56 protein-coding genes and 1 riboswitch (1 of these 57 cut by a window edge) are annotated in these 54,940 nt (G+C 63.2%); of the genes, 22 read left to right on the top strand and 34 right to left on the bottom strand.

What is annotated here, in order from left to right; genetic code table 11:
- The 4 genes from tmk to recJ form a co-directional block, all read right to left on the bottom strand.
- A protein-coding gene (tmk, locus tag HUN39_RS11000; protein ID WP_175094556.1) for a dTMP kinase crosses the window boundary here: on the bottom strand, positions 1-395 show its 5' portion. It extends 280 nt beyond the left edge of the window; only the first 395 of its 675 coding nucleotides appear in the window; it begins with the start codon at positions 393-395; its stop codon lies beyond the left edge, outside the window.
- Positions 392-1,579, bottom strand: a complete 1,188-nt coding sequence (locus tag HUN39_RS10995; protein WP_175094555.1) for a D-alanyl-D-alanine carboxypeptidase family protein — start codon at positions 1,577-1,579, stop codon at positions 392-394. Before HUN39_RS10995 ends, tmk begins: the two co-directional genes overlap by 4 nt.
- An 89-nt stretch (positions 1,580-1,668) precedes the next feature.
- Positions 1,669-2,679: a septal ring lytic transglycosylase RlpA family protein gene (locus tag HUN39_RS10990; RefSeq protein ID WP_175094554.1), complete on the bottom strand. Its 1,011-nt coding sequence runs from the start codon at positions 2,677-2,679 to the stop codon at positions 1,669-1,671.
- Positions 2,680-2,957: 278 nt separating this feature from the next.
- The gene (gene recJ, locus HUN39_RS10985; protein ID WP_175094553.1) at positions 2,958-4,754 is read right to left on the bottom strand and encodes a single-stranded-DNA-specific exonuclease RecJ; all 1,797 of its coding nucleotides are present in this window, start codon (positions 4,752-4,754) and stop codon (positions 2,958-2,960) included.
- Between the two features lie 293 nt (positions 4,755-5,047).
- Here recJ and HUN39_RS10980 point away from each other — a divergent pair, with 293 nt between their 5' ends.
- From HUN39_RS10980 to HUN39_RS10970, 3 genes are all read left to right on the top strand, one after another.
- The gene (locus HUN39_RS10980) at positions 5,048-5,476 is read left to right on the top strand and encodes a hypothetical protein (protein WP_175094552.1); all 429 of its coding nucleotides are present in this window, start codon (positions 5,048-5,050) and stop codon (positions 5,474-5,476) included.
- A gap of 109 nt (positions 5,477-5,585) precedes the next feature.
- Positions 5,586-6,479 (top strand): tyrosinase family protein, encoded by an 894-nt coding sequence (locus HUN39_RS10975; protein ID WP_232366043.1) that lies wholly within the window; start codon positions 5,586-5,588, stop codon positions 6,477-6,479.
- A gap of 42 nt (positions 6,480-6,521) precedes the next feature.
- Positions 6,522-7,712, top strand: a complete 1,191-nt coding sequence (locus HUN39_RS10970; protein ID WP_175094550.1) for a lipase-like domain-containing protein — start codon at positions 6,522-6,524, stop codon at positions 7,710-7,712.
- Between the two features lie 17 nt (positions 7,713-7,729).
- Here the strand turns inward: HUN39_RS10970 and HUN39_RS10965 are convergent, their stop codons facing one another.
- Positions 7,730-8,419 (bottom strand): MarC family protein, encoded by a 690-nt coding sequence (locus HUN39_RS10965; RefSeq protein ID WP_175094549.1) that lies wholly within the window; start codon positions 8,417-8,419, stop codon positions 7,730-7,732.
- A gap of 165 nt (positions 8,420-8,584) precedes the next feature.
- Between HUN39_RS10965 and HUN39_RS10960 the strand changes: the two genes are divergently transcribed.
- Positions 8,585-9,469, top strand: a complete 885-nt coding sequence (locus HUN39_RS10960) for an aldose epimerase family protein (RefSeq protein WP_175094548.1) — start codon at positions 8,585-8,587, stop codon at positions 9,467-9,469.
- Between the two features lie 30 nt (positions 9,470-9,499).
- On the top strand, positions 9,500-10,531 hold the full coding sequence (locus HUN39_RS10955) for a cysteine synthase A (RefSeq protein WP_175094547.1): 1,032 nt from the start codon (positions 9,500-9,502) through the stop codon (positions 10,529-10,531).
- Here HUN39_RS10955 and HUN39_RS10950 read toward each other — a convergent pair.
- Together HUN39_RS10950 and mobA are read right to left on the bottom strand one after the other, a co-directional pair.
- The gene (locus HUN39_RS10950; protein WP_175094546.1) at positions 10,528-11,097 is read right to left on the bottom strand and encodes a hypothetical protein; all 570 of its coding nucleotides are present in this window, start codon (positions 11,095-11,097) and stop codon (positions 10,528-10,530) included. The genes HUN39_RS10955 and HUN39_RS10950 overlap by 4 nt on opposite strands.
- A gap of 41 nt (positions 11,098-11,138) precedes the next feature.
- Positions 11,139-11,753: a molybdenum cofactor guanylyltransferase MobA gene (gene mobA, locus HUN39_RS10945; RefSeq protein WP_175094545.1), complete on the bottom strand. Its 615-nt coding sequence runs from the start codon at positions 11,751-11,753 to the stop codon at positions 11,139-11,141.
- Between the two features lie 96 nt (positions 11,754-11,849).
- On the opposite strand from mobA, the gene HUN39_RS10940 reads away from it, so the two are divergent.
- The 3 genes from HUN39_RS10940 to sciP all read left to right on the top strand — a co-directional run bounded on the left by HUN39_RS10940 (position 11,850) and on the right by sciP (position 13,529).
- A complete protein-coding gene (locus HUN39_RS10940) occupies positions 11,850-12,248 on the top strand; it encodes a thioredoxin family protein (protein ID WP_175094544.1) in 399 nt (132 codons plus the stop codon).
- Between the two features lie 4 nt (positions 12,249-12,252).
- Positions 12,253-12,984 carry a cytochrome c biogenesis CcdA family protein gene (locus HUN39_RS10935; protein ID WP_175094543.1) on the top strand — a complete coding sequence of 244 codons (732 nt, stop codon included), beginning with the start codon at positions 12,253-12,255 and terminating at the stop codon, positions 12,982-12,984.
- A gap of 269 nt (positions 12,985-13,253) precedes the next feature.
- Positions 13,254-13,529 carry a CtrA inhibitor SciP gene (sciP, locus tag HUN39_RS10930; protein WP_014889772.1) on the top strand — a complete coding sequence of 92 codons (276 nt, stop codon included), beginning with the start codon at positions 13,254-13,256 and terminating at the stop codon, positions 13,527-13,529.
- Positions 13,530-13,585: 56 nt separating this feature from the next.
- Here the strand turns inward: sciP and HUN39_RS10925 are convergent, their stop codons facing one another.
- Complete coding sequence (locus tag HUN39_RS10925; protein ID WP_175094542.1) at positions 13,586-14,569, bottom strand: putative bifunctional lysylphosphatidylglycerol flippase/synthetase; 984 nt, start codon at positions 14,567-14,569, stop codon at positions 13,586-13,588.
- A gap of 148 nt (positions 14,570-14,717) precedes the next feature.
- Here HUN39_RS10925 and HUN39_RS10920 point away from each other — a divergent pair, with 148 nt between their 5' ends.
- The gene (locus tag HUN39_RS10920) at positions 14,718-15,296 is read left to right on the top strand and encodes a Yip1 family protein (RefSeq protein WP_232366042.1); all 579 of its coding nucleotides are present in this window, start codon (positions 14,718-14,720) and stop codon (positions 15,294-15,296) included.
- Here the strand turns inward: HUN39_RS10920 and HUN39_RS10915 are convergent.
- The 6 genes from HUN39_RS10915 to HUN39_RS10890 form a co-directional block, all read right to left on the bottom strand.
- Positions 15,293-15,760 carry a molybdenum cofactor biosynthesis protein MoaE gene (locus tag HUN39_RS10915; protein ID WP_175094540.1) on the bottom strand — a complete coding sequence of 156 codons (468 nt, stop codon included), beginning with the start codon at positions 15,758-15,760 and terminating at the stop codon, positions 15,293-15,295. The genes HUN39_RS10920 and HUN39_RS10915 overlap by 4 nt on opposite strands.
- A gap of 1 nt (position 15,761) precedes the next feature.
- Entirely contained in the window at positions 15,762-16,013 is a 252-nt protein-coding gene (gene moaD, locus HUN39_RS10910) for a molybdopterin converting factor subunit 1 (protein WP_175094539.1), read from the bottom strand.
- Positions 16,010-16,618, bottom strand: a complete 609-nt coding sequence (pgsA, locus tag HUN39_RS10905) for a CDP-diacylglycerol--glycerol-3-phosphate 3-phosphatidyltransferase (RefSeq protein WP_175094538.1) — start codon at positions 16,616-16,618, stop codon at positions 16,010-16,012. Before pgsA ends, moaD begins: the two co-directional genes overlap by 4 nt.
- Before the next feature lie 79 nt (positions 16,619-16,697).
- Entirely contained in the window at positions 16,698-17,087 is a 390-nt protein-coding gene (locus tag HUN39_RS10900; RefSeq protein WP_175094537.1) for a DoxX family protein, read from the bottom strand.
- A gap of 12 nt (positions 17,088-17,099) precedes the next feature.
- On the bottom strand, positions 17,100-17,711 hold the full coding sequence (locus tag HUN39_RS10895) for a malonic semialdehyde reductase (protein ID WP_175094536.1): 612 nt from the start codon (positions 17,709-17,711) through the stop codon (positions 17,100-17,102).
- A gap of 17 nt (positions 17,712-17,728) precedes the next feature.
- Positions 17,729-18,487 (bottom strand): hypothetical protein, encoded by a 759-nt coding sequence (locus HUN39_RS10890; RefSeq protein WP_175094535.1) that lies wholly within the window; start codon positions 18,485-18,487, stop codon positions 17,729-17,731.
- A gap of 222 nt (positions 18,488-18,709) precedes the next feature.
- On the opposite strand from HUN39_RS10890, the gene HUN39_RS10885 reads away from it, so the two are divergent.
- From HUN39_RS10885 to HUN39_RS10875, 3 genes are all read left to right on the top strand, one after another.
- Positions 18,710-18,967 (top strand): acyl carrier protein, encoded by a 258-nt coding sequence (locus HUN39_RS10885; protein ID WP_014889781.1) that lies wholly within the window; start codon positions 18,710-18,712, stop codon positions 18,965-18,967.
- A 198-nt stretch (positions 18,968-19,165) separates the two neighbouring features.
- Entirely contained in the window at positions 19,166-20,998 is a 1,833-nt protein-coding gene (gene ilvD / locus HUN39_RS10880; protein WP_175094534.1) for a dihydroxy-acid dehydratase, read from the top strand.
- A 63-nt stretch (positions 20,999-21,061) separates the two neighbouring features.
- Positions 21,062-22,936 (top strand): CHASE3 domain-containing protein, encoded by a 1,875-nt coding sequence (locus HUN39_RS10875; protein WP_175094533.1) that lies wholly within the window; start codon positions 21,062-21,064, stop codon positions 22,934-22,936.
- A gap of 7 nt (positions 22,937-22,943) precedes the next feature.
- Here the strand turns inward: HUN39_RS10875 and HUN39_RS10870 are convergent, their stop codons facing one another.
- Genes HUN39_RS10870 through tsaD form a run of 3 tightly spaced genes read right to left on the bottom strand, consistent with a single transcriptional unit; the run spans position 22,944 to position 25,557 of the window.
- A complete protein-coding gene (locus tag HUN39_RS10870; RefSeq protein WP_175094532.1) occupies positions 22,944-23,933 on the bottom strand; it encodes an NAD(P)H-dependent glycerol-3-phosphate dehydrogenase in 990 nt (329 codons plus the stop codon).
- Positions 23,930-24,481 carry a phospholipase D-like domain-containing protein gene (locus tag HUN39_RS10865; protein WP_175094531.1) on the bottom strand — a complete coding sequence of 184 codons (552 nt, stop codon included), beginning with the start codon at positions 24,479-24,481 and terminating at the stop codon, positions 23,930-23,932. The genes HUN39_RS10870 and HUN39_RS10865 overlap by 4 nt, the downstream gene beginning before the upstream one ends.
- Positions 24,482-24,492: 11 nt before the next feature.
- Entirely contained in the window at positions 24,493-25,557 is a 1,065-nt protein-coding gene (gene tsaD / locus HUN39_RS10860) for a tRNA (adenosine(37)-N6)-threonylcarbamoyltransferase complex transferase subunit TsaD (RefSeq protein ID WP_175094530.1), read from the bottom strand.
- 358 nt (positions 25,558-25,915) lie between these two features.
- On the opposite strand from tsaD, the gene HUN39_RS10855 reads away from it, so the two are divergent.
- From HUN39_RS10855 to HUN39_RS10845, 3 genes are all read left to right on the top strand, one after another.
- The gene (locus HUN39_RS10855) at positions 25,916-26,359 is read left to right on the top strand and encodes a hypothetical protein (protein WP_232366041.1); all 444 of its coding nucleotides are present in this window, start codon (positions 25,916-25,918) and stop codon (positions 26,357-26,359) included.
- A 165-nt stretch (positions 26,360-26,524) separates the two neighbouring features.
- Entirely contained in the window at positions 26,525-27,454 is a 930-nt protein-coding gene (hemC, locus tag HUN39_RS10850; RefSeq protein WP_175094528.1) for a hydroxymethylbilane synthase, read from the top strand.
- Positions 27,451-28,167, top strand: a complete 717-nt coding sequence (locus tag HUN39_RS10845; protein ID WP_175094527.1) for a uroporphyrinogen-III synthase — start codon at positions 27,451-27,453, stop codon at positions 28,165-28,167. The genes hemC and HUN39_RS10845 overlap by 4 nt, the downstream gene beginning before the upstream one ends.
- Here HUN39_RS10845 and HUN39_RS10840 read toward each other — a convergent pair.
- The 8 genes from HUN39_RS10840 to mog all read right to left on the bottom strand — a co-directional run bounded on the left by HUN39_RS10840 (position 28,143) and on the right by mog (position 37,627).
- Positions 28,143-29,693, bottom strand: coding sequence for a serine hydrolase (locus HUN39_RS10840; protein ID WP_175094526.1), 1,551 nt, complete (start codon positions 29,691-29,693; stop codon positions 28,143-28,145). The genes HUN39_RS10845 and HUN39_RS10840 overlap by 25 nt on opposite strands.
- A gap of 43 nt (positions 29,694-29,736) precedes the next feature.
- Positions 29,737-31,146 (bottom strand): siroheme synthase CysG, encoded by a 1,410-nt coding sequence (cysG, locus tag HUN39_RS10835; protein ID WP_175094525.1) that lies wholly within the window; start codon positions 31,144-31,146, stop codon positions 29,737-29,739.
- Between the two features lie 142 nt (positions 31,147-31,288).
- On the bottom strand, positions 31,289-33,853 hold the full coding sequence (locus tag HUN39_RS10830) for a TonB-dependent receptor (protein ID WP_232366040.1): 2,565 nt from the start codon (positions 33,851-33,853) through the stop codon (positions 31,289-31,291).
- Between the two features lie 325 nt (positions 33,854-34,178).
- Positions 34,179-34,577 (bottom strand): cytochrome c-554, encoded by a 399-nt coding sequence (locus HUN39_RS10825; protein ID WP_175094524.1) that lies wholly within the window; start codon positions 34,575-34,577, stop codon positions 34,179-34,181.
- A 200-nt stretch (positions 34,578-34,777) separates the two neighbouring features.
- On the bottom strand, positions 34,778-35,401 hold the full coding sequence (locus HUN39_RS10820) for an alpha-ketoglutarate-dependent dioxygenase AlkB (protein WP_175094523.1): 624 nt from the start codon (positions 35,399-35,401) through the stop codon (positions 34,778-34,780).
- A gap of 98 nt (positions 35,402-35,499) precedes the next feature.
- Positions 35,500-36,123: a 2,3-bisphosphoglycerate-dependent phosphoglycerate mutase gene (locus tag HUN39_RS10815; RefSeq protein WP_175094522.1), complete on the bottom strand. Its 624-nt coding sequence runs from the start codon at positions 36,121-36,123 to the stop codon at positions 35,500-35,502.
- Positions 36,124-36,138: 15 nt separating this feature from the next.
- Positions 36,139-36,945 (bottom strand): 4-hydroxy-tetrahydrodipicolinate reductase, encoded by an 807-nt coding sequence (gene dapB / locus HUN39_RS10810; protein WP_175094521.1) that lies wholly within the window; start codon positions 36,943-36,945, stop codon positions 36,139-36,141.
- A 136-nt stretch (positions 36,946-37,081) separates the two neighbouring features.
- Entirely contained in the window at positions 37,082-37,627 is a 546-nt protein-coding gene (gene mog / locus HUN39_RS10805) for a molybdopterin adenylyltransferase (protein ID WP_175094520.1), read from the bottom strand.
- 340 nt (positions 37,628-37,967) lie between these two features.
- On the opposite strand from mog, the gene HUN39_RS10800 reads away from it, so the two are divergent.
- On the top strand, positions 37,968-38,405 hold the full coding sequence (locus tag HUN39_RS10800; RefSeq protein ID WP_175094519.1) for a septal ring lytic transglycosylase RlpA family protein: 438 nt from the start codon (positions 37,968-37,970) through the stop codon (positions 38,403-38,405).
- A 51-nt stretch (positions 38,406-38,456) separates the two neighbouring features.
- Here the strand turns inward: HUN39_RS10800 and thiC are convergent, their stop codons facing one another.
- Complete coding sequence (thiC, locus tag HUN39_RS10795) at positions 38,457-40,283, bottom strand: phosphomethylpyrimidine synthase ThiC (protein WP_175094518.1); 1,827 nt, start codon at positions 40,281-40,283, stop codon at positions 38,457-38,459.
- Positions 40,284-40,381: 98 nt separating this feature from the next.
- Positions 40,382-40,475: riboswitch (TPP riboswitch) on the bottom strand.
- A gap of 85 nt (positions 40,476-40,560) precedes the next feature.
- Here thiC and HUN39_RS10790 point away from each other — a divergent pair.
- Both HUN39_RS10790 and HUN39_RS10785 read left to right on the top strand, forming a co-directional pair.
- Positions 40,561-43,098, top strand: coding sequence for a cation-translocating P-type ATPase (locus HUN39_RS10790; protein ID WP_175094517.1), 2,538 nt, complete (start codon positions 40,561-40,563; stop codon positions 43,096-43,098).
- Between the two features lie 124 nt (positions 43,099-43,222).
- On the top strand, positions 43,223-44,695 hold the full coding sequence (locus HUN39_RS10785; protein ID WP_408631400.1) for an OmpP1/FadL family transporter: 1,473 nt from the start codon (positions 43,223-43,225) through the stop codon (positions 44,693-44,695).
- 84 nt (positions 44,696-44,779) lie between these two features.
- Here the strand turns inward: HUN39_RS10785 and HUN39_RS10780 are convergent, their stop codons facing one another.
- A complete protein-coding gene (locus tag HUN39_RS10780; protein WP_175094515.1) occupies positions 44,780-45,916 on the bottom strand; it encodes an Mrp/NBP35 family ATP-binding protein in 1,137 nt (378 codons plus the stop codon).
- Positions 45,917-46,171: 255 nt separating this feature from the next.
- The gene (locus HUN39_RS10775; RefSeq protein WP_175094514.1) at positions 46,172-47,107 is read right to left on the bottom strand and encodes a 2-oxo acid dehydrogenase subunit E2; all 936 of its coding nucleotides are present in this window, start codon (positions 47,105-47,107) and stop codon (positions 46,172-46,174) included.
- Between the two features lie 107 nt (positions 47,108-47,214).
- Between HUN39_RS10775 and HUN39_RS10770 the strand changes: the two genes are divergently transcribed.
- Entirely contained in the window at positions 47,215-47,655 is a 441-nt protein-coding gene (locus tag HUN39_RS10770; RefSeq protein WP_175094513.1) for a DUF29 domain-containing protein, read from the top strand.
- A 69-nt stretch (positions 47,656-47,724) separates the two neighbouring features.
- Here the strand turns inward: HUN39_RS10770 and HUN39_RS10765 are convergent, their stop codons facing one another.
- Entirely contained in the window at positions 47,725-48,282 is a 558-nt protein-coding gene (locus HUN39_RS10765; protein WP_175094512.1) for a phosphoribosyltransferase, read from the bottom strand.
- Positions 48,283-48,339: 57 nt separating this feature from the next.
- Between HUN39_RS10765 and HUN39_RS19590 the strand changes: the two genes are divergently transcribed.
- Complete coding sequence (locus HUN39_RS19590; RefSeq protein WP_175094511.1) at positions 48,340-49,293, top strand: AbiV family abortive infection protein; 954 nt, start codon at positions 48,340-48,342, stop codon at positions 49,291-49,293.
- A 174-nt stretch (positions 49,294-49,467) separates the two neighbouring features.
- Here HUN39_RS19590 and HUN39_RS10755 read toward each other — a convergent pair whose 3' ends face one another.
- The 3 genes from HUN39_RS10755 to HUN39_RS10745 all read right to left on the bottom strand — a co-directional run bounded on the left by HUN39_RS10755 (position 49,468) and on the right by HUN39_RS10745 (position 52,847).
- Positions 49,468-50,937, bottom strand: a complete 1,470-nt coding sequence (locus tag HUN39_RS10755; RefSeq protein ID WP_175094510.1) for a pyruvate dehydrogenase complex E1 component subunit beta — start codon at positions 50,935-50,937, stop codon at positions 49,468-49,470.
- A gap of 12 nt (positions 50,938-50,949) precedes the next feature.
- On the bottom strand, positions 50,950-51,957 hold the full coding sequence (pdhA, locus tag HUN39_RS10750) for a pyruvate dehydrogenase (acetyl-transferring) E1 component subunit alpha (protein ID WP_175094509.1): 1,008 nt from the start codon (positions 51,955-51,957) through the stop codon (positions 50,950-50,952).
- 95 nt (positions 51,958-52,052) lie between these two features.
- Entirely contained in the window at positions 52,053-52,847 is a 795-nt protein-coding gene (locus HUN39_RS10745; protein WP_232366038.1) for a DUF1499 domain-containing protein, read from the bottom strand.
- Positions 52,848-53,034: 187 nt separating this feature from the next.
- Between HUN39_RS10745 and HUN39_RS10740 the strand changes: the two genes are divergently transcribed.
- Positions 53,035-53,247, top strand: a complete 213-nt coding sequence (locus tag HUN39_RS10740; RefSeq protein WP_029648829.1) for a hypothetical protein — start codon at positions 53,035-53,037, stop codon at positions 53,245-53,247.
- A gap of 98 nt (positions 53,248-53,345) precedes the next feature.
- A complete protein-coding gene (locus HUN39_RS10735) occupies positions 53,346-53,654 on the top strand; it encodes a TonB-dependent receptor plug domain-containing protein (protein WP_175094508.1) in 309 nt (102 codons plus the stop codon).
- Positions 53,655-53,708: 54 nt separating this feature from the next.
- Here the strand turns inward: HUN39_RS10735 and HUN39_RS10730 are convergent, their stop codons facing one another.
- Positions 53,709-54,278 (bottom strand): NUDIX domain-containing protein, encoded by a 570-nt coding sequence (locus HUN39_RS10730; protein ID WP_175094507.1) that lies wholly within the window; start codon positions 54,276-54,278, stop codon positions 53,709-53,711.
- 104 nt (positions 54,279-54,382) lie between these two features.
- Positions 54,383-54,940 (bottom strand): EF-Tu C-terminal domain-related protein (locus HUN39_RS10725; RefSeq protein WP_269750329.1); only part of this gene is annotated, 558 nt, incomplete at its 5' end.

The raw sequence follows: 54,940 nt of genomic DNA, 5'->3' as shown, positions 1-54,940 counted from the left end.
TCCACCGCCGCTCTTTCGAGCAGCGCCAGAGTCGTGGCGTCGACGCCGCCTTGGGCGCCCTGATAGGCGCGGGTCGAATCGGCGAAGCGGTCGCACAGGACCCATGCGCCGCGCTTCAAGGCGGGCGCGATCAAGGTTTCGACGTGATCAGCGCGCGCCGCCGAGAACAGCGCCGCCTCGGCGAGCGGACCAAGCGCCGCGGCGCGTCCCGAGAGCAGAAAGGCGCGCAGCTTCTCGGCCTTTGGCGTGCCGCCGGGCTCGCGCGTCGTCACCACCTCGAAGCCGCAATCGCGCAAATGCTCGGCGAGCCGCGCAAGCTGCGTGGACTTGCCGACGCCCTCGCCGCCTTCGAAGGTGATGAAGCGGCCTTTTTCGGGCGTCGCCTGGAACGTCATTTCTTGCCGGAGAGTTTCTGGTGAATGGCCGCGGCGGCGGATTCGTAAATAGCGTCGAAGGCGCGCCGCGGCAGCGATCCCTGCTCGACCGATTCCGCAGTCTGCAGCGGCTGTTCGAGCACGACGGAGTTTCCGCGTTTCACTTCGAGGCGTCCGACGCTCGCGCCCGCCTCGACCGGCGCCAGCACCGGACCTTCGTAAACGATCTTGCCCATCAGCCGCTCGTTCGCGCCGCGCGGCAGAAGCACCTTGATGTCCTCTTTCGCCGTCAGCTCGACAAAGCCCTTCGTTCCGCCATAGACCTGCGCAGGCCCGATGCTTTCGCCGGCCTTGAACAGTTCCTTCTCTTCGAAGTTGCGGAATCCCCATTGCAGCAGCTTGCGCGCCTCGTCGGCCCTCTCCTTCGGAGTCTTTGCGCCGTAAACGGCGACGATAAGGCGTCGGCCTTCCTGCGTAGCTGAGCCAACCAGTCCATAGCCGCTGATCTTGTCGATATTGCCGGTTTTCAGCCCGTCGGCGCCGATGCTCATCGTCAGCAGCGGATTGCGATTCTGCTGACGAATCTTGTTCCAGGTGAACTCCTTCTCGCCGAAATAGCCATAAAACTGCGGATAGGTCTTGATGATATGGGCCGCGAGCTTCGCCATTTCGCGCGCCGTCACTTTTTGGTCGGGACCGTCCATGCCCCAGGGATTGCCGAAGCGCGATTTGACGAGGCCAAGCTCGTCCCCGCGTTTGTTCATCCGCATGACAAAGGCTTCTTCCGAGCCCGCCAGACCTTCCGCAAGCGTAATCGCGGCGTCATTGCCGGACTGGATCACGAGACCGCGAAGGAGATCTTCGACGCGGGCGCGGCTATTGAGCGCGAGGAACATCGCCGACCCGCCAGCCGGCGCTCCGCCGGTGCGCCAGGCGTGTTCCGAAACCGTGAATTCATCGTCCAGATGCAGTCTGTCCTCGGCCAAGGCCTGGAAGATCAGTTCCGCCGTGAGAATTTTCACCGTCGAAGCTGGCTTCTGGTAGTCGTCAGCGCCTTTCTCGAACAGGACGGTGTTCGTGCCGGCGTCGATCAGAATCGCGCTCGGGACGCTCGTTTGAAAATTCTGGGTGCGCGCCGGCGCTGCGCCAAGCGCCCACAATGCGAAGACGATCAGAATAAGGTGCAGCCCGGGAAATTTCGGCAAGGCGCGCTCCCGTTATTTACGCCGCAGCGCGGCAAGCCGGGAGAAGATGGCGCGCGACGCCGAAAATTGCAATCACGGCGTGGGGCGGCTCAGTTCGCTCGAACCGAGGAGTTCAGCGCCTGTCGGATGGCGTTGCGAGCGGAAGCTTGACGGGCGCCGAATTGTGCGGGCCGCACTGGCGGCAGCGGCGCCACAACTTTCCTGACCTTCTGGGTCGAAGCGACGGGTTCTTCGTCGATGCTGGCTTGCTGCCGCGAGGGAGGCAGGGGCGCGTCGCTCTCCTGCCTGGCATAGGCGAGCGCCTGGTCATCTGACGCTTGACCATTCTCATAGGCGATGCGCGCCGAGAGTTCGGCGGCGTCCGCCCTTTCATCATAGCGCGCCGCACGCGCCGGACCCTCGTTCGCCGCCGTCATCACCGGCGCCGGGGCGTCGATCTGCGCCGGTTGGCCATCGTCGCGCAGGGTCGCAAGGAGTTTATCGTCGTCGTCTCCCTCAAGATCGGCGCGTCCGACCCATTCCACTTTCACGCGCGTCGTGCCGACGCCGTGAAAATCAAGCGCTTGCGCCACGCGCTGGGAGACGTCCATCACGCGTCCGCCATGATAGGGTCCACGATCGTTGACGCGCACCACGATCGAACGGTCATTGCGCAAATTGGTGACCCGCGCATAGCTCGGCAGCGGCATCGTGGGATGGGCGGCGGAAATCGACGCCCTGTCGAATATTTCGCCATTGGCGGTGCGTCGCCCATGGAAGTCCGAGCCATACCAGGAAGCCGTTCCTGTCGCCTTATAGGGCCTCTCGCTCGGATAATAGGTTCGGCCGGCGATTTTATACGGCTTACCGACCATATAGGCGCCGCCGCCCTTCGGCACTTCTTCGCCCTCGGCAATGACCCGCGGGCTGGGACGCACCCCGTAACGCGGGTCGATCTCCCCGACTCCGCCGAGGCCGGCGTTTCTATGCGATCCCGTGGTCGAAGAGCATCCGGCAAGCGCGCCGAGACAGACAAGAGGCAGTAGTTTGGAAAGGATGATTGAGGAGCGAACCAGCGGACGCGGCGCATGAGCAGCGCTTTTAAAGACGACAAATCGCATCCAGACAGTCCTTGCCACTAAACTTCGATCCGCCGCCGACTGCACTGAAGCACGCCCCATAAGCGGCGACGCGTCCTTCATTTTCGGCGCGACGTGGAACCGCCGCGCGGCACAACCCGCGGAGTGTCTCGTTGATGTGTGAAGTTGTCGTTAAACGCAGTTACGCTGGCGTCAGCAGGCGTCGCGAATGAGACCAAAATGCGACACTCGCCCTCTAAAAGCGTGCGCGCACCGAGATTGAAAACAGATGTGGCCCTGGCGCCACAGTCTTCTCGGCTTCATTGAACGCGCGCGAGATCGACGATTCGCGTCTCGACGCGCTCGATGCCGCGAAAGACATTGCGCGACAGTTTCGCCGCGACGTGAAGCTGCGCCCCGTCCCCCCTCAAGAGCGCTTCGCCCAGCGGCGAATGCACGGCGCGAAAGGCGATGGCGTCAACGGTCGCGCCGTCGCGTGAACGCAAACGGGCGCGCACATGATCGGCCCCAACCGTCTGAGCGAATGTGACCTGCTGCTCGGGCAGAGCAAACAGAGGTTCGGGGTTGCCCTGCCCGAATGGACCGGCTCGCTCCACCCGTCGCAGCAGTTCGAGACAGACTCCTCGTCCGGCGACTGCCGCATCGACAACCAGCGCGTCGTCGAGACGCGCGGCTTCGACGGACGCCGCCAGCGCCTCGTCGAGAAAGGCGCGAAAGTCGTCGATCTTGTCGCGGGCCAAAGTCACGCCGGCGGCCATCGCATGGCCGCCACCCTTCACCGCCAAGCCCAGATCGACGGCGCGGCGCACCGCCGCTCCGAGGTCGACACCACTTAAACTCCTACCCGAACCTGTTCCATATTCTCCATTGAAAGCAATAACAAATGCTGGAGTGTTAAAGCGTTCCTTTAAGCGTGATGCGATCAACCCGACAACGCCCGGATGCCAATCCTGCCCATGCACGACGAGACAGGACAGGCGATTGGAGCCCGCCACTTGCGCTTCCGCCTCGGCGACCGCCTGCTCCAAAATCATCCTTTCGACGACCTGTCGTTCGCCATTCAGCCGGTCCAGTTCGTTGGCGATGCGACGCGCTTCCGCGCCGTCAGCGAGGGTGAGAAGCCTCGCGCCGAGGCCAGCGTCGCCGATCCGACCCCCGGCGTTAATCCGCGGCCCGAGCGCGAAGCCAAGATGATAGGCGCGCGGCGGGCCATCCAAACGGGCGGCGTCCATCAGCGCGGCGAGCCCCGGACGGGATCGCGCCGCCATCACCATCAGACCCTTGGCGACGAGCGCCCTGTTGAGCCGCGCCAGCGGCGAGACGTCGGCGACTGTCGCCAGCGCGACGAGATCGAGCGCGGCGAGAAGATCCGGCTCCGGTCGATCGTCGCTCCACCAGCCGCGCGCGCGCAGCGTCCTCGACAATCCGACGAGGACAAGAAAAACGACCCCTGCGGCGCAGAGCGCCCCCTGCCCCGAAAGATCATCAAGCCGGTTGGGGTTGACGACCAGCGCATCCGGCAGGATTTCCGGTGCCTGATGATGGTCGAGGACGATCACATCGAGGCCAAGCGCGCGCGCGACGGCGAACGCCTCGTGACTTGAGGTCCCGCAGTCGACGGTCGCCAACAGAGTCGCGCCGCGCGCCGCGAGATCGCGGATCGCCTCGACGTTCGGCCCATAGCCCTCGATGATCCGGTCGGGAATATGGAGCAAGGGCTCCGGCGCGCCGGCCGCGCGCCAAAAGTCGATGAGCAAAGCGGAGGAGCAGGCGCCGTCGACATCATAGTCGCCAAAAACGGCGATCTGCTCGGACTTTTCAATCGCGTCCGCGAGCCGGTTCGTTGCGGCGTCCATGTCGCGCAGCGACGACGGGTCCGGCAGGAGGTCGCGCAGCTTGGGATCGAGATAGCCAGCGGCGTCGGCGACCGTAACGCCGCGCCCGGCGATCACCCGCGCAAGGAAATCGTCGATGCCATGCGCCTGGGTCAGCGCGAGCGCCTGCGCCTCGCCTCTGGCGTCGAGCCGCCCGCGCCAACGTCGACCGAGCACGGAGCGCTCGACCCCAAGAAAGGCGGGAACCATCGAATCGGACATTGAGGCCTCAAATCGAATCGCTAAGCCTCGCCGGCAAGCGACGCAAGCTCTTCCGATCGCGATGAGCGCGGGACTCTCCGAGCGGCGCAAATAATTCATCAATTCTAACGCCTTGGGAATTCACTCGATATCACTGTCCATTGGCTGCGTCATAATGCTGGTGGAAAATTTCCAATCCAATCCGTTTTGATGAGGCGAACGTTCGACGGAAGTTTGTAGATTTTTCGAGCACTTAAAGCCTTCGCGCCTACAGCTTCGTCGGATTTGCATAACGGGAATTGTGCGGAGAGCTTATGGAGACCAAGAAGCTCACGACGGGCGCCGCCCCTCGCAAACTCAGCGACTATCTCACGCGCGCCCGCGACAAAGCGCCAGCGCACGACGGCCATGGCGCGGGCGGCGCGCAGTCAGTGCGCAAGGATAGCTATCGCGGCCACGAGATCGAAATCGTCACGACCTACAACATCCTGGTCGACGGAAGGAAAATCCGCGCGCCGCTCGGCGTCGACGCCTCCGGCCAGGTTCATTGTCATTCATTGCCGAACTACCAGACCGCGTCGGCGGTCGACATGGTGCGGGCGCTGATCGACGGATTTCCCGAGGAGTTCGAGCGAAAGCCGGCCCGGACAAAGAGCCGGCCCGCAGCGAGCCGCAAGCGCCGGCCCGCTCCTGCGCGCAAAAGCAGGCCCGCCGCCAAGAAAGGTGCAAGACACGAGCACTGATTTTTCAGGCGAGCATTGATTTTTCAGGAGAGAGACGATGGCCGTCGTCCGAAGAAACATTTCAACGAACCCAGGGGTTCGAGACCAATATATTGAAGGCGTCAAACTCTTGAAAAATGAGGCGTCCGGCCGAGCGACCGATGAATTCGGCATTCCCGGCGCGGCGCGCTCAGTGAGCACCTACGATCTTTTCGTGGTCTGGCACGTCACCGCAATGATGATCGAGACGCCGCCCAGAAACCCCGCGCAGCGAAACTCGGCGTACCGCGGGCCAATTTTTGCGCCATGGCACCGTGTGATGCTGATGGTTTTCGAGCAGAACCTCCAGCGGGTTCTGAACGACGCGAATTTTGGTCTGCCCTATTGGGATTGGGCGGAAGACGGCGACCTGCCGCCACAGGAGCAGAGCGCTGCTGCGATCTGGGGCGCCGACTGCATGGGCGGCGAGGGAAATCCGGTCGCTACCGGCCCGTTCGCGTTTCGCGCAAGCGATCCGTCCGCGTTCAGAGTGCGCATCTCCACGAATATTTCCGGAGAGCTGCGTTCGGTGAACCGCGGCCTCCGACGCGCCTTTGGCGTGAGCGCCGACGCGCTGCCGAGAACGGCGCATGTGACGAATGCGCTGGAGCTGCCGGCCTATGATTCGCCCGATTGGGACGCCGACGCGAACAGCTTCCGCAATCGGATCGAAGGGTGGATGAACGACGACGGCGTTTCCGCGACCTCCATGCACAATCTCGTCCACGTCTGGATTGGCGGCGAGATGTTGCTTGGCTCGTCGCCCAATGATCCGGTTTTCTTTCTCAATCATTGCAACATTGATCGCCTCTGGGAGAGCTGGATGTCCCGAAATGGGCGCGTCTACGTTCCCGATATGGAGGCCGGCGCGGATCTCAAGGGTCACCGCATCGACGATCCGATCAGCTCGCCGCTCGGTCGCAGCGCGACTCCGCGCGAGACGCTCGACGTGAGCGAAATTTATGAATATGACGCGCTCATTTGAGCGCCGAAGCACTTTGATTTTCTATCGAATTTCGGATCGGCGATGGCGCTCAAATCCACTCATATTATTTTCGTGCATGATTTCTTCGGCTGGGGGCCTCAAGAGTTCGGACTTCCCTATTGGGGCGACGCGCTCGATGAGTTCGGCGAACCCTTCGCGGTTCACGAAGCGAAGGTAGGTCCGGTCAGCTCCTTCCATGATCGCGCCTGCGAGCTATTCGCTCAGATTGCCGGCGGACGCGTGGACTATGGCGCCCGGCATAGCGATGAGGCCCGCCACGCCCGCTATTCGCGCGAATATGCGGACCCTTTTGCGCCCGGTTGGTCGGCGGAGAACCCGGTGATCCTCGTCGGCCATGGCGCAGGCGCCCAGACCGCCATGCAGTTGCAGGCGCTGCTCGCAAGCGATTTCTGGGAGCGCGGAACCAACGCCGACTGGGTGGAAGGGGTGATCAGCGTCGCCGGCGCCATCAACGGCTCACTGCTGCCGTACGGCTTCGGCTGCGACCGTGAAGACGGGCGGCTCAAGCGCAGGCCGAGCCGGTTCATTGCGGAATCATTCAATTTTCTCGGAATGGCCGCCGGCGTGCCGAGCGCCATGCGCAAGCCCTTCGATCTCCATCTCGACCAATGGACCGACGGCGAAGCCGACGCGAAAGCGGCGATGGCGCGTCTGGACGCTGGCGCCTTCGTCGCCGGCGAGGACAATCTCGCCTTCGACATGACGCTGCAGGGCTGCCGCAAGGCCAACGCCCGGTTCAGATCGCATCCGGGCACCTATTATCTGTCGCTGGTGACCAACGCCACACATGTTCGCGCATACGGCTTTTTCACCAAGACCTGGCGGCCCGACCCGACGATCCATCCCATTCTCTGGCAGCCGGCGCTCTACCAGGCGCGCGAGGCGAACTTCGCCAAGGCGCCGATCGTCGGTTGGGGCGGCGGCGACCTTTCGCTGCCGCAGTGGCGGCCCAATGATGGCGCGGTGAGCGTCATCTCGCAAAGATATCCCTTCACGGCGCGGGAAGAGCCGGTGGGAGGCGAAGGCGTTTTCAAACGCCAAAGACTCAAGCCGGGGCGCTGGTATTACGAATATCTCGACAAAGCCATCGGACAACGCTTCGACCATTTCGACGCGGTCGTCGGCGCCCGGCTCAAACCATGGGTTCCCGGGCTGCGCGACGCGCATCGGGAGATCTATCTGAGGCTCGGCGAGACCCTGCGCAGCCTCTAGCCTTGCACGAAGAGCGGCTAATGCAAGCCGCCAAAGCCTGCCGACCGAAGCGCGTCCATGACGCCGTTGAAGATCAACGATACGCCCATCGCCGAGACGAAGAAGCCGACGATCCTGGTCGCCGCGTCAATCCCCAGCGGCCCCAGCGTTGTGGTCAACCGCGTCGCGAAGGCGAGGCACGCGTAAGTGACGCCCACGGCGAGAAAGATCGCGCCGAGGATGACGCCGAACGCCAACGCCTCGTGGGACGAGTGCTCCACCGTGGCCATCATCCCGAGCACGGTGGCGATCGGGCCGGGGCCGATCATGAGCGGCATCGCAAGCGGCATGAAGGCGATATTGCCCGTCGATCGGGCAAACGCCGGCGTTCCGTCGCCGTCCGACGAGGGTAAAAAAAGTTCAAAGCCGATCTTCATCAGCACGATCCCGCCGGCGATGCGCACCATGCTGAGCGAGACGCCGAAGATTTTTAAGATCACCGCGCCAAAGAACAAGAAGAAGAGGATCAGCAGCAACGCATAGAGACAGGCCATGAAGGCCACGCGACCGCGCTCCTGGTTGCTCTTATCGCGCAGAAGCAGAAGGAAGACCGGTAGCACCTCAAAAGGATTGATGACCGCCAGCAGCGTCGTGAACGTCGAGAAAAAGAGCGTCAACTCGGTTCTGAAAACTCCGGCGCCGATGTCCGAGACGAGACTGCTGTTCATAAGGCCTTCTCATTGGCGTTGCGCTGCGCCAACATGCGTGGCGGGTATGGCGGCGTGGCGGCGCGACCTTATTGCGGCGGGCGCCGCCGCTCAAGCGCCGCACTGGAGGTCGCGCTGATTTTGTCAGCATTCGCTTGGATTTGTGTCTCACGATGGAATTGACCCATGACCGACGCGATTCGGCTCACCCATTCCTCTGGCGACGGCGCGGAGATCCTGGCGTTCGGCGCGGAGCTTTCGAGCTGGCGCGCGCGGGGAGTCGACATGATCTGGGCGAAGAACCCCAAGGTCTGGGACCAGACCGCGCCCGTGCTGTTTCCTGTCGTCGGCTGGACGCGCGACGGCCGCGTGCGCGTCGAGGGCGAGACCTATCCGCTTGCTCTCCATGGCTTCGCCTGGAAAAAGCGCTTCGACGTCGCCGAGCGGCGCGACGACTATCTGCGCCTCGCGCTCGTCGACGACGCCGAGACCCGCGCGCTCTATCCCTTCGCCTTCCGGTTCGAAGTGGAGTTCCAGCTTTGCGCCGGGGCGCTCGAAAATGCTCTCATCGTCACAAACGCCGACTCGCGGCCCCTGCCCTACGCCTGCGGCTTGCATCCCGCCTTTCGCTGGCCGCTCGCCGGCTCTTCCTCGCCGCATACGATCATATTCGAGAAGGCCGAGCGCGCCGAAGTTCCCATCATCGGACCGGGCGGGCTGTTCTCGAAACCCATCCGCAAAACGCCGCTTGTCGGCCGGCGACTGCCGCTCGAACCAGAAATGTTCACCCGCGACGCGCTGTGCTTTCTCAATCTTGCGAGCCACGGCCTGGTGTTCGACAATGGTGAAGGCGCGCGTCTTTCGGTCACGCTCGACGATTTCCCCCATGTCGGATTTTGGACGCTGCCGCCCGCCCCTTATCTGTGCATAGAGCCCTGGACAGGCCATGGCGATCCGGACGACTTTTACGGCGATCTCTACGAAAAGCCCTCGATGCGAATTTTGGCGCCGGGCGCGCAGGCGCGGCATGGCGCGATTTTCGCCTTTGAGCGGGAGCCGCCGGTCGGCTAGGAACGAACCGCCACTCGCCAGGAATCATCAATGACCGTCGCCTCCAGCGTCATAGAAGCCATCGGGCGCACGCCGCTCATTGAATTGCACGGCGCCTCGAAGGCGACCGGCTGCCGCATTCTCGGCAAGGCCGAATTCATGAACCCGGGCGGCTCCGTCAAGGACCGCGCGGCGCTGTCCATCGTCGAAGACGCGCGCGCGAAAGGGTTGTTGAAGCCGGGAGGAACGATCGTCGAAGGCACCGCCGGCAACACCGGCATCGGGCTCGCGCTCGTCGCGAACGCGCTCGGCTTCCGCACGGTGATCGTGATTCCCGAGACTCAGAGCCAGGAAAAGAAGGACATGCTGCGCCTGCAGGGCGCGCAGCTCGTCGAAGTGCCTGCGGTTCCCTACGCCAACCCCAATAATTATGTGAAGCTTTCCGGCCGCCTCGCCGAGCGCCTCGCCAGGGAAGAGCCGAACGGCGCCGTCTGGGCCAATCAATTCGACAATGTCGCCAACCGCGTCGCGCATCTCACCACCACTGGGCCCGAAATCTACGAAGCGCTGGAGGGCGCGGTGGACGCCTTCATTTGCGCCTGCGGCACCGGCGGCACGCTCGCCGGCGTCGGCATGGCGCTCAAGGAGAGAAATCCGGATGTGAAGATCGGGCTGGCCGATCCTTTTGGTGCGGCGCTCTATTCCTATTACACGACCGGCGAGTTGAAGGCTGAGGGCTCATCCATCACGGAAGGGATTGGCCAGGGCCGGATCACCGCCAATCTCGAGGGCGCGCCGGTCGACGTCGCCTATCGCATCCCCGATGACGAGGCGCTGCGCATCGTATTCGATCTCGCCGAGCAGGAGGGCCTGTTGCTGGGGGGCTCTTCGGGAATCAACGTCGCGGGCGCCATCAGACTGGCGCGCGATATGGGGCCCGGCAATACGATTGTGACCGTGCTGTGCGACGGCGGCGCAAGATACGCCTCAAAGCTCTTCAACGCCGACTTCCTGCGCAGCCAAAACCTGCCGACGCCGCCCTGGCTCGATGGCGCCGTCGAGATGGATCCGGGCTTCGTTTAGCCCTCAATCGGTTCCGCGGGCGCCGGCGACGCTGCGGGCTCGGCTTCGTGCTGCGGAACGAAATTTTCGCGACGCACGAAGAGCACCTTTCGTAGCTCTGCCTCCCCGACCAGCTTGGCGAATTCGCGGAAGCCAAAGAACGGGATCAGCGCGGCGAAGGTGACCAGTCCAACCGACAGTAGCGTGCGCAGATTGTAGAGATTCACTGGGTCATGGTCCGCATGGGCCGGCCAAAAATGCTCCAGCAGCGCCTGTTCGATAACGTCCATGCCGATAAGCAGCAGACCGAATAGCAGCGACTTGGCCAGGATCGGCACGATCAGCGGCTTTTTGTCGAAGACGCGCCAGATTCCAAACTTGTTGGCGACAAACAGCACCTTCGCGAACGCAAGCGCCTTGGCGGCGGCGAAGCCCTGATGCTGCACGATATGCGCTTGCGACAAAACAACCGATTTGTGCACACCGAGCACGGCGAGCAGGAACCACACGTAGAGGAACACCGGGTAGAAGGCCCTGGCTTCCTCTTTCACCTTGCTCGTCAATCCCTTTTTTGTCTGCTCGTTCATGTCCCGTCCTGCCGGTCTTTCAAAGCGTCGGCCTCATCAATTTAGCTTCGCGACTCTTCCTTGGCTATCGCATCGGCGCGCGCCAGATCCTCCGGTCGGTTGACGTTGAAGAAAGGGTCGTAGGGCTCGGTCGGCCAATCGACGGTCACATTCGCATGCCGCCCGATGAAGGCCGACACTCTGCGCTCGTCTTCCTCAACGAGCGCGCGCCGCAAATCGTCGCGCAGCGCGACCGGCCACAGCGCCACGGCGTGATGAGTTCGCCCATTCGAGCCGGCGACGGCGATCGTCGCGCCCGCACGCGTCCGGGAGGCTTCTAGCCGCGAGAGGAGATCGGCGGGCAGGAACGGGGTGTCGCCCGGCGCGCTCAGCACATGCGCCGCGCCTTTCGCCGCGCCAAAGTCCATGCCGGCGAGAACGCCGGCGAGCGGGCCCGCGAAACCTTCAACGCTGTCGCAGATGACGGGCAGTCCGAAAGCGGAAAAGCGCGCGGGATCGCCGTTGGCGTTGATCGCGAGACGCCCGCACTGCGGCCTCAAGCGATCGATCACATGTTGAAGGATCGGCCGGCCGGCGATCTCGACGAGCGGCTTGTCGCCCCCGCCCATGCGCCGCGCCAACCCGCCGGCGAGGATGACGCCGATGCAGTCGTTCATGCGCTGTCCGGTTTGGTTTCAAAGAGGGGCGCCATTATGTTCGTTTCATAATCCTGAGCGCCGCTCGCGCAAGGGGCAGCCTTCCGAGGGAAGCACATGATCTCGCGCCGCCGACTCGCCGTTTCCGCCTTTCTGTTCGTTTCCGCGATCCTTTATTCGGCCGCGCCCGCCGGCGCCGCGGAACAGAGTTTTACGCCGCAGGCCTTCGCCGCCGCGCAAACGGCCCGCAAGTCGATCATCGTGCATGTCTATGCGCCGTGGTGTCCAACCTGCCGCGCGCAGGAGCCGGCGGTGCAGCGCGTCGAAGCCGATCCCAAATATGCCGACGTCGCCATGTTCCGCGTCGATTTCGACGGCCAGAAGAGCGCTCTCCGCACGCTAAAGGCCAACCGGCAAAGCACGATCATCATCTTCAAAGGCGATAAGGAAGTTGGGCGCTCTGTCGGGGTGACTGATCCGGGCGAAATATCAGCGCTTCTCTCGAAGGCTCTGTAAATCGATGGACGCGAGCGCGCTTGGCGCCTTCGGCGTCGCCTTTGTCGCCGGCCTGTTGTCGATTTTGTCGCCCTGCGTCCTTCCGCTTTTGCCTTTGGTGCTCGGCGCCGCGGCGGCCGAGCATCGCTATGCGCCGGCGCTTCTGGCGCTGGGCGTCGCCATGTCCTTCGTCGCGATCGGCCTTTTTATGGCGACGATCGGCTTCGCGGTCGGACTCGACGGAGATTCGCTGCGGCTCGTCGCGGCGGCTTTGCTGATCGGACTGGGCGTGATCCTGCTCGCGCCTGAGCTGCAGGCGCGCGTCGCCGCCGCCGGGGGCCCGATCAGCGACAGATTGAGCGCGGCCTTTGGCGAGGGGGCTCGCGGCGGAATGTTCGGTCAGTTTGGCGTCGGTCTGCTGCTCGGCGCCGTTTGGAGCCCGTGCGTGGGTCCGACGCTCGGCGCCGCATCGGTGCTCGCGTCGCGCGGCGAAGACCTGAGCGCGGTCGCGGCGACGATGGCCGCGTTCGGTCTCGGCGCGGCTGCGCCGCTGATGTTGCTTGGAGCCCTGTCGCGGCAAGCGATGGCGCGTTGGCGGGACCGGCTGCTGACCGTTGGCAAACAGGCGAAGCAAGCGCTCGGCGCGTCGCTCGTGCTGATTGGCGTGTTGATCGTGTCAGGCTACGACAAGACGTTGGAGACGGCGCTTGTCACGGCTTCGCCAGAATGGTTGACGCAGTTAACGACGCGTTTTTAGCCCTTCGCCAAATCAATACGGTCGATGCTCGAGATGCTAACCTTGCCGGGTCGGCGCAAGACGCTCGATCCAAGCAAACCCAGGCAAAAGCAGACGCCGCTCTGGTATTGGCGGTCGCGCGGTCGGCGCGCCAAGTCTCTGAACGCCGCATATTCCTAAAATTTAGTTTATTTTCCATTGCATATAGAGGCTATCCGTTTAGGCAATTCTTAAAGCGGCGCCTCTATAAAGACGCTACAACGTGGCTGTTTGAGTAGCGAGTGAGTGAGATGACCGAGACGCACCGTCCCCGTGTCAAATATGTCATCGGTCCCGATGGCAGTCCGCTGACCATTGCGGATCTACCCCCCGCTTCGACCAAACGCTGGGTGATACGGCGTAAAGCCGAAGTGGTGGCGGCGGTGCGCGGCGGCCTGCTCTCGCTCGACGAAGCCTGCAGTCGCTACACGCTGACGGTGGACGAATTCCTGAGCTGGCAGATGTCGATCGACCAGCACGGCCTCGCCGGACTACGGACTACGCGCCTACAGCAATATCGTATGTGAACGCGGCGACTCGCCGAGACGTTCGAAACGCCGGTCCGCGATGGCCGGCGTTTTTTTTATTTTTGAGGCTGTTCCTCTATCCGGCGCCAGCGCTCGACGAGTTTCTTGCGTTCGAAAAGCGCGACGACGACAAGCGCGATCAGCAGCGGGACGATGAGATAGAAGAGTCGCCAGACGAGCAGCGCAGCCAGGACCTTCAGCCGCGGCACATCCGGCATGACATTGATGAACAGCAGCTCGAAGACGCCGAGCCCGCCAGGCGCATGGGACACCAAAGCCGCCGAAAAGGACAAGAGAAACGCGCCGAGCACGACGAGAAAGCCGGGATTGCCCTGCTCCGGCAGCGCGAAATAGATGATGCCGGCGGCGCCGATCAACTCCAAGGGAGCCGCGAAGAGCTGGCGCAACATGATGCCGGGGCGCGGATAGAGAATCTCGAAACGCCCGAACAGCCGGATCGCGCGGAAATGCATGAGCGATCCGAGAATGTATAGAACAACGAAGGTCAGGCACGACAAACCGACGACGAGCGCTGTGCTCGGGTTTGTAAGTATGTCCGGAAGGAAGCCCGACAGTCTTTGCATGATCGCGGGGTCATAGGTCAGCAAAAGGCCGGCGAGCAGCACATTGCCGAAGCCGAACGTGTAGGAGCACAACACCACCAGCGTGGCGACCTGCGTCGCTGTCAGCCCCTTGGTGGAATAGGCGCGATAGCGCACCATGGCGCCCGAGAAAACGCTTGCGCCAATGTTGTGCGACAAGGCGTAGGTCGTGAACGAACAGACCGAAATAAACAGCCAATTGATGTGTTTGACGCCTAAGTGCAGCAGCGCGATGCGATCGTACCAGGCGAGCGCCGCATAGGCGACAAGCGTCGACAGTCCAGCGAGCAGATAGCGGCTTGTCGGAATGGCCTGGAGATTGGCCCAAACCTCGGCGCCGACCGACTCTCCTTTGAATTCGTGATAGAGAAGGAAGAACGAGGCGACGACCGCGACCAGGCCGACGGCCGGCCAAAAATATTCCAGCAGTTTTCTCATGCGGCCCGTCGCGTTAGATTTCACCGTCGATCATCGAACCGGCCGCAGCTGGCCGCACTCTCCCTCGCATGGAGGACCCGGCGCCCGCAAGCCCCGCTCCATGACCGCCTCGGTAATGAGCGCTTGCGGCGAATCAATGGAGGCCGAAATGCAGTTGCTATCGCGGATCAAAGGCTTAATCCTGGCGCCGCAGACCGAATGGGCAAAGATCTCGGAAGAGGAGACGTCCGTCTTCGAATTCTATCGCAATTATATTGCGATATTGGCGCTTCTTCCGCCGTTCGCGAGCTTCTTCGGCTCATGGCTTTTCGGCTTTTCCTATGGCTCGCAAGGAATCATGCACCCGACGTTCGCGGGAGGGCTTTACCGCGCCTTCGTTCAATATCTATTGAGCCTGCCTGCTTTTTTTATCGTCGCCTTCGTCATATCGGCCATTGCGCCGCATTTCGAAGGGAAGACCGACGACCGCCGCGCCCTGATGCTGACCGCCTATTCCTACACGCCGGTCGGGCTCGCCTCGCTGTTTGGCCTGATTCCCGGCCTTCGATGGCTGGACGTGCTCGGCTTCTATGGAATCTATGTCTTTTCCGTCGGCCTGCCAACGATGATGCGCGTGCCAAGGGAAAATCTCGACGTCTTTACCCTCGCGACGCTGTTTCTCGTCGTCGCGACCGTCGCGCTGCACGGCTGGCTGGCGCATCTCATCGCGCCGCAGCAGCTGATCTAGCGCCAACGGTCCGCGGCCGCTTCGTCCTCGGACTTCGCGCTGACCCAGTCGCCGGACGCGCCATCCGCGCGGCGCTCCTTTTTCCAGAAAGGCGCGCGGGTTTTAAGAAAATCCATCAGAAACGCCGCGGCGGCGAAAGCGTCAGCGCGGTGGCGCGCCGCCGCGAGCACCAGAACGATCTGTTCGCCTGGTTGGATGCGGCCGAAGCGGTGAATGACGGTCAATCCCTGCAAAGGCCATCGTTCGAGCGCTTCGTCGGCGACGCGACGGATCTCGGCCTCGGCCATTCCAGGATAATGTTCGAGCTCCAAAGCCTCGAGCGCGCCGTCCTCGTCCCTGCAGAGGCCTAGGAAGCTGACGAGCGCGCCGATGTCTCGCCGCCCCCGCGTCAGCAGCGCCTGCTCCCGCCCAAGATCGAAATCTTCCGCTTGCACGCGCACCGCCGGAGTCGGCTGCGGCGCCATCTCAGCCGCCCGTCATCGGCGGGAAGAAGGCGATCTCCCTTGCTGCGCCGATTGGCGCATCAGGCCCCGCATGCGTCTTGTCGAGGGCCGCGCGGATCGTCGCCGGGTTGGCGAAAGCGGCCGCATATCCCTCGTCCCGCGCGGACAGCCATTCGATCAGCTCACGGACCGTGACCACTTCACGCGGCGGCGCGATCTCCTCTTCCGCCAGACCGATGCGCTCGCGCACCCAAGCGAAATACAGCGCCTTCATGTCGCCTCGTCTTCTCCGAAATGGTTCCACGCCGACTGCAAGTAGTCGAACCCGGTATAAAGCGTCAGAATCGCCGCAGCCCACAAGAGCGCCGCGCCGATCTTGACCGTGCCGGGGAGAACGACTTCGCCGGCCGGTCCGGCGATCAGGAAGCCGAGCGCCACGAGCTGTGCCGCTGTTTTCCATTTGGCGATCGCCGAGACGGGCAAGCGCACCTTGAGCTCGGCCAAGTGTTCCCGCAAACCGGACACCAGGATTTCACGACACAGAATGATGATCGCCGCCCAGATCGTCCAGCCGGCGACCGTTCGATCGGCGACAAGCGCCATCAGGGTCGTCGCGACGAGCAACTTGTCCGCGATGGGGTCCAGCATCCGCCCGAGCGGCGACTGCTGCTGCCAGATTCTCGCGAAATAGCCGTCGAGAAAGTCCGTCACCCCGGCGGCGATGAAAATGCCGAGCGCGGCCCACCGCGCCCAGTGCTCCGTAAAGCCGAGGAGCAGCCCCGCCACCACCGGGACGGCGGCCATGCGGCCATAGGTCAGCAGATTAGGCAGCGCCAAGGCTTGAGACCGACGCTTGGCGGTGAGGGCCGTCTGGGACATACCGCAAGGGAATATGTCCCCCGTCCCCAATGTCAATAGAAAGGGCGTCGCCGCCGGGAATCGCTTGCGAAACGCGGAGTCATTCGCGGTCGAGCGCGAAGGCGCCGGGCCCTGCCGCTGCAAAGAACAGAAATACAAAGCAGTAGAGTGCGGCGAGCTCGCCCTTGTTGAGGAGCGGCCACAAATCCTGGCCGGCGTGGAAAAAGAAATAAGCGACCGCCATCTGGCCCGAAAGAATAAAGGCGACGGGCCGCGTGAAAAGGCCGAGCAGCAGCAGCAGTCCGCCGACAAGCTCAAGGACTCCTGCCGCGCCCAAGAGCGAGAACAGCTTCAAATTGTCGAACATCGTGACATGTGGGACGCCGAAGAGCTTGGCGGCGCCGTGCTGCATGAACAGCAAAGCGGCGGCGATGCGCAGCAGCCCCTGCGCGTGCGGGGCGAAGCGTTGGGGAATAATCCGCAGAGTCATGGAATTGGCCTCCTAAAGAATCGTCGCGATTTCTTCACAAGCGAGCCGCGGGCCGCGAGGATAGAGCTTTGCGGGATCACCGTATCCGATGTTGATCAGAAAATTCGACTTTATCCGCGTTCCTTGGAAGAATTCCGCGTCGACCTTCGCCCTGTCGAAACCGCTCATCGGTCCGCAATCGAGACCCATCGCGCGCAGCGCGAGAAGGAGATAGGCGCCCTGCAGCGAGCCGTTGCGAAAGGCCGTCTCTTCGATCAGCGTCTCATTGCCGACGAACCAGGAGCGCGCGTCCGTCGCCGGATAAAGGTGTGGGAGACCGTCCGGGAAATCGAGATCATAGCCGACGATCGCCGTGGCGGGCGCGGCCATGGTCTTCGGACGATTGGCGTCCGACATCGCCGGCGCGAGCCGGGCCTTCGCCTCCGGCGAGCGCACGAAGACGATGCGCATCGGCGAGCAGTTGGCGCTTGTCGGGCCCCATTTCGCGTAGTCAACGGCGAGTTCGAGCAGGCTGTCCGGCACGTCTTTGGGAAGCCAGCCATTGTGGGTCCGCGCTCCCGTAAAGAGCTGCTCCAGCGCTTCGGGCGCAACCGGGCCCGGAGCGTGCCTCTCGATCGTCGTCATCGCATTCCCCCGCAGGTCTAGATGTCGCGCCCCTCGACTTCGATATGCAGGCGCTCCTCGACTTTGCGGAGCGACTCCTGCTGGGGCGAGATCGCCAGCGACTTCCGATAGGCCGCGAGCGCCCCTCTCTTGTCGCCGGTCTTCTCCTTGAGCCCGCCAAGAGCGGAGAGCGCGTCAAAACGCTTCGGCTCAAGCGTCGCCGCGGTCTCGAGGTCGGCGATCGCGCCGCTGTCGTCCCCCTGCTCCGCCCGCGCCTTAGCGCGCTGAACATAGCCCTCCGCCCATTGCGGCGAGAGCGCGACCACATAGTCGAGAAGCTTCAGTGCGAGAGGCGGCGCGCCGGCCGCGTCCGCAGCAAGGGCGCGCGCCGCTAGCAGGTTGATCGTGTCCGACTCCGAACGCGCCCAGCGGCTGACGATCGCCGCCGAAACGCCCTTCGCCTCCCGCTCGTCATCGGCCCGCTCCAGGCGAAGGTAAAGCCGCGCCATCTCTTCGGCCCGCTGCTGGTCGGGGTCCTTTGGCGGCGGGGGCGGCGCTGCGACGGCCGGCGCGCGCCGCTCCGGATCAAGATCGCGCCCGCCTTGTCCGGGGCCGAGCGCGCGAGTCCCAGGGGGCAGCGGAATCCTTCCAATCCCAGGGATGAAAAGGAAATCACCCTCTTCCTCGCCAAATGATTCGATCGACGGCGTCTCCAAAGCCTGCGCCAGCGCGAATCCGGCCGGCAGGGCTCCAAGAAAGACCACGATCGTCAGCGGAAGAAGCAGCGGCGTTCGCATTGCCGCTAACATAGCGCAGGTCAACAGAAACGGCCACAGAGCCGAGCATTAGATTAACCATTTGTAAGCCACGACTCGACCCCGCGCGGCGAATTCATCCTGCGTTCAGGCGAGGCGCCCGAATCCTTGGCGCGCTAGTTAAGGTTGCTAGGAAACCCTCGCGCTTATCGCGACAACAACGCTGCAGCCCGCTTCAACCGCGGAGCTCTTGGAGTTGGATCGATGATTGATAAGATACGCCGTTTGCTGCAAGAGCACGGCCGTCTGCATACCCCGGTGGAACATCTGTCTGATTCGGACGATCTCTACAGCGCAGGGCTGACGCCTTTTGCCGCCATCCGCACGATGCTCGCGCTGGAAGAAGCCTTCGACGTCGAATTCCCAGTCTCCATGCTCCGGCGGCAAAGCTTCGCTTCGATTGCCGCCATTCGAGACTGCGTCAGCAAATTGGCGCCGTCGGCGGAGCGCCGCGCCGCTTAAGCAGCGCGCGCTTCAGGTCATGCAGGGCGCAACAGCTCGCGCCCACGCTGACCTTGTCCTGCTCGGCGCACGCGCAGGGCTAAACGCTGCGAAAGCCGCGGCTTCGGCTGCTCCAACCGCAGTTGCGGCGGTTCGTTGGCTGCGATAGTCGTCTTTGGAAAGGCTCGAACGACGAGCCTTCGCGACGGCGAGAGTTCAATGCCTCCTTATCATTCACGCACGACGACCCACGGCCGCAACATGGCCGGCGCGCGCGGCCTCTGGCGCGCGACAGGCATGAAGGAGGAGGATTTCGGCAAGCCGATCATCGCGGTCGCCAATTCCTTCACCCAATTCGTTCCAGGCCATGTGCATTTGAAGGATCTCGGCCAGCTCGTCGCCGCCGAAATCGAAAAGGCCGGCGGCGTCGCGAAGGAATTTAACACCATCGCGATCGATGACGGAATCGCCATGGGCCACGACGGGATGCTCTATTCCCTGCCCTCGCGCGATCTCATCGCCGACAGCGTCGAATTCATGGTCAATGCGCATTGCGCCGACGCGCTGGTCTGCATTTCGAATTGCGACAAGATCACGCCGGGCATGCTGATGGCGGCGCTGCGCCTCAACATTCCGACGGTGTTCGTTTCCGGCGGTCCCATGGAGGCCGGCAAAGTCGTGCTCGCTGGCAAGGAGCACGCGCTCGATCTTGTCGATGCGATCGTCGCCGGCGTGGACGACACGGTCAGCGAAGCGGACGTCGCCACGATCGAGCGCTCGGCCTGTCCGACCTGCGGATCATGCTCGGGCATGTTCACGGCGAACAGCATGAACTGCCTGACCGAGGCGCTGGGGCTGTCGCTTCCCGGCAATGGTTCGATTCTCGCGACCCATGTCGATCGCCGGCGCCTGTTCGTCGAAGCCGGCCATCTCATCGTCGATCTCGCGCGCCGCTACTATGAGCAGGACGACGAAAGCGTGCTGCCGCGTTCGATCGCGAGTTTTGAAGCCTTCGAGAACGCCATCACGCTCGACATCGCCATGGGCGGCTCGACGAATACTGTGCTGCATCTTCTCGCGGCGGCGCATGAGGCGCAGGTCGATTTCACGATGGCCGACATAGACCGCCTGTCGCGGCGGGTGCCGGTGCTATGCAAGGTCGCGCCCTCCGCCCCCGACGTTCATCTTGAGGACGTGCATCGCGCCGGCGGCGTCATCGCGATTCTCGGCGAGTTGCTGCGCGCCGGTTTGCTGCACGGCGAGCTTCCGACCGTCCACAGTCCTTCGGTCAGCGACGCCGTGGCGCGCTGGGACATCGCCGTCACGCAGAGCGAAACCGCGCGCACCTTCTTTCGCGCCGCGCCGGGCGGGGTTGCGACGCAAGTCGCGTTCAGTCAGGACCGCCGATATCGGGAGCTCGACGCCGACCGCGAAAAAGGCACGATACGCGACGCGGCGCACGCCTTCTCCAAGGATGGCGGCCTCGCCGTGCTCACCGGCAATCTCGCCCTCGACGGCTGCATCGTGAAAACGGCCGGCGTTGACGATTCGATCTTGAAATTCGCCGGCCCCGCCAAGGTCTATGAGAGTCAGGACGCGGCGGTGTCGGGCATTTTGACGGGCGACGTAAAGGCTGGCGAGGTGGTCGTCATCCGCTACGAAGGCCCGCGCGGCGGACCCGGCATGCAGGAAATGCTCTATCCGACGAGCTATTTGAAATCGAAGGGACTCGGCAAGGCCTGCGCGCTGGTGACGGACGGAAGATTTTCCGGCGGCACGGCCGGGCTTTCGATCGGCCACGTCTCTCCCGAAGCGGCCGAGGGCGGCGCGATCGCCTTGGTCCGGGACGGCGACAGGATTGAAATCGACATTCCGGCGCGCCGGATTACGCTCGCTGTTAGCGAAGACGAACTGGCGACGCGGCGCGCCGAACAGTCCGCGAAAGGCTTCGCTCCGGCCAAGGCGCGGCCTCGAAAAATCACGACGGCGCTGCGCGCCTACGCCTCGATGACGACGAGCGCGGCCAAAGGCGCAGTGCGACAGGTCCCCTGAACCTTTCGCATTTAGGACGTGCGTCGTAGAGTGGCGCGCCGTCCATCCAGTCGCCGGAACAAAATGTCTCCGACACGTAAATTCGTCGCTTCTGGACTGTTTGGCATAGCGCTCGGATTCGCGGTGCTTGCGCTTGCCAGCTATGTGGCCGTGCGCGCTGAATTCCAGCGCCACACAGCTGGCGCATGGCTGCGCCACACTATTCAGGTGCAAAGCGATCTTTATCAGCTTTATGGACTGCTGCAGGCCGCCGAGAGCGGTCAGCGCGGTTTTATCATCACTCAAGACGAACGCTATCTCGACGCCTGCGCCGAAGCGGTGCGCAAACTGCCCGTCGTCGTCGATCGCCTTTCCGAGAGCGTAAGAGACAATCCCAAGCAGCTCGAGGCTGTCGCGGAAATGCGGCCGCTGCTTGGCGCAAGGGTCGAGATCATCGATGAAGCGATCGCCGATATGCGCGCGCTCCGGGTCGACAAGGCCGTGCAGCTCGTCAAGTCCGGGCGCGGAAAGGCGCTGATGGACCGGCTCCACGCCATCATCGACACGATGACTGAAAATGAGCACAATCTCAGCGAGGAGCGCGAGCGCGAACTCAACGCGGCCGGCGGCGAGTTTGACGCGGCCGTTTGGGCGCTCGGCGGCATAATCTTCGCGCTTGGCGCATTTTCGCTTCTCAATGCGCAAAAGCAGATGCACGCGCTGCAAATGTCACGCGACTCGTTAAAGACCGCCTACGACCAATTGATTGGGGAAACGACGCGCCGCGAAGCGCTCGAGTCGCAGTTGCGGCAGTCGCAAAAACTCGAAGCGCTCGGCCACCTGACGGGCGGCATCGCGCATGACTTCAACAATATGCTCGGCGTCATCGTCGCGAGTCTGCATCTGCTGCGACGGAAGCTTGGGGATTCGAACGGAGATTATGTTCAACTGATCGATTCAGCGATGGACGGCGCCGATCGCGCCGCCGCCATGGTGCGCAGGCTCCTGGCATTCTCGCGCCGCCAGCCTTTGTCGCCGCGCCCGCTCGACCCCAACAAATTCGTCTCCAGCGTTTCGGACATGGTGCGCCGAACCCTCGGCGAGAAGATCGAACTCGAAACCGTTCTCGCCGGCGGCCTGTGGGCGACAAAAATCGATCAGCACGAATTGGAAAGCGCCATCGTCAATCTCGCGGTCAACGCGCGCGACGCCATGCCGGATGGCGGCAAGCTGACGATCGAGACGGCCAACTGCTATCTTGACGACGCCTACGCCAGCGAAAACATCGAAGTGGCCCCTGGCCAATATGTGATGATCGCCGTGACCGACACGGGTCAAGGCATGCCGCCCGAGGTCTTGTCGCAAGCGTTCGATCCGTTCTTCACCACGAAGCCCGCAGGCAAGGGCACCGGACTCGGCCTTTCGCAGGTCCATGGATTCGTCAAACAGTCTGGCGGTCAGGTCAAAATCTATTCCGAGCCCGGACACGGAACCTGCATCAAGCTCTATCTGCCGCGCTTCAGTCACGTCGAAGCGCCCGCCGAACTGCCCCTACCGCCGCCTCGGCCTCTCGAACTTCCGCTTGGAAGGCCGGAAGAACTTGTGCTCATCGTCGAAGATGACGACACGGCGCGCCGGGTGACCGCGCAGGGTGTGCGAGAATTGGGCTATTCGGTTCTGGAGGCCGAGAACGGACATGCGGCGATCGACATTATTCGCCGTCGCGCCGACATCGCGCTGATGGTCACGGATGTGGTTATGCCCGATATGGACGGCGCCCGTCTCGCGCGCGAGGCGGTGTTTCGCAGACACAGCCTGCGCGTTCTGTTCATCACCGGCTATACGCGCAATGCGATCGTGCACAATGGCGTTCTTGACAAGGACGTCAAGCTGCTCACCAAACCGTTCACTTTGGAGCAGCTGGCGATGAAGATGCGCGAGATCCTGGACTCGAGATAGTCGGCGATCAGTCTTCGGCTTTGAGTGGACGCATCAGCAGCGCTTCGATGGCGCCGTCGACGCTTAGCCGTGAGGAAAGAATGGCGTCAACGGCCTCGGCGATCGGCAGCTCGACGTCATGCGCGCGCGCCATTTCCACCATGACGCGCGCTGTAAAGGCGCCCTCCGCAAGCTTGCCATGCGTGGCGTCTTCCACCGACTTTCCCTGCCCCAGCGCTTCGCCAAGCGCAAAGTTGCGCGATTGCGCCGATCCGCAGGTGAGCACGAGATCGCCCAATCCTGAAAGACCCATCAACGTCTCTTGACGCGCGCCCAACGCGCGCCCGAGACGCATCAGCTCGGCAAATCCGCGTGCGATGAGCGCCGCCTGCGCGCTCGCGCCGAGCCCGCGGCCGTGGCTCATTCCTGCGGCGATGGCGAGAACGTTTTTCGCTGCGCCGCCGATCTCGGCGCCGCGCACGTCGGTCGAGCGATAAAGCCGAAACGTCTTCGTCGAAAGCTCTTCACTCAAGCGCCGGGCTAGCGTTTCGTCATGCGCCGCGAGAGTCACCGCCGTCGGCAATCCTCTGCATACGTCCGCCGCGAAGCTTGGTCCCGAGAGCACGGCGACGTCGGCTTGGGGCAGTTCTTCCTTCGCGACTTCGCTCAGGAACTTGCGCCGGTCGCGTTCGATCCCCTTGGCGCAAATCACAAAGGCGGCGCGCTCGCGCATATGCGGCCGCGCGGCGCGCGCGGTCATGCGGATCGCTTGTGCGGGCGTGACGGCGAGTACGATTTCCGCCTCACGTACGACGGAAATGTCGCTCGTCGGGGCGACGGCGGCGGCAAGCGGCAGACCCGGCAATCGGCGCGTGTTCTCGCGGTCGCGCGCCAGGGCTTCGGCGGCTTGAGGATCGTGCGCCCATAAGGGCACGCGTGCGCGGCCTTGCGCGGCGACATTGGCGAGGGCGACGCCCCAAGCGCCGGCGCCGAGAACAGCGACAGTCGCGCGCGTCATCGCATGCCGATCCGCTGATTGTCCGGACGCGACCACAGCCTTTCAAAAGTTTGATGAAACCGCGCCGCGGCCTGTGGGCTCTCGATCACGATCAAATCATTGTCCTGATAGACTTCGCCGGAGACGCTGAAATTCGCGGAGCCGCTGCGCAAGACGCGACCGTCCACCTGATACGATTTCAGATGCATCAGATCACGCGAGCGGCCTTTGCGGCGCACTTCGACGTTCGGGGCGTCGGCGATTTCCTCGATCACGGACGCGCCGCGCCGCATTTCCTCGCCGTCGAGATAGATCCGCACCTTGACGCCGCGCATGGCCGCGCGGCCGAGCGCCGTCGTCAGAGAGCGGTCGGTCAGAACATAGGCGGCCATGTCGATCGAGCGGCGCGCGTCGTTGATCAGCCGCCCGTCGACCGCGCCGAAACCGTCGCCGGGCCCGTAGAACACGCGCACGCCCGCGAAGGTCGGCTCTTCTGCGAGCAGTCCGGCCGGCTGCGGCGTTGGCGCAAGCGTCATGGCCGCAAGCGCCGCTGAAAAAAGGAGCCGCATCAAACCGCGCCTCAAGCCTTGCCGTGGTGCGATCGGCTCGGCGCGGCGTCGAGCGGCCATCGCGGCCGCGGCGCAAAGTCGAGGTCATCGGTCAATCCGCGCTTTAAGCGCTCGAGACCGGTCCAGGCGATGATCGCGCCATTGTCAGAGCAGAGCGCCGCCGGCGGCGAAATGAACCGCAGCCCGCTTTCGGCGCAAAGCCGCATGAGCGCGCGGCGAATGGCGCCGTTAGCCGCGACCCCGCCGCCGATCACAAGGCCTTGCGGCGCTCGCCCCTCGCTTGCCGTAAAGAGGCGCACGCCGGAGCGCACCCGATCCACGATCACGTCGACGATCGCAGCCTGGAAAGAGGCTGCGAGATCCTTGACGTCCCTTTCGCTCAGCGTCTGCAATCTGAGGATTTCCTGCCGCACCGCTGTCTTGAGGCCAGAGAGGGAAAAGTCGGCCCCTTCGCGGCCAAGCATCGGCCGCGGAAATTCGAATCGCCGCGCGTCGCCTTCAAGCGCCAGCTTCTCGATTTGCGGGCCGCCTGGATACGGCAGCTCCAGCATTTTGGCGACTTTGTCGAAGGCCTCGCCGGCAGCGTCGTCGACGGTGGATCCAAGCCGGCGGTAGTCGCCGATGGCCTTCACCGCGACGATCTGCGTGTGCCCGCCGGAGATGAGGAGCGCCAGAAAGGGAAAGTCCAGGCGGTCCGTGAGCCGTGCGGTCAGCGCGTGGGCTTCCAGATGATTAACGGCGATGAATGGTTTGCCCAAGGCGAGCGCCAAGGCCTTGCCCGCCGTGAGCCCGACGAGAACGCCGCCGATCAGTCCCGGACCAGCCGCTGCGGCGACCGCATCGAGGTCCTTCGCCTCGGTCTTGGCCCGCTCCAGCGCGCGCCTGATCAGTCGGTCGAGGACATCGATATGGGCTCTTGCCGCGATTTCAGGAACGACGCCGCCATAGGCGGCGTGGCGGGCGATCTGGCTCAACACCTCATTGGAAAGGATCTCTCCGCCTTCGCCGCCAAGCCGCTCGGACACGACCGCGACCGCGGTCTCATCGCAAGTGGTTTCAATGCCCAAAACGCGCATGCGAACTCCCTGCGCAAGAAAGCCGCGCCGCTGAACCCTCACCGGCGGAACGAAGCTTATACCGCCGTACGGCGGGAAGTTGGAAAATTGTGTTTAACAAAGGGCTTACATCAATAATTCTTAGCTGTTTCGTCATATCGACGTATACTAACGCAGCGCTAAAGATGGCTCCATTAAATTTCTAAGAATTCGTTGGCATCCCTCTTGACACGATCTCGATTGATACAAGTTGGGTCAGCAGATCGTTGCTCCTCCAACGACGCACATATCTTGAGCTGAGTAGAATTATGGCTAAGGCGAAGAGGTAATTAGCGTCCCGGTTGAGGTTGCTCTCGATCTAAACTGTATGGAGGTGAAAATGGCGTCGAACAAAATTAAGGCCTTGGCGTTAACGTCCACGATTGCGATGGCCGCCGTGATCGGCTCCACGAGTCTGGCCGAAGCGCGCTACTGCCGGGCCCATTACGGCTGGCATCGGCACTGCGGCGGAACTCACTGGGGTTACGCGCGTCCGGTGCGCCACACCTATTGGGGCTACGCGTATCGTCCGGTGCGCCACACCTATTGGGGCTACGCGTATCGTCCGATTCGCTACTCCCGCTGCTATCGGCCTGGCTATTATGGCTACGGTGGCGCCGGCTATTACGGCTCCGCCTGGCCGTCCTATTATGGTTGGGGCGGCGCCCCGGGCTATTACGGATATGGCGGCGGCGGCCTGCTTGGCGCAGGACTCGGCGCGGGTCTCGGCCTCGGCGCAGGTCTTGGCGCGGGCATCGGCAGCGGCCTGTTTGGCTGGTGGTGATCGATTAGCATTCCGCGAGGCGCGTAGAGTACGCTCGCGGAGCTAAAAAGGAACGTCCGCTCCGACGAGCGGACGTTCGCTTTTCGCGGAATGCCGTCGCCACGCTGCTTCCGCTTGCCCTTCGCGCGCTCCCGCCTATAGTCGCGCGGATAACGGCGGCGGATAATGACCTCTCCTCCTTCCCTTCGCATTGGAACGCGCGGCAGTCCGCTCGCCCTCGCCCAGACCCATATGGTCCGCGCGGCGTTGATGCGCGCGCATGGCGGAAGCGAAGCGGATTTCCCGATCGAGATCATCCGCACGACGGGCGACCAGATCCAGGATCGGCCTCTCTCTGAATCAGGGGGCAAGGGGCTTTTTACTAAAGAGCTCGATTCAGCGCTCATCGCCGGCGCGATTGATCTCGCCGTGCATTCATCGAAGGATCTGCCGACGCATTTGCCAAGCGAGATCGTCATCGCCGGCTATCTGCCGCGAGAGGATGCGCGCGACGCCTGGATATCGCGCGGCGGTCTCGCGCTCGAAGCGCTTCCTGCCGGCGCCGTTGTCGGAACCGCCTCGCTGCGCCGCGCCGCGCAGGTGAAGCGCCGACGACCCGACCTCGAGACGACGCTGCTTCGCGGCAATGTCGAGACTCGTCTGAAGAAAGTTGAGAACGGAGAGATCGACGCGACCCTCCTCGCTCTCGCGGGATTGAAGCGGCTGGGTCTCGCCGATCGTGCGACGGCGCTGCTTTCCTTGGAAGAGTTTCCGCCCGCTTGCGGACAGGGCGCGATTGGCCTCACGCGGCGGGCCGGCGACGACGCCACGCGCGATCTGCTCGCGCCGCTCTTCGACGAAGCGACCGGCTTCGCGCTCGCCGCCGAACGCGCCTTCCTTGCGGCGCTCGATGGGTCTTGCCGCACGCCGATCGCCGGCCATGCGCAGGTTCACGGCGCCGAACTGTCCTTCGTCGGCGAAGTGCTCAGAGCCGACGGCGCGGAAGCCTATGTCGTGCGCCGCCACGGCCTCGCGATTGACGCCGCGCTGATCGGCGCGGACGCCGGCAAGGAAATCCTGCTGCGCCTGCCGCATGGCGTCGCGGGGCTTATGTGACGCCGATCCTGGTGCTGCGCGCGGCGACAGACGCCGCGCGCACGGCGGGGAAGCTGCAGGCGCTGGATTGCGTCGCCGTAATCTCTCCTGTGCTGGAATTCGCCGCCACGGACGCGAGCATTCCTTGCGGTGAGTATGACGCCGTCATCGTGACGAGCGCGAAAGGCGTCGAGTTCGCCGGCGATGCGCGCCAGCTCAGAGCGGCGCCGCTGCACGCCGTTGGCGAGAAAACCGCCGAAGCGGCGCGCGCGCGTGGCTTCCAACCAGATATTGTCGCCGGGAACGCCGAAGCCATTCTTCCGCGTCTCCTCGAACGCTATCGGCGTCCGGCGCATTTCCTTTATCTGGCCGGGCGCGACCGACAGCCGATTCTGGAGGCGGGCCTGCGCGCCGCGGGCCTCGAGGTCCACACGGTCGAAGTTTACGAAGCGCGGGCGGCGCGGGCGCTGACCGCCGAGGCCTTAGCCGCCATCGCCGCGCGGCGCGTCACCGCCGCCCTGCACTATTCCCGGCGCAGCGCGGAGATCTTCCTGCAGCTCGCGCAGGCTGCCGGCGTCGCCGATGCATTGCGCGACATGACTCATGTCGCGCTGTCGGAACATGTCGCGGCGCCGCTTCGTAAACTCGGCTTGCAAACCCTTGTCGCGGCAAAGCCGGATGAAGAACATTTGCTGTCGCTTCTATCGACTCAGCTGCGCACGAAAACGCCCTGACCGTTCGCGTTGAAATAGTCGATGGCGACGGCGCTCGCCTTCTCGCCGCCGCTGCGAGAAAACCTTACCGGACTGACCCCGCTGGCGTTTTCTCCCGGAGGCTGAAAGGTGAAAATGTTGTCTGAATAGTGACGCAGCGGATAGGGCGTGGGCGTGGGGCCAAGGGTCAGCGAAAGCCCGTCGGCCGATTCGACGACCCCGATGGGTCCGTAAAGCTCATTGCGGTAGTCGCCGACATATGTCGCGCGCGACGCGCGCGCCGGCGCGCTGGCGAGCGGCTTGGCGTAATCAGCGTCTCGACCGTATGCGGGGACCGCCATCTGCGCAAAAGCCTCGCCAAAGAGCGCGAGCCAGTCCCGTTCGATCTTCCCCGTCAGGACGATATCGAGGAAGCTGCGGCAGATGGTTTCTGGCGCGCCGACCGGCGCGGAATTGCTGAGCACGACAATGCCGAATCGCTCCACCGGCATGACATAGACGCAGGTCGAGGCGCCAAGAGAGAAGGCGCCCGAATGGCTCCAGCGCACCCGCGCCGGACCGCCATAGTCAATGTCCCAACCCAGGCCGTAAAAGGTCGGTCCGCGCATCGGGTCATGGGCGGGTCCTGTGGCGATCTGCGGGAAATGCGTGTCTGCGAGCGCCTCCGGCTTGACGATCTCGCGGCCGTCGAGGGCGCCGCGTCCGAGCTGCATCCGCACCCATGTCGCCATGTCGCGCGCCGACGCCGACGCGCCGCCCGCCGGCGCCTGGGCGTCAGGATCACGCTGTTCGCCGACCACCCATCTGTCGCCGCGGCGCACATGGCCGAATGCGCGGTTCCTACGCGCGGCGAAATCTGCGTGGTGCGAACTGGCGTTCGCCATGCCAAGCGGCCTGTACAGATGTTCGTCGCAAATATCTTCCCAGGACTTTCCTGCAACGTCCGCCGCCGCGAAACCCGCCGCCGAAAACCCCATATTGTTGTACGCGTAATGCGTGCGAAAGCTCGTGTCCGGTTTGATGTAGCGCAACCGGCGAATGATTTCATTGCGGTCGTAGCCGATGTCTTCGACAAGGTCGCCGGCATGGTCGGGTAGTCCGCTGCGATGGCAGAACATGTCGCGCAGCGTGATCTCGCGCGTGACCCACGGATCGCTCATCGCGAATTCCGGCAGGCTCCGCACGATCGGATGATCCCACGAGACGACGCCCTCTCCGACGAGGCTCGCGACAGCCGTCGTGGAGAGTGGTTTGGAAAGCGAAGCGAGCTGGAAGACCGTGTCGGGGTCGACGCGTTCGGCGGCGCCTGCGCGGCGCACGCCGAAGCCTTTCAAATAGAGCACGCGATCGGGCGAGACGACGGCGACCGACATCCCCGGCACGCCGGTTTTTTTCATGACGTCGACGACGAGCCCGTTGAGTTCGTTCAGATGATTTTGGGTCGGCTCGCGAACGGGCGACGGTTTGGAGTTGGCCTTGGCGAGCGCTTTGGGGGACAGCAAGCCGAGCCCCGACGCAAGCAGCGCGGATCGTCTCGTGAAGGCCATATCGCATCTCCGCTCGCGCTTCTTGCCCAACAATAGCGCTGAATCACTTCTCCGCCAGCGCCCAGCCGATCAGAACCATCACCGGCCCGACGATGGTCTGTTCCGCCGCTTTACCCGGCAAATCCGCGATCGTGCCCTTGACCACCCGCTCGTGCGGCGTGGAAGCGCGTTCAATGAGGAAAGCGGGCGTATCATGCGACATGCCCTCCTTCAGCAGACGACGCGACAATTCCGGCAGCGTGCGGTTGCCCATGTAGACGGCCGTCGTCGCGCGTTCGTCGGCGAGCGCGCCCCAATCGAAGTCCTCGGGAAATTCGCCGTCCTTCGTGTGCGCCGTAATGAATTGCAAACGCCGGGCCGTCTCCCGGCTCGTCAGCGACTTGCTGATCGCAGCGCCGCCGGCGCAGGCGGCGGTCACGCCAGGCACGATCTCTATGGAGAAGCCTGCGTCGCGTAATGCGGCGATTTCCTCATTGGCGCGACCGAAAATGAGCGGGTCTCCGCCTTTTAGCCGCACGACGTTCTTGCCCTCCCGCGCGAGCTGGACAAGCAGCGCGCTGATTTCTTCCTGCCGCACCGAGGGCGCGTAGCCGCGCTTGCCAACGTTGATCCGTGTCGCTTCGCGGCGAGCGAGATCGAGAATGCTCGCGGGAACGAGATCGTCGAAGAGCACGACGTCGGCGCCGGCGAGCGCGCGCATGCCCTTCAGCGTCAGCAGCTCCGGATCGCCGGGCCCTGCCCCGACAAGCGTGACGCGCCCGCGCGCCGTGGCCTCGGCGCCGGCGCGCGCCTCTTCGATCAGCGCCGCGCGGTCGTCCTCTTGCGGCGCGCGCTCGATGTCGCGGAAGGCGAGCCGCGTGAAGCGGCGCCAGAAATCGCGGCGCGCCAGAAAGTCGAGTCCGGACGCGCGCACGAGCGGCCGCCAGGCCTGCGCCGCGCGCGTCCAGGCCTGGAACGTCGCGGGCACCAGCGTCTCGATTCGGCCGCGCACCGCCTGTGCGAAAACCGGCGATGCGCCGCCGGTCGAAACGCCGATCACGAGCGGCGAGCGATTGACGATGGCGCCCATAATGAAATCGCTGAGCGCAGGCCGATCGGCGAGATTGAGCGGCACGCCGGCCGCGCGCGCCCATTCGTGAACCTGACGCGCGAGCGCGTCGTCCTCGATCGCGCCAAGCGCCATCGCGGCGCCGGCGAAATCGTTGGGCTCGACGGCGCGCTTGTGAATGGCGACGTTGTCGCGCGCCGCTCCGATCTCGCGCAGCTTGTCACAGGGCGCAGGCGCAAAAACGTCGACCTGCGCGCCGGTCGCGGCCGCCAAGTCGACTTTCCAGGCTGCCGCTTCGCCGCCGCCGATGACGAGCGCGCGCCGCCCGGCAAGCGCGTAGAACACGGGCAGAGTCGCCAGCGGCTGCATCAGATCGGCGGATATTTCGTCGGGTTTGCGAGTCACGGCGTCCTAGGTGCAGGACCAGGGGGCGCGGCGCAAGAGCTTTAACCCGGCGCCGCACGCTTGCGCGGCGTCGAGCTAGGATTTTCACAGGCTCCAAAGGCGGCCATGCAAGCCACCCCGCGGGCAGACAATGTTTCGCTGGCTAGAACCTCGCATTGAGAGTGACATAGGCCGAGCGCGGGGCGCCGGGCATGATGTTGTTGTTGTTGTGCGCCGAGGCGTAGTAGTAGGCGCCGGTCAGGTTCTCGATGTTGAGCTGGCCGGAGATGTTTTCCGTCACCTTCACAAAAAGCGCGCCGTCAATGCGCGCGTAACCGGGCACGATCACCCTGTTGTCGAGAGACGGATAGAAGCTCGAAGCATAGATCACGCCGGCGCCCAATCCGAGAACGCCGGGACCCCCGCCAACGAACGAAGACAAATCGTAACGGTTCCAATACGAGAAAGTGTTTCTCGGAACCGACGGATTGACCTTGCCGACATCCGTGAGAAAGGGCTGCCGCGGATTGAAACCGCGATCGGTCGATACGACGCGCGCGTCCTGATATCCGTATCCAAGCGAGACCTGCCATTCGTCGGTCATATTGCCGACGAGACCGAGTTCGGCGCCCTGCGTGCGCGTATTGGCGAGAACGGAGGTTAGCGCAGTTAGCGTCAATGCCTGGTTCGAACGGTTCAATTGATAGATCGCGCCCGTGAACAACAGCGTCGGCAGGAGCTGCGCCTTGAAGCCGAATTCAACATTTTCAAAGCCCTGCGGCGCCAGGCTCGCGGCCGTCCTCGGCAGCTGATTGAACTGATCGCCCGATTGCGGCAGGAACGAGCGCGAATAGGCTCCGTAGAAAGAGACGATGTCCAAGGGTTTGAAAATCAGACCGAATCTCGGCGACCATTTGTTGTCGAGGCGGCTCTGGTTCTCGAGCGTGATCCCGTCATTGAACCTCATGTGGAAGCTGTCGAATCTTACGCCAGCGAGAACATCGAAATATTTGGTCACCTCGATCTGGTCCTGGACATAGGCAGAGCCAATGTCGAGGTTCGTGTTCCAGCGCCGCGTCGCCGTATCAAAGTAGTTGGTGAAGAAGACCGGCGCGTAAACGGTGGGGGCCCAGAACGGAGTCGTGAGCCTTCGCGGCCCGTTGAGAGGGTTGTTGAATCGCGAGATGTCTCTTCCGGTAAAGGTCCATTGATTGCCAAACTCCGTCCCCACGACCAGCGTGTGACGGATATCGGGGGTCATAGCGAATTTATAGGTCAAGTCCGTCTGGTTGAAGATATTGCGTCGCGGCGTCGGCGCGACGTAACCGTCGAGTCGCGCGACGCCCACCGGCGTGATCGTGATCGGGCTTAGCCCGTTCAGCGCGGGGTTGAGTTGTTGCGACAACTGGCCCAGCGTCTGATCCGGGAATGTGTTCTGATATAGCTTGTCATAATTCGCCCAGGCGAGCTGATTACGGATGTTCAACCCGAATTCAGTCGTATGATCGATCACGAGAGCGGCGCGATCCATGTTGGTCCTGGCGTAGTTGACGTCACGCACGGACGGATTGCCGACGCCGAAGAAGGCCGATCGTGGGGTCGGCAATGGATAGCCCGGATAAATGTTTTCTCCGAGGAACCGGAAACCGCCGAATGACGGCACGCCGCGATCCGCGGTCCGTCGATCGCGGAAATGCTCGTAATTGAACAGCACGAAAGTGTTCTCGAAAGGCTTCCATGACAGCGCCGGATTGACGCCCCAGCGCTCGAGCTTGTCGAAGTCGCGATAACCGTAGGACTGTTCGTAAAGGGCGTTGAGACGCACGGCGATCGTATCGGTGACCGCCCGCCCGAAATCGGCGGTGACACGCTTGCGTCCGAAGCTGCCGCCAACGACCCGTAATTCATTTATCGTTTCGCCGTCGGCTTTCTTGGTGACGCGGTTGACGACGCCGCCGCCGCCGCCGCGGCCGAAGATCAGCGCGCTGGGGCCCTTGATCACTTCGACTGCCTGGATGTTATAGAGATCGCGATAGTATTCCGCGTCGTCGCGGATTCCGTCGATGTAGAAATCCGCACTTGTGGTCTGTCCGCGAATGGTGACCTGATCGCGGTTTCGTTCGCCCTGCTGCACCGTGACGCCGGGAACGTAGGCCAGCGCATTTTCCAGGGCGAGACTGTTGCGATCGTCGAGCTGCTGGCGCGTCAGAACTGTGACCGACTGGGGTATGTCGAGGATCGGCGTGTTGGTCTTCGTCGCGGTCGACATTCTCCCTGCGAAGTAGCCATGAACGTCTGTCGGGTTACGGCCGACATTGGCGACAGCCGCAGCGAAGGCCGCGCTGCCCGCGCCGGTCGAGGTCGCTCCGACAGTCCCGCTTGAAACGGCAGACCCTGTGACCAAGGCGGAGCGCACGGGCGCGACCCGAGCGCTGCGCCGTGCGCCTCCAACGTCGATGGGGGGCAACTTTTGGGCGCCGCTCGCGGAGCGCGCCTGCGAAGCGACAGGCTTCGGCTTCGCCTGGGGGACCGCGCGGGGTTTCTCCGGCGGCGCCTCGACCCGTATCGGCGGCAGGGGCCCGGATTGGGATTGCGCGAGAGCAGGAAGCGTGGGCGTCAGCGCAGCGGCAAGAGTTAGGGCGCCGACCGAAGCCGCGCCTGTCGTCCGGTCAAACGCCGCACCCAGGGAGGAGAGTGTCTGCACCGACAGCAATTGTTTTGGAATCATATCTGCCCCTTCCGCGCGGTTCATATCGCGATTAGGCAATGGTTAAGGTTTGTCTTTAAAAACTGTCAATTACGACAAGGGGCTAGCATGGAAGGCTTCCAAGTATTGTTTCTGATTGTAACTGAGTGTTGCTAAATTACGACACCAAAGCGATTTTTTACTGGAACTCTTTCAAAGACGAAATCGTCACTTTTGTTGACTGTTGTATTTTCGACATAGCCTGAGCCTTGAGCCCCGCGCCTGATTCTTCTCCCATGCAGGAGCGCAACAAAAAGGCGGCCCTGAGAACAGGACCGCCAGAAACGTCACGTCAGATGATGCGCGCTTACTTCTTCTTGCCGTCGGGGCCGAACTGAACGAGATAGGCCCACACGTTCTCCTGGTCCGCATCGTTGGGCAGGCCTTGGAAGATCATCTTGGTGCCGGGAATCTTCGCCTTCGGATTCTTGATGAACTCCTTGAAGCTGGCCTCGTCCCAGACGATGCCGGAATTCTTGTCAGCCTCGGAATAGTTGTAGCCCTCGACGGAGCCCGCCTTGCGGCCGTCGATGCCGTTGAGATGAGGCGCGACGGCGTTCTTGGCGGTTTCACCGACCTGATGGCAGGCTTTGCACTTCGCGAAGGTTTTTTCGCCCGCAGCTGGATCGCCAGCGGCGAGAGCCTGGCCTGCGGATGCGGCGAAAGCGACGCTCGCGGCGAACGTCAGCAGGGAAATAGTCTTCATCCTTGTTCCTTTCCTCATCGGCGTTCGCGACGCGCCCGCCCTTATTAAATGCGCCCGGCCAAATATTGGCGCCTCGCCGACGCTCTTTAGACGGGTTGCAAACTACAACGAAGCCGGCTTTCAAGACAACTACGCCGGAGTTTACGTTCACTGCTCGGGACATTATCCCGGAAGCGGTGAACGCCCGCTGAACCCGAGGCTTAAGTGACGCGCCGAAGCGTCAAATTGACGCGAACGCCGAGCGCCGCCAGCGCTTCCGGCAAAGGCCTGTTGATCGTCGGCAGAATCCTCTCCACGCCGTGATAGCGCATCCTCGCGGGTCCAGAGAGCACGAGCGCGTCTCCGGACGACAGCGCGAACGCCTTGGCGCGATCGCCGCGCCGCGTTCCGCCAAGCTTAAAGCGGCAGTCTGCGCCAAGCGACAAAGAGAGAATCGGCGCGGCGAAATCGGATTCATCCTTATCCTGATGAAGGCCCATGCGCGCCGTTTCGTCATAGACGTTCACGAGACAGGCTTCAGGCGGCTTGTCGTAATGCGTGAGCTCGTTCCAAAATTCGAGAAGCCTTTGCGGCATCGCCGGCCAGGGATTCCCGGTCTGGGGATGGCGCGGCGCGTAGCGGTAGCCCCCTTCCTTATCGCTGACCCAGCCGAGCGCGCCGCAATTGGTCATACGCACCGACATTGGGGCGCCGGTCTTTGGCATGGTCGAGACATAGAGCGGCGCGGCCGCGATGACCTTTGCGATCTCTTCAGCCAGAGCCGTTTGCGCCGCTGCGTCGAGAAAGCTTGGATAGTGGAACGCGCCGGGCGCGATTTCAGGCATGCAGCGACATGTGGCGCCGAACGGGCGTTTCGTCCATCACTGTCGGGACGCCGCCTGCGTACGCGAGCGAGAATAGAGCGCGGCTGCGCAGAACGAGGCTAAAGCAACACAGTCTTCGACGCCACCGTCGAATCGGCGTTGAGCTGGTAAATGATCGGAACGCCGGTCGTAAGTTCCAGCGTGGTCACAGACTCGGGCGTCATCTGCTCCAGCACCATGCAGAGCGCGCGCAGCGAATTGCCATGCGCCGCGACCAACGCCCTTTCGCCACGCATCACCGGCGGCAGAATGCGCTGGACATAGAAGGGCACGACCCGCGCGACCGTGTCCTTCAGGCTCTCGCCGCCTGGGGGCGGCACGTCATAGGAGCGTCGCCAAAGGTGCACCTGCTCTTCGCCCCATTTGTCGCGCGCCTCATCCTTGTTGAGCCCGGAAAGATCGCCGTAATGGCGCTCATTCAACGCGCGGTCCTTGATGGTCGGGACACTCGCCTGGCCCAGCTCCTCGAAAATGAGATCAATCGTGTGTTGCGCGCGCAGCAAAGCGGAGGTGAAGCCGACGCTGAATAGAATGTCCCGCTTCTTCAACTCGCGGCCGGCGCGGCGCGCCTCTTCGATGCCGAGCGGCGTCAAATCGGGGTTTTTCCAACCAGTGAAAAGGTTTTTGGCGTTCCACTCGCTTTGACCGTGGCGTACCAGAACGAGAGTGCGATTCATGCTCATAAATTCTCGTCGATATCAGGCGCCGGTAAGGCCAAGCACGTCGGCCATGGAGTAGAGCCCAGGGGCCTTCTCGCGCGTCCACAGCGCCGCGGCCAGGGCGCCGCGGGCGAAGACGCCCCGATCCTCGGCGCGGTGCGAGAATTCGATGCGCTCGCCGGCCCCGGCGAAGATGACCGTGTGATCGCCGACGACCGTGCCGCCGCGCAGGCTCGCAAATCCGATCTCGCCGATCCGCCGCGGCCCTGTCAGACCGTCGCGCCCACGCGCGCTGTTCTCGCCGAGATCGATTCCGCGACCGCGCGCGACCGCCTCGCCGAGCAGCAGCGCCGTTCCTGATGGCGCATCGACTTTGAGGCGGTGATGCATCTCGACGATCTCGGCGTCCCAAGCCGGTCCAAGCGCGCGCGCCGCGCGTTCGATAAGCACGGCGAGGAGATTGACGCCGAGGCTCATATTGCCGGAACGCACGATCGCCGTTTCCCGCGCGCATTCGGCGATGGCGGCGAGATCTTCCTGAGACAGTCCGGTCGTGCCGATGATGTGCGCCACCCGGGCCCGAGCCGCCGCCTGGGCCAGTTCCACGCTGCTGCTCGGAGACGAAAAGTCGACGATCGCGTCAGCGTCGCCGAGGGCGGCCCCGACGTCGCTCGTGATCGGCACGCCGTTCGGCGCCGCGCCGCCGCTGTCGGCGCCGAGCGCCGCAGAGCCGGGACGCTCCAGAGCGGCAGTCAATCGGACGCCCAAAGTATCGGGGATGATCTGGGTCAGCATCCGGCCCATGCGGCCCGCCGCGCCGACTACCACCAAACGCAATTCGTTCATGTTCGGTCGCCCTCGCCTCCCGCAGCTTAGCGGCTTCGATTCGCTTTTCGTGACGCGCCATTTCCTATACAGGCGAGGCGCCGCGATGAGAAGCGTGCAGCTTAGGCCCGGCGTCGGACGCTGCCCGAACGGGCGGTTATTTTGCTTTAGGGCGAAAGCTTTTGACAAGCGCCGGATCGGTCTCGATATAGGCCGCGCCGATAAGATCGAGGCAGTAAGGCACCGCCGACATGACGGCGTCGAGACAGAGTTCGATCGCCCTTGGCTTGCCCGGCAGATTGATCACGAGACACTTGCCGCGATGGGCGGCCAATTGTCGCGACAGGATCGCAGTTGGCGTCTGCGCCAGCGAAACCTGTCGCATCCGCTCGCCAAAGCCGGGCAGCTCGCGCGGGCAGGCCGCGAGCGTCGCTTCGGGCGTCAGATCGCGGGGGCTGGGGCCTGTGCCGCCGGTGGTGACGATGAGGTCGCAACCGACAGCGTCTGCCAAGTCGATAAGCGTGTCGCGCACGCTTTCAAGCCCATCAGGGATGATCCGCCGCTCGATGCGGAAGGGCGTCGTCAGCGCTGCGCGTAGATAGGCCTCGATCGCCGGACCGCTCTCATCTTCATAGACGCCGGCGCTCGCGCGATCGGAGGCGGTGACGACGCCGATGATCGCGGCGCGCTTTTGGTCTGTCATTCGCGGGTCTCCCGGCACGCATGTTTGCCGCCTCCGCTCGCTCTTGTCACTCCCCCACGCCGCAGCGCTTAAGCTAGTATAGATTGCACATATATCGCACAAAATGCAACTATGCAAAGACATATAGCGACAAGAAATTGAAAAATAGACTAACTATCGAGAATATTATGCGCTGCGACGAACATATACGCCAGGATATTGGCAGCACATATTTTGCCACATTTCACAATTAACTAATTTGTCTTCACCTCCATTCAGACGGATGGAAACTGTGCGCTTGACGAAGCGAACGCGCTCGTCAGCATCCTTCACGCATTGTGCGTAAACGGAGCAATCCTGAATGAATCGTATCTGTGGCGTACTGACGATCCTTGCACTGACGACCGCGCCGGCTCTGGCGCATCACCATCACGCCTCCCGCCATTCGTCGAGCCATGCCTCGCGCCATGCCTCGCGCCCCGTGGAGGCTTCGCAGGGTTTCACCGCCAACGCGTCATTCTACGGCGGCGGCCCGCGCCGCTATGAGCCCAACAGCCACACCGCCAATGGCGAACTGTTCAACATGTGGGACATGACGGCCGCCCACCGCACGCTGCCGATGGGCACGCGTCTGCGCCTGACCTACGCCGGGCGTTCGGTGGTGGTGCGCATCAATGACCGCGGACCGGCGGTCTGGACTGGGCGCAGCCTCGACGTGTCGCGCGGCGCGGCGACCCAGCTCGGCCTCATCGAACGCGGCACCGGACAGGTCCGCGTCGAGGTCATCGGAAAGAGCTAAGCAATTTAAGGCGCCCGGCGATAGCCGGGCGCCTTCGCCTTAAGGGCGCGCCTACTTCGCCGCGACGTATATGCTGGCGCCCTTTTCCAAAAATTCCGCGCTCTTTTCGGCCATGCCCTTCTGGCGTTCGATCTCTTTCGCCTCCTCGCGCAGATCGCGGGTGATCTGCATCGAGCAGAATTTTGGTCCGCACATCGAGCAGAAATGCGCGACCTTGTGCGCCTCTTTCGGCAGCGTCGCGTCGTGGAATTCGCGCGCCGTGTCGGGATCGAGTCCGATCTCGAACTGATCCTCCCAGCGGAAGTCGAAACGTGCCCGGCTCATGGCGTCGTCGCGTTCGCGCGCTGCCGGATGGCCCTTGGCGAGATCGGCGGCGTGCGCCGCGATGCGATAGGTGATGACGCCGGTCTTCACGTCGTCGCGATCCGGCAGGCCGAGATGTTCTTTAGGCGTGACGTAACACAGCATCGACGTGCCGAACCAGCCGATCATCGCGGCGCCGATGCCTGACGTGATGTGGTCGTAGCCCGGCGCGATGTCAGTGATGAGCGGGCCGAGCGTATAGAACGGCGCCTCGCCGCAGACTTTGAGTTGCTTGTCCATATTGGCTTTGATCTTGTGCATCGGCACATGGCCGGGGCCTTCGATCATCGTCTGACAGCCCTTGTCCCAGGCAATCTTCGTCAATTCGCCAAGCGTCTCCAGCTCGGCGAATTGCGCCGCGTCATTGGCGTCGGCGTTGCAGCCGGGGCGCAGACCGTCGCCGAGCGAGAAGGACACGTCATATTTGCGCATGATGTCGCAAATCTCGTCGAAGCGTTCATAGAGGAAGCTCTCCTTGTGCTTCGACAGGCACCAGCGCGCCATGATCGAGCCGCCACGCGAGACGATGCCGGTCACGCGATTGGCGGTGAGCGGCACATAGGCGAGACGCACGCCGGCATGGATCGTGAAGTAGTCCACGCCCTGCTCCGCTTGCTCGATCAGCGTGTCTTTAAAAACTTCCCAGTCGAGCTTCAGCGCATCGCCGCCAACCTTTTCCAAGGCCTGATAGATCGGCACCGTGCCGATCGGCACGGAGGCGTTGCGGATGATCCAGTCGCGGATGTTGTGAATGTTGCGGCCGGTGGAGAGGTCCATCACCGTGTCGGCGCCCCAGCGGATCGCCCACACCATCTTTTCGACCTCATCCGCAACGGAAGAGGTGACGGCCGAGTTGCCGATGTTGGCGTTGACCTTCACCAGGAAGTTGCGGCCGATAATGACCGGCTCGAGCTCCGGGTGATTGACATTCGCCGGAATGATGGCGCGGCCGCGCGCGATTTCCTCGCGCACGAATTCGGGCGTGACGAATTCGGGTATCGACGCGCCAAAGCTCTCGCCGTCGGCGATGCGTTCTTTCGCGACGTCAAGCGCGCGCTCGCGGCAGAGGTTCTCGCGATGCGCGACATAGATCATCTCCTCCGTCACGATTCCGGCGCGAGCGAACTCGAGCTGAGTGACGGGGCTGGCCCCGGCCGCTCGATGAAGCCTGCGCTCTGCCGGGCAAGGCGGCACCAGGCGCTCGCCTTCGGCGAAGCCGTTGTCTTCGGGCTTGATGCCGCGCCCTCGATAGGGTTCGAGACCAGCGCGCGTCGCGAGCCAGGGACGCGCCGAGGGCAATCCCGCGGAAAGGTCGGGCGTAAAGGATGCGCAGGTATAGGGTCCTGACGGGTCGTAGACCCGAAGCGGCGGCTCGCCCGACGATGGATCGAGCGCGACCTCGCGGTAGGGAACGCGAATGTCGTCGCGTTCCTTCGGCGAGGAATAGACCTTGCGCGATTTCCCGATCGGCCCGGTGGTGACGCTCGCCGGCATACGCTTGTCGTGGATGTTCATGATCGCGCTCCTTCATCGCGCTTCGTCAAGGGAAGCGGACGCTGAGTCAGGAAGACGAAGGAGGGATGCGCTATCACAGCGTCGACGCGAGGCGCCGTTCGCTTCTTCGCTGGCCTTCCCTACGCCGGCATGACCCGGATCAGGTTCGACGGGTGCTTCTCAGCCGCGCTTGCGGCGCCCCTCGCCATTATGGAAAAATTACCGCGTTCACACTCGTGTCGCAAGCTCGCGTGGCGATACCGGCAAAATAGCGTATAGCCCCGACGAGCCCAGACATATGAGGAATTTCAATTTCCAGGGCCTGACGTCGGAGGAAGCCGAGAGGCGTCTTGCCGAATGCGGGCCGAATGAGCAGCCAAGAGCTCCCCCGCCGGGCATATTCGCGATCGCGCTGCGCACGCTGAAAGAACCCATGTTCTTTCTGCTTGCGTCCGCCGCGTTGCTCTACCTTTTCGTCGGCGATCTGGGCGAAGGCCTGTTCATGGTCGCCGGCGCAGGCGCGTCGATCACTCTCGTTGTTCTGCAAGAGCTGCGAACCGAGCGCGCCCTTCAAGCGCTCAACCGACTGGCCGAACCAACCGCGACTTGTCTGCGCGACGGCGTCGAACGGCGCATCCCTGCCCGCGATCTCGTTCCCGGCGACCTCATTCTCGTCGGCGAGGGGGAGCGCGCGCCGGCGGACGCGCTGCTGATCGGCGGCGACGCGCTCGTCATCGACGAGTCCCTCCTCACGGGCGAGTCAGCCGCGGTGACGAAGACTCTCGCAAGCGAAGACCGCTCGGCGGAGTTTCCCGATCCTGGCGGCGAACATACGCCCTTTCTTTTTGCGGGAACCATGATCGCGCGAGGATCGGGATTGGCCGAGGTCGTGCGCACCGGCGCGCGCACGGCGATGGGCCGTCTCGGCGCGTCGCTCGCGGCGATCGAGGCCGAGCCCAGTCCTCTGCAGCAAAGGACCGGCAGGCTGGTCGCCACGCTCGGCGCCTTCGCTCTCATCTTTTGCGTCTTGGTGTTCCTTGCCTATTGGCGCGTGCATGGCGACTGGTTTGAGGGCGCCATCGCCGGCATCACGCTCGCCATCGGCCTTTTGCCGGAAGAATTTCCGATGGTGCTCGCGATCTTCCTCGCGCTGGGCGCTTTTCGGCTAGCGCGCCGCAACGTGCTCGTGCGTCGATCTTCGGTGACCGAGACGCTGGGCTCTACGTCGATTCTCTGTGTCGACAAGACCGGAACGCTGACGCAGAACCGCATGCGCGTCGCGTTCGCTATTTCCGAAAGTGACCAGGCGATCGATGCGCCGCTCGCGGATGCGGGGCAACGCATGCTCGTCCGCGCCGCCTTGCGCGCCTCATCGGCAAATCCCGTCGATCCGATGGATCGCGCCGTGCACGCCTTCGCGGCGGAAGCAGCCGTCGCATCGGAAGCCGTACCCCTTTGCAGCTTCCCGATCCGCCCGGACCTGCTCGCCTTCATTCAGTGCTGGCGCGATGAGTCGGGCGAGAGCTATGCCGCGAAAGGCGCGCCGGAAGCAATCTTCAAACTCGCGCGAGTCTCGGACGAAGAACGCGCACGCCTTCAGACGAAAATCGACGATCTGGCGCATCGCGGCCTTCGCGTGCTTGGCGTCGCGACGACGGCGCCGCTGCCGCAAGCGCCTCCGCCGGAAGTGGCGTCATTCAATTTCATAGGTCTGCTGGCCTTTGAGGATCCGCTTCGCGAGGAGGTCCCCGCAGCCGTCGCCGCCGCGCAGCGCGCGGGAGTCGCGGTGGCGATGATCACGGGCGACTATCCTGCGACGGCGCTGGCCATCGCGCGGCAAGCGGGCATCAATTCTGAAGCCGGCGTGCTCACCGGCGCTGAGATCGCGGCGACGCCGAACGAACTTCGTCCTGAAAAAATCCGCAACATGCGCGTCTTCGCCCGCGTGACGCCGACGAGCAAGCTGGCGCTGGTCGAGGCGTTCAAAGCCGACGGCCATATCGTCGCCATGACCGGAGACGGGGTCAATGACGGGCCGGCGCTCGCCGCCGCGCATATTGGCATCGCCATGGGCCAGCGCGGCTCGGATGTTGCGCGCGAAGCCGCGCACATCGTGCTGCTTGACGACAGCTTTGCCTCGATCGTCGCCGGCGTGGCGCTGGGGCGGCGCATCTTCGCCAATCTCCGCCGCGCGCTCACCTATGTGACGGCAATTCACATTCCGATCGCCGGCGTCGCACTGGCGCCAATCCTGATGGGGCTGCCGCCTCTGTTGCTGCCGGCGCATGTCGTGCTGATGGAGTTGATCATCGACCCGACCTGCGCGCTCGTTTTCGAGTCGCAGCCGAATGAGGCCGACGCCATGCTCAAACCGCCTCACCGGCGCGATGAGCCGCTTTTTGGTTCGCGCCAACTCTGGCTCGGTTTCGTGCAGGGCTTCGTCGTCTTCCTGACCGTGATGTCGGTCTACATCATCGACGATGGATTCGGCGCACCGGAGCCGCAGGCGCGCGGTCTCGCTTTCGCAACCCTTGTCGTCAGCAATCTCGTGCTCGCGCTCTCGGATGCGCTTCCGCGCGGCGCGTCCTTGTTCTCGCGCGACAATCTGCCGTTTTGGGGCGTCGCCTTCGCGGCCAGTGCGATGTTGACGGCCAGCCTTTACACGCCTGTCATCTCGGAGCTTCTGCGCTTCGAGTCGCCGACTTGGCCAAAACTGGTTCTGGCGCTGACGCTCGCAGTGATTGCAGGAAGCTGGTACGGCGTTTGGCGTCGGTTGCTCTATCCGGCGCCGCGCGCGCCGCGAGAAGACGCGGCCCTCACTGTCGATTTGCGTTGAGGCGCGCAATGCACAAACAGCACATGTGTTGCAAAGACGTTACAGAGAGGAGAAATCTTTGCTTGTGAAAGCGAATTTGCGCCTAAAGTCGAGTGGGTCTTGTAATGTTTAATACACTGTAAACATGCGTCGAACTTCGGCGCGACAAGCGAATGCCCGCCGGTGGCGAGGCTCAAGAGACGGTTCGCCTCGGGACTCGCCGACAATGAAAAAATCGAATTCGCGCAGCTTCCTCTTCACGCTAAGCGCAATCGCAGCGCTTGCGCCGTCCCTCTCCTTCGGCGCCGACGGCTATTTCCTTACAGGCTACGGTCCGCGTCAGCGGGCCTTAGGCGGCGCTGGCGTCGCCGACTCGCGAGACGCAATGGCCATGTCGATCAACCCGGCTGGCATTGTCGGACTCGACCGGATGTTTCAATTCGGACTCGGCGCGAGCCTGCCCGAGCGCGGGTATTCGACCGTTGGGCAGCCGGTGGTGCTGGCGCCTGGCGATGTCAGGAGCGGTCGACCGATCTTTCCCGTGCCAAACGGCGCCTATGTCCAGCCGATCGATGCCGAATCCGCATGGGGCGTCGCCAATTACGGCAACGGCGGGCTCAATACGTCCTATGACTTCGGGCATTTCAAGCCTCCGGTCAAAGCGGGCCCGGGCGGCGTGATTACCGTCTCTCCTTCGTTTGGCGGCGTCCTTGGCGGTGGCTGGGCGGGACTCGATCTTCAACAATCGTTTGTGAGCGCCACCTACGCCCGAAGATTCGGTCCGATTACTATTGGATTCTCGCCCACGATCGCTGTTCAGATGTTGAATGTGCAGGGATTGAAAATCCTCTCCCCCTACTCCTCCAACATGTACAACTTTTCCGACATGGCCTACGATTGGTCGGTCGGGGGCGGCTTCCGCATCGGCTTGGAGTGGCGCGCGACGGATGAACTGCGCTTTGGCTTCGCCGGCACGACGCCCATGTTCATGTCGAAATTTGACAAATACAGAGGACTTTTAGCGGACCAAGGCAGTTTCGACATTCCGGCGAACGTGATCGCCGGCGTCGCCTATGACGTGCTGCCCAACCTCACGCTGATGGCTGACTGGAGACACATCTTCTATTCAGCGACGTCCGTAGGCAATCAAAGCTTTCCCATCTGGTACGGGTCGTTCGGTTCATCCGGCGGGCTTGGATTCGATTGGCGTGACACCGATTCCGCGTCATTGGGCGCAGAATGGCGCGCCACGTCAAAGCTGGCCTTGCGCGTTGGCTACCATTACTCAACTGTCCCGGGTAGAGAGCGCGCCGCCACGCTTGCCGCGCTGGCGCCTGCTGTCGCCGCTCACTCCGTTACCGGCGGCTTCGGCTATCAACTGACGAAAAATTCATCGATCGATTTCGCCGCCATTTATGACTTCAAGAATTCGGTCAGCTACTTCGAGAACGCTCCCTTCGTCGGCCGGGCGTTCTCTCCCGCAATTCCAATAAATCTGTTTCCCCATTATAATACAAACGCTGTCATCACCGCCTGGGGACGCGCCACCCAGTTCACGGTCGGCTACAACTACAAATGGGATGCAGGCGATACGTCCTGGATCCCCAGTCATTTCTGAAAACGAGCGCTCCCTGACGGCCGCAGCGATCGGCCCGCCTGGCGCGCCTCCGAAAAGGAGGCGCGTCTTTTTATGCGTCTCGCCTCAACCGACGACGATCTTTGGCGCAGTGCGCTGCTTTTGCGTTTCAAGCAGCGTTTTCACCTTCGCCGCCAGATTGAGATAGACCGCGGCCTGCGGGCTGTCGGGCTCGGCGCCCACGACCGGTCTCCCAGCGTCCGAGGTTTGACGGATCTTGATGTCGAGCGGCGCCTCGCCCAGAAATGGCACGCCCATCTGTTCGGCGTCATGGCGCGCGCCGCCATGCGCGAAGATCTCCGAGCGCCCGCCGCAGTGGGGGCACAGGAAGTAGCTCATATTTTCAATAACGCCGAGGATCGGAGTCTCGACTTTCTGGAACATCGACACGGCGCGCCGAGCGTCGATCAGCGCCAAATCCTGCGGCGTCGAGACGATCACCGCGCCGGCGAGCGGGACCTGCTGCGCGATGGTGAGCTGAACGTCGCCGGTGCCGGGAGGCATGTCGATGACGAGCGCGTCGAGTTCTCCCCAGGCGACTTCGCCGAGCATTTGCGAAATCGCCTGCGACACCATCGGACCGCGCCAGACCATCGGCACGTTCTCGTCGACGAGAAAGCCCATCGACATGATCTTCACGCCATAGGCTTCGAGCGGCACGAGCTTGCCGCCCTCGACCTTGGGTTTGTCAGTCAAGCCGAAAAGCCGCGGCATCGAGGGGCCATAGACGTCGGCGTCGAGCAGGCCGACGCGCCACCCCTGAGCGGCGAGGCCGAGCGCAAGATTGGCCGATGTGGTCGACTTGCCGACGCCGCCCTTGCCCGAGGCGACGGCGACAATGAAACGGATTTTTTCCAGCGCCGGAATCCCGGCTTTTTGTTGAGGCGGCGGCGCGCCGGCCCCATGCGCATGGCCATGGGCATGGGCATGGGCTTGAGCCCGAGGCGGCTGAGCCTCGGGGCGCGAGGCGCGTTCAGCGGTCAAGGTCACGATCGCCTGCTCGACGCCGGGCGCCGCCTTGATCGCGCGCTCGGCCGCGACTCGCGCCGCCTCCCAGGCCTGAGTCTGGCTCGGATCGCCGGCCAATGAAACGAAGGCTTTGGCGCCCGACACATTGACGCCGCTTACCGCGCCGGCGAGCGGCGCTCCGCCCGGCCCGTAGAGCCCTTCCAGAGCCTTCAAAATGTCAGCTTCCGTCGCCACGCGCCCGCTCCTTGCCTGTTTAGAGCTGTTCCAGGCAAGCCATATGCCGCGATTAGCGCCCCTCGTCCATCGGACGGCCGCAACAATCGCGCTCCTTCTGCACGGGCGGGCATGGCACGTCGCCATAGGAGCAGAACACCCAGCAGTCTCCCGAAGGTGTCGCGCGGAACGCGTGACGGTAAGGGCCCTCATCCGACCCTCGCTAACGCGAGGGCCACCTTCTCCCGCATGCGGGAGAAGGAGACTGCCCGCCCGTCACGCGAACATCATCGCCGGATGTTCGATGACATGTTTGAATTCCGCCAAGAGCTCGGCGCCGAGCGCGCCGTCGACGGCGCGATGATCGCAGGACAGCGTCACGCTCATCATTGTCGCCACAATGGGCGCGCCGTTCTTCACGATCATGCGCTGCTCGCCCTGCCCGACCGCCAGGATCGTCGACTGCGGCGGATTGATCACCGCCGTGAAACTCTGCACGCCATACATGCCGAGATTGGAGACCGCCGACACGCCGCCTTCATATTCATGCGGCTTGAGCTTGCGCGCGCGGGCGCGCCCGGCGAGCTCCTTGATCTCCTCGGAGATCTCGCGAACCGATTTCGCCTGCGCGTTACGGATGATCGGCGTGACGAGCCCGCCAGGGATCGACACGGCGACGCCGATATCGGAGGATTTGTGGCGCAGCAACGCGTCCGGCGTATAGGTGACATTGGCTTCTGGCTTGCGCTGCAGCGCGATGGCGAGCGCCTTCACGACGTAATCATTGACCGACGTCTTCCATGTCGGTTTGCCGTCAGACCCGAGCGGCGCGGCGGCGTTAAAATCCTCGCGCAGGCGCAGCAGCGCATCGATCTCGCAGTCGACGTTGAGATAGAAATGCGGAATGGTCTGGATCGATTCCGTCAGCCGGCGCGCGATCGCCTTGCGCACATTGTCGTGCGGGATTTCCTCGTAAGCGCCGGCCTCGAAGAATTTGCGCGTTAGGTCAGCAGAGGGCGCTGCGGCGAGCGGCGCCGCCTTGGCCGTCTCTCCGCGCGCGAGCGCCGTTTTCACGTCGCGTTCGATGATCCGGCCGTGCGGCCCGGAGCCTTGGAGGGCGGAGAGGTCGAGTCCCCCTTCCCTCGCCAGACGGCGCGCGAGAGGCGAAGCGAAGATGCGGTCGCCGGCGGCGAATTGAGCGGGAGCGTTCATCGTGCGGAATCGCCTTTGGCGGCGGAAAGTTCGCTATATATTAGAGGCCTTGCCGAGAGCAGTCCATGAACGCGCCGCGCCGAGCGAATAAATCCCCCGAGAGAAAAATGGCCGCGAGCCAGCTTTATGACCAAGATTTTTACGCCTGGGCCAATGAGCAGGCGGCGCTGCTGCGCGCCGGAAAGCTCAGCGAGGCGGATATCGAGCATATCGCCGAAGAGGTGGAGAGCTTGGGCAAGACCGAAAAGCGCGAACTCGTCAGCCGCCTGATCGTCCTGATGGTGCACTTGCTGAAATGGCGCTTTCAGCCGAGCCTGCGCGGGCGGAGCTGGAAGCTGAGCGTCGACGAGCAGCGAATCGCGATTGACGCGCATCTTGCGGACAATCCCAGCCTCAAGAGTGTCATCGCTGAAGCGACGGCGCTCGCCTATCGGCAGGCGCGAATCGGCGCTCAGCGCGAAACCGACCTCGACGCCGCTGTGTTCCCCGCGCAGTGCCCCTGGACCTTCGAAGAGATGATGGCCGAGGACTTCTGGCCGGAGGGGTAATGCGGCGAGCGCGGCGGGGAATTGCGGCCCTGGACTCCTGAGAGACAAACCAGCAGGCCAAAGATCGCTCTAACTCGATCCGTCGTTCAACCACGCCGGCACTGCAACGGTTATCATGCAGTCCAAAGGCAAGCCTGCCTTACGAAGGTGGTGGAGCATAGCGGCAATCGTTTTTCCGCTCGCAATTGAGTCATCGACGATCAGCAAAGACTCGATCGCAGCTTCGTGGCCGTCGGCTTTGTACGCAAACTCGTTGACGATCTCCTCCAATGAAGAGGCACTCGCCGCTTTAGCCCTTTCTTTCCTCGAAAATCCGCCCGACAGGTCTGGTACGTTAGAATTCGGCGAGATCGATTCCAAGATAGATTCTCTGTAGACGATTGCGTCGGCTCTGGTGCTGGGTGGCGAGACTACTGCGTCGAACTTCGTCTTGTCATGCACTTCATCCGCCAAGAGCCGTGCATAGAAACAAGCCATGTTTCTGTATGATGTGGCAATGTCCGAGCCTTCATTTAGCCGCCCAGAACGAATCGACTGCAAATAGATCATGTCCCCAACGTTTGGCCATTTCCGCAGGAAGACCAGTTTAACCGTTTCCCCGGTTGGAAGAGTGAGATCGCTGATCATGTGACAATGCTACTATCCTCGATGAGCCTTCGGCAATCGATACCCAGGAGCTTTCAGGTGACGACGGCTACCGATCCAACCGGAACCGAGGATGTACAAGCTGCGTGGAGCGACCTCGTCGAGGCGCTTGCCGAAGGACGTCTCCCGATCCTTGAGACAATGAAGGGTGTCATTCCGCACATATACGAAAAAGGCGATCATGAAGGATTCGTGACCTTCACACGGGCATATCATGTGCTTATGAGCGATCGTAGGATCTTGGAACGTATGCACCAAGAAACGCTCGACGTATTGATGGAAAAGTTTTCGGGCGAATACGACGTGGAAGCTGTAAAGTATGGCATCCGCGCGAAAGACGGGTTTCGTCTCTTTGACAAGCTATGTTCGATCAAAACCGAAATGTATGGCGACGGCCCGCCGCTTTTAAGTGGCGACTCATTTGCCGAGTGCCTTGCTCAATATGCGCGCCTCGTGGGCCACGTTGAAGCCCTGTGGGATGATGCGTGCCGCCACTACAGAGAAGCTCGTTTTCCACTCTCAACCTTTTTGTCAATTCTCGCCATTGAGGAAGTAGGAAAGTTGGGACGTCTCTGGACCGATCTCCTCGCGTGGGACCGCACCCAACCCACCACACAAACAACTTTGGGTCGGCTTGGCCGAGATCACCGCAAGAAGCACTTCATGGGGATTATTTCAGGCGCAGTCATAAACGCGCGGCTTGATCGCATTTTAGGAAAGCAGCGGGTCAAGCAGCTCTTGCAGGATGTCGAGAGTGGCAAGATCGAGACGGTACGGCAGTCATGTCTCTACATCGATATGATGGACGGGAAGGTCGTGTTGCCCGAGGACGTGATTGATCGGGAAGCCGCCAAGTTTTACGTCGTCTTGGCTGGCGAGCTATGGGCGGAAATTTTGGGCCACTTTCCTTGGGAATTCGAACGGATGATCGAGAAGGTAACAGCGTTCGAGATCGAAATCGGCTTCTCTGAAGAGCACGTCAAGCGACGTTAGTGCTGTTCGCCTCGTTCCAGCCCTAGAGTGTCGGTCAATGCCACAAGGCGCAAATGCCTGCCCGGGAATCCAGAGTCGCAACAAGCGTGTCTGATTTTGCTCTGGATTCCCGATCGCGCGCTTTGCGCGCGTCGGGAATGACAGCGCGCGCGGCTTCCCGCATCGCGCGCCCAATCACCGATACAGAACCGCTTTCGCCGCCGTGACGACATCAGCCACGCTCGGCAAAGCGAGCTTTTCGAGATTGGCCGCGTAGGGCATCGGCGTGTCCTTGCCGGTGACGCGCAACACCGGCGCGTCGAGATAGTCGAAGGCTTCTTGCTGCACGCGCATGGCGATTTCGGCCGAGACGCCGCACTGCGGCCAGCCTTCTTCGATCGCGACGCAGCGGCCGGTCTTCTTGACGGACTCGATAATCGTCGCCGTGTCCATCGGGCGTAGCGTGCGCAAATCGATCACCTCGGCGTCGATCCCCTCTTTGGCGAGTTGTTCGGCGGCCTGCAGCGCATAGGTCATGCCTATCGAGAAGGAGACGAGCGTCACATCCTTGCCCGGCCTTGCGATGCGCGCCTTGCCGATCGGCAAGACGAAGTCCTCCAGCGCCGGCACTTCCGACGTCTTGCCGTAGAGAATCTCGTTCTCGAGAAACACGACCGGATTGTCGTTGCGGATCGCGGCCTTCAGCAGGCCCTTCGCATCGCTGGCGTTCGACGGCGAAATCACGATCAGCCCCGGCACCTGCGAATACCAGGCGGAATAATCCTGGCTGTGCTGCGCGGCGACGCGCGCCGCGGCGCCGTTCGGTCCGCGGAAAACGATCGGACAGTTGATCTGTCCGCCGGACATGTACAGCGTCTTCGCCGCCGAATTGACGATGTGGTCGATGGCCTGCATCGAGAAATTGAAGGTCATGAATTCGACGATCGGCCGCAGCCCGGCGAAGGCCGCGCCGACGCCAACGCCCGCGAAGCCATATTCGGTGATGGGCGTATCGACGACGCGTTTGGCGCCGAATTCCTGCAGCAGGCCCTGCGTGACCTTATAGGCGCCTTGATATTCGGCGACCTCCTCGCCGATCACGAAGACGCTCGGGTCGCGCCGCATCTCTTCGGCCATGGCGTCGCGCAAGGCTTCGCGCATGGTCATCGACACCATCGTCGTGCCTTCGGGCACCTCCGGCGCGACGCGCGGGGACGGCTGCGCGGCGACGCTCGTCGCCTTGGGCGCGGGCGTCGCGGCCTCGACGGCGGCTTTGGTCGCGGCCTTGTTGGCTTCGCCGGGTTCGTCCTGCGGCGCGGTCTGGCCTGGGACTGGCGGCGCCGCCTCGGCCTGCTCTTGCGCCTTGTCCTCTTCGCCGACGCGATCGACCGGCGCGTGGTCGGCGGTGTCGGCGACCTCCTCGCCTTCCTCGGCGATCACCGCGATCGGCGTGTTGACGGCGACATTCTCGGTGCCGCCGGGAATGAGGATGCGCGCCAGCACGCCTTCGTCGACGGCCTCGACCTCCATCGTGGCCTTGTCGGTCTCGATTTCAGCGATGACGTCGCCGGCTTTCACCGCGTCGCCTTCGTTCTTGAGCCATTTGGCGAGCTTGCCCTGCTCCATCGTGGGAGACAGCGCGGGCATGAGGACATTGACGGTCATTGACTCAATCCCTCACGACGCCAGCACGTCCGTCCACAACTCACTCGGGTCCGGCTCCTTGTCCGCAGTGGCGAAATCCGCGGCTTCGGCGACGATCTTGCGCGCATTGGCGTCGATCTTCTTGAGTTCGTCCTCGCTCATGCCGTCGGCGATCAGCCGCGCGCGGACTTGCTCGATCGGATCATGCTCCTCGCGCATCTTTTGGACTTCTTCCTTGGAGCGATATTTCGCGGGGTCGGACATCGAATGGCCGCGATAGCGATAGGTCTGCGCCTCTATGAGATAGGGGCCCTTGCCGGCGCGGCACCATTCGATCGCCTCGTCCGCCGTAGCCTTGACGATGCGCACGTCCATGCCGTCGATCTGCTTGCCCGGAATGCCGAAAGCCGCGCCGCGTTTGGAGAGGTCGATTTGCGCGGAGGCGCGGGAAATCTCCGTGCCCATCGCATAACGGTTGTTCTCGACAATGAAAACGACCGGCAGTTTCCAGAGCGACGCCATGTTGAAGGCTTCGTAGACCTGGCCTTGGTTGGCGGCGCCTTCTCCGAAAAAGGTCAAAGATACGCGGCCGTCGCCGCGATAGGCGTTAGCGAAAGCGACTCCCGCGCCGATCGGCGCGGGCGCGCCGACGATGCCATGCCCGCCATAGAAATTCGCTTCGCGCGAAAACATGTGCATCGACCCGCCCTTGCCCTTGGAATAGCCGCCGCGCTTTCCGGCGAGTTCCGCCATGACGCGCCTGGGCTCCATCCCCGAGGCGAGCATATGTCCATGGTCGCGGTAGCTCGTGGTGAACTGGTCGCCGTCGCGGGCAGCCATCTTGACGCCGACGACGACGGCTTCCTGGCCGATGTAAAGGTGGCAGAATCCGCCGATGACGCCCATGCCGTAGAGCTGTCCGGCCTTTTCCTCGAAGCGCCGGATGAGCAGCATTTCGCGAAAGGCGGTGAGCTCCTGCTCGCGGGTGAAGGGGGGAATCGTGGGCGCGCTTGCTGGAACGACGCCGCTTTCCTCGACCATATCACCGCTCCCGTCGCTAAGCTTTGCCGTGCAGACTAATCCAAGACGCCGCCGAAAACGAGCGTCTCGCGCTGCCGTTCAATTTGGGGAGCGCGCTAGCGCGTGTCGAGCTGCGACTGGAGTTCCTCGGCGAAGGCGGCGATTCTTTTGGCGTTCACGCCAAAGTCATGGCGTCCGTAACGCGACGCTGAGCGTAGATCGATGCGCGTCTGACCGGGCAGCGGCTTGAAGCGGACGGTGATGTCGTCGTCAAATCCCATGACGAGCGTTTTGTCGATGAAATCGATATGGCCGTCGCCGCTCCGTCCGCCCGGCGGCCGCTTGTCGACGAGCGTCCAGCCGCGGGCTTTGGCCGTTTTCAGCACCAGAGCATAGGCCTCGTCCGTGTCGAGATCGACGACGATCGGTTCGACGTCGGGATAGGCCGGCCGCTGCGCCTCCCGCGCGCGGGACGGGATGCCAGGAGGTTGGAAGCCGCTGCGCGCCTCGAAGGCGGCTTTGGAGAAGGAGAAATATGGAGGATCGGCGACGTCTGTGGAAATGTCGGAAAGCACCGGCAGCCGCACCGCCTCGAAAGCGAGATAGGCGGGGTAGCCGAGCGTCAACGCCGCGATGACGAACGCGGTCGCCGCCGCGCCGGCTCCGCGCCGTCCTGTCCGCCAGATCACGCTGCAAGCGGCGCAAAATAAAAGCAGCGCGATCAGCGCCAAGGCCATGGCGCCGCCAAGCGACGCGAGCGCCGACGCCGGGTCAAGGGCGCCAAGTCGCCCCAGAAGGATCGCCAAAATCGCCACAGTTGCGGCGAAAATCGCGAACCGTCGGCTCCAAAGCGCGACTTTCGACCAGGGCTCGGGCGGAAGATGGCGTCGCATCGGTTCACAGACTCGCATGACCGCCGCCACGGGGCGGCTCGGGCGTATTTTTCGCAATTTCACGGCGAATGCAACGGTTCTCGCGCATTTGAAAAAAAGTCGGGCGGGCGCGCCTCCGCGCCGGTTCCTTAGCGGCGCGTTAACTCGCCGAGGACAATCCTAGGAAAGCGTCCCTTGAGTTCCCCTCCTGTCGTCGAGCGCACCCATGTCCGACAAGTATTCCGTCGAGTTTAACGAGCCCCAATCCAACGGCCATCCCCATGACCTTCTCGCGCGGCTTTACCGCGAGATCGGCATTTCCGCCGTCGCCGCGGCGCTGGAGGTGGAGCAGTTCGCTCAGCAGCCGACGGCCACGGTCGAGCGTCTCGACGAGCGCCGCCTGCCCGCGGTGCTTCTGGGCGACGAACTCGCCGCCTGAGCTGGCGCTAAGCAGCGCTTTACACGGCCTTTTACGGCTGCCGGCCTGCTTCCTTGTGACCCCGGACCCCTATATGCTTCGGGCAGGAGGACAACGCCATGCGCAAGGCTGTCGCCCTATTCCTGCTCATCGTCCTCGCCACGGTTGGTCTGACAACCGCCGCCGCTGCCGAGTTACGCGTGCGCGGCGCGCACGCCCGGGTTCATCGCGTCGCGCCGCCGCCGCCATATACTGACGACGGCTATTTCGCCGACTATGTGACCGGACCGACGGGGGCTCCAACCCCCGTCATGCAAGTGCCGGGCTCTACCAGCGTCATCACCCGAAAAATGATGGACGATTTCCAGTCGCGCAATCTCTGCGACGCGCTGCAGCTCGCGCCGGGGGTCAGCGGCGGAGGCTGCTAGAATCCACCGTCATTCGCATGTGTCGGCTTACGTCGGCCATCCAGTCGACATGCGTCAGTCGAAGAGTTCAGGGCGGCGAAGACGCAGCGCCTGAACGAGCGCGAGCGTTTTCATGTCGACGAAGCCGTCCGCCGCCATCAACGCGGCGAGTTCCTTGAGGCCCAGTTCGACGACGCGAACCTCTTCGTCTTCATGCGCGACGCCGCCGCCGTCGCCGACGCGATCCTCGGCCCGGTATTCAGCCAGATAAAGCGTCATACGCTCGGTCGAGACGCCCGGCATCGACCAGGCGGTCGCGACATGTTCGAGCGCGCCGAGCCGCAATCCGCCTTCTTCGAGCGCCTCGCGTTTTGCCGTGGCGACCGCGTCATCCTCGCCCTCGACGAGACCGGCGATCGCTTCGAGCGAATGCGTCGCGCCGACGGCGATCAGCTCCGGGGCGCGCAGCTGCTCGACGAGCAGCGCCGTCTTGCGCGCGGGATCGTATGGCAGCACGGCGGCCGCGCAGCCATGGTCCTCGACATCGCGCAGGAAGGTCTTTCCGTCCGGCATGCGGATGGTCGCGATCGACATCGTCGCCCAGCGCTGGTGCGTTTGTTCGAGTTTGACGACGGAAGGCTTCATGGGGAACTTAATCTCTTGCCGCTATCTGAAATTGGATAGGCCAAAAAAAGGGGCAAGAGCGCGGCTCCTGCCCCTGTACTGATGTTCTCAGCGCGCGCCAGTGGTCACTCGATAATGCTGGCGACGACGCCGGCGCCGACGGTTCGGCCGCCTTCGCGGATGGCGAAGCGCAGCTTCTCCTCCATGGCGATCGGCACGATCAGCGCGACTTCCATCGTCACATTGTCGCCCGGCATCACCATCTCCACGCCCTCCGGCAATGTGACGATGCCGGTCACGTCCGTCGTGCGGAAATAGAACTGCGGGCGATAGTTGGTGAAGAACGGCGTATGACGGCCGCCCTCTTCCTTGGTGAGGATATACGCCTCGGCCTTGAACTTCGTGTGCGGCTTCACCGAGCCCGGCTTGCACAGCACCTGGCCACGCTCGACGTCCTCGCGCTTCGTGCCGCGCAGCAGGCAGCCGACATTGTCGCCCGCCTCGCCCTGGTCGAGCAGCTTGCGGAACATCTCGACGCCCGTCACCGTCGACTTCGTCGTCGGACGGATGCCGACGATCTCGACTTCCTCGCCCACCTTGATCACGCCGCGCTCAATGCGCCCCGTCACCACCGTGCCGCGGCCCGAAATCGAGAACACGTCCTCGACCGGCATCAGGAACGG

It is taken from the genome of Methylocystis silviterrae, assembly GCF_013350005.1.
GTDB classification, from domain to species: Bacteria; Pseudomonadota; Alphaproteobacteria; order Rhizobiales; family Beijerinckiaceae; genus Methylocystis; species Methylocystis silviterrae.
Note: the sequence above shows the minus strand (reverse complement) of the source record. Positions and strands in the feature narration are given on the sequence as shown.

Excerpts from the sequence above, each read along its gene's own strand:
- HUN39_RS10790 (WP_175094517.1), top strand. The coding sequence starts at position 40,561 with ATGAGGAATTTCAATTTCCAGGGCCTGACGTCGGAGGAAGCCGAGAGG.
- HUN39_RS10940 (WP_175094544.1), top strand. The coding sequence starts at position 11,850 with ATGATCTCGCGCCGCCGACTCGCCGTTTCCGCCTTTCTGTTCGTTTCC.
- tsaD (WP_175094530.1), bottom strand. The coding sequence starts at position 25,557 with ATGCGCGTTTTGGGCATTGAAACCACTTGCGATGAGACCGCGGTCGCG.
- HUN39_RS10770 (WP_175094513.1), top strand. The coding sequence starts at position 47,215 with ATGGCCGCGAGCCAGCTTTATGACCAAGATTTTTACGCCTGGGCCAAT.
- HUN39_RS10815 (WP_175094522.1), bottom strand. The coding sequence starts at position 36,123 with ATGAGCATGAATCGCACTCTCGTTCTGGTACGCCACGGTCAAAGCGAG.
- pgsA (WP_175094538.1), bottom strand. The coding sequence starts at position 16,618 with ATGTCCCAGACGGCCCTCACCGCCAAGCGTCGGTCTCAAGCCTTGGCG.
- HUN39_RS10865 (WP_175094531.1), bottom strand. The coding sequence starts at position 24,481 with ATGCGGCTCCTTTTTTCAGCGGCGCTTGCGGCCATGACGCTTGCGCCA.
- HUN39_RS10960 (WP_175094548.1), top strand. The coding sequence starts at position 8,585 with ATGACCGACGCGATTCGGCTCACCCATTCCTCTGGCGACGGCGCGGAG.
- HUN39_RS10920 (WP_232366042.1), top strand. The coding sequence starts at position 14,718 with ATGCAGTTGCTATCGCGGATCAAAGGCTTAATCCTGGCGCCGCAGACC.
- HUN39_RS10830 (WP_232366040.1), bottom strand. The coding sequence starts at position 33,853 with ATGATTCCAAAACAATTGCTGTCGGTGCAGACACTCTCCTCCCTGGGT.
- HUN39_RS10765 (WP_175094512.1), bottom strand. The coding sequence starts at position 48,282 with ATGATCAGCGATCTCACTCTTCCAACCGGGGAAACGGTTAAACTGGTC.
- sciP (WP_014889772.1), top strand. The coding sequence starts at position 13,254 with ATGACCGAGACGCACCGTCCCCGTGTCAAATATGTCATCGGTCCCGAT.
- HUN39_RS10735 (WP_175094508.1), top strand. The coding sequence starts at position 53,346 with ATGCGCAAGGCTGTCGCCCTATTCCTGCTCATCGTCCTCGCCACGGTT.
- HUN39_RS10895 (WP_175094536.1), bottom strand. The coding sequence starts at position 17,711 with ATGACGACGATCGAGAGGCACGCTCCGGGCCCGGTTGCGCCCGAAGCG.
- HUN39_RS10800 (WP_175094519.1), top strand. The coding sequence starts at position 37,968 with ATGAATCGTATCTGTGGCGTACTGACGATCCTTGCACTGACGACCGCG.
- HUN39_RS10885 (WP_014889781.1), top strand. The coding sequence starts at position 18,710 with ATGATTGATAAGATACGCCGTTTGCTGCAAGAGCACGGCCGTCTGCAT.
- HUN39_RS10950 (WP_175094546.1), bottom strand. The coding sequence starts at position 11,097 with ATGAACGAGCAGACAAAAAAGGGATTGACGAGCAAGGTGAAAGAGGAA.
- pdhA (WP_175094509.1), bottom strand. The coding sequence starts at position 51,957 with ATGGTCGAGGAAAGCGGCGTCGTTCCAGCAAGCGCGCCCACGATTCCC.
- HUN39_RS10820 (WP_175094523.1), bottom strand. The coding sequence starts at position 35,401 with ATGCCTGAAATCGCGCCCGGCGCGTTCCACTATCCAAGCTTTCTCGAC.
- HUN39_RS10925 (WP_175094542.1), bottom strand. The coding sequence starts at position 14,569 with ATGAGAAAACTGCTGGAATATTTTTGGCCGGCCGTCGGCCTGGTCGCG.
- thiC (WP_175094518.1), bottom strand. The coding sequence starts at position 40,283 with ATGAACATCCACGACAAGCGTATGCCGGCGAGCGTCACCACCGGGCCG.
- HUN39_RS10825 (WP_175094524.1), bottom strand. The coding sequence starts at position 34,577 with ATGAAGACTATTTCCCTGCTGACGTTCGCCGCGAGCGTCGCTTTCGCC.
- HUN39_RS10740 (WP_029648829.1), top strand. The coding sequence starts at position 53,035 with ATGTCCGACAAGTATTCCGTCGAGTTTAACGAGCCCCAATCCAACGGC.
- HUN39_RS10785 (WP_408631400.1), top strand. The coding sequence starts at position 43,223 with ATGCGTCGAACTTCGGCGCGACAAGCGAATGCCCGCCGGTGGCGAGGC.
- HUN39_RS10970 (WP_175094550.1), top strand. The coding sequence starts at position 6,522 with ATGGCGCTCAAATCCACTCATATTATTTTCGTGCATGATTTCTTCGGC.
- HUN39_RS10890 (WP_175094535.1), bottom strand. The coding sequence starts at position 18,487 with ATGCGAACGCCGCTGCTTCTTCCGCTGACGATCGTGGTCTTTCTTGGA.
- HUN39_RS10955 (WP_175094547.1), top strand. The coding sequence starts at position 9,500 with ATGACCGTCGCCTCCAGCGTCATAGAAGCCATCGGGCGCACGCCGCTC.
- HUN39_RS10915 (WP_175094540.1), bottom strand. The coding sequence starts at position 15,760 with ATGGCGCCGCAGCCGACTCCGGCGGTGCGCGTGCAAGCGGAAGATTTC.
- dapB (WP_175094521.1), bottom strand. The coding sequence starts at position 36,945 with ATGAACGAATTGCGTTTGGTGGTAGTCGGCGCGGCGGGCCGCATGGGC.
- HUN39_RS10775 (WP_175094514.1), bottom strand. The coding sequence starts at position 47,107 with ATGAACGCTCCCGCTCAATTCGCCGCCGGCGACCGCATCTTCGCTTCG.
- HUN39_RS10755 (WP_175094510.1), bottom strand. The coding sequence starts at position 50,937 with ATGACCGTCAATGTCCTCATGCCCGCGCTGTCTCCCACGATGGAGCAG.
- moaD (WP_175094539.1), bottom strand. The coding sequence starts at position 16,013 with ATGAAGGCGCTGTATTTCGCTTGGGTGCGCGAGCGCATCGGTCTGGCG.
- mog (WP_175094520.1), bottom strand. The coding sequence starts at position 37,627 with ATGACAGACCAAAAGCGCGCCGCGATCATCGGCGTCGTCACCGCCTCC.
- HUN39_RS10965 (WP_175094549.1), bottom strand. The coding sequence starts at position 8,419 with ATGAACAGCAGTCTCGTCTCGGACATCGGCGCCGGAGTTTTCAGAACC.
- ilvD (WP_175094534.1), top strand. The coding sequence starts at position 19,166 with ATGCCTCCTTATCATTCACGCACGACGACCCACGGCCGCAACATGGCC.
- HUN39_RS10935 (WP_175094543.1), top strand. The coding sequence starts at position 12,253 with ATGGACGCGAGCGCGCTTGGCGCCTTCGGCGTCGCCTTTGTCGCCGGC.
- hemC (WP_175094528.1), top strand. The coding sequence starts at position 26,525 with ATGACCTCTCCTCCTTCCCTTCGCATTGGAACGCGCGGCAGTCCGCTC.
- HUN39_RS10900 (WP_175094537.1), bottom strand. The coding sequence starts at position 17,087 with ATGACTCTGCGGATTATTCCCCAACGCTTCGCCCCGCACGCGCAGGGG.
- HUN39_RS10990 (WP_175094554.1), bottom strand. The coding sequence starts at position 2,679 with ATGCGATTTGTCGTCTTTAAAAGCGCTGCTCATGCGCCGCGTCCGCTG.
- HUN39_RS10855 (WP_232366041.1), top strand. The coding sequence starts at position 25,916 with ATGGCGTCGAACAAAATTAAGGCCTTGGCGTTAACGTCCACGATTGCG.
- HUN39_RS10870 (WP_175094532.1), bottom strand. The coding sequence starts at position 23,933 with ATGACGCGCGCGACTGTCGCTGTTCTCGGCGCCGGCGCTTGGGGCGTC.
- HUN39_RS10730 (WP_175094507.1), bottom strand. The coding sequence starts at position 54,278 with ATGAAGCCTTCCGTCGTCAAACTCGAACAAACGCACCAGCGCTGGGCG.
- mobA (WP_175094545.1), bottom strand. The coding sequence starts at position 11,753 with ATGAACGACTGCATCGGCGTCATCCTCGCCGGCGGGTTGGCGCGGCGC.
- HUN39_RS10745 (WP_232366038.1), bottom strand. The coding sequence starts at position 52,847 with ATGCGAGTCTGTGAACCGATGCGACGCCATCTTCCGCCCGAGCCCTGG.
- HUN39_RS10875 (WP_175094533.1), top strand. The coding sequence starts at position 21,062 with ATGTCTCCGACACGTAAATTCGTCGCTTCTGGACTGTTTGGCATAGCG.
- recJ (WP_175094553.1), bottom strand. The coding sequence starts at position 4,754 with ATGTCCGATTCGATGGTTCCCGCCTTTCTTGGGGTCGAGCGCTCCGTG.
- HUN39_RS10980 (WP_175094552.1), top strand. The coding sequence starts at position 5,048 with ATGGAGACCAAGAAGCTCACGACGGGCGCCGCCCCTCGCAAACTCAGC.
- HUN39_RS10840 (WP_175094526.1), bottom strand. The coding sequence starts at position 29,693 with ATGGCCTTCACGAGACGATCCGCGCTGCTTGCGTCGGGGCTCGGCTTG.